The organism is Myroides sp. C1519 (assembly GCF_038039755.1).
Classification (GTDB): Bacteria; Bacteroidota; Bacteroidia; order Flavobacteriales; family Flavobacteriaceae; genus Flavobacterium; species Flavobacterium phaeum_A.
Genome location: NZ_JBBPHM010000021.1, coordinates 1 through 48,903, shown reverse-complemented (window position 1 = coordinate 48,903; position 48,903 = coordinate 1). Strand labels below are relative to the sequence as shown.

Sequence of the window (48,903 nt, the reverse complement as noted above, 5' to 3'; positions counted from 1 at the left end):
CTGTATCAGGACATCCGTTGAACTCAGCTAAACCAGGTACATCTGGACACTCATCATATTTATCTAAGATACCATCTCCGTCAGAGTCTTTCCCTCCAAATTGGAAACGAATACCAGCAAAGTGTTGCATATGTGAAGCAACATCTACATCTGGAAGTCTTGTATCATCAAATGAATGTTTATAAGTAGATTGTAGAGTTAATGCAATGTTTGGCGTAAACCAGAAGTTTAATCCTAAACCTCCATTCACAGTACCTGCACTTGCATCACCCATAAATGTGTAACCTCCCCCTACTAATAAGAAAGGATCAATTACTTTTGATTTTAAAATTTCTTTAAAGCTGTATTTAACTTCAGCATCAATACCGTAATAAGTTAAATCCCCTGGGTTATATTTTTCATACCCTTCGTTTTCATCTTTGATGAATTTGTCAATTTTGTTAACTGACCCAGCAACTCCAATAGAGAAACCATCTCCTAAGTATCTTCCAACGTTTAAGTAAGATACTGAAGGAAGAATGTTCCAATCACTAGTGTTAAAATAACCACCCATTCTGTGTGAGAAGCCTTTAGCCGCACTTACTTTCGTGTTAACTGCGTTAGCTCCAACAGTCACTGCCCATGGATGATCAGCATCCTGAGCATGGGCTGTAAACCCAGCGCAAAGTACTGCAGCTGCAAATAATTTGTTGAGATGTTTCATAACTTTTTATTTTTTACTTTACCGTAATAATAAGCAAAAATACAATTCTCAAACAATATTTACAAAAAATTTCGTTAAGAATAGCATTTTTTATTTTTATAGGGAATTTTAAGAAATCACTTTTAACTCTTTTCCAACTGTTACAAATGCTTCAATCGCTTTGTCTAAGTGACTTTGCGTATGTGCTGCAGATAGTTGAACACGTATTCTCGCCTTACCTTGTGGTACTACTGGATAGAAGAATCCTGTCACATAAACTCCCTTTTCAAGTAGTTTATTGGCCATATCTTGTGATAATTTTGCATCATAAAGCATTACAGGCACAATTGCAGAGTCTCCATCAATGATATCAAAACCTGCTTCTTTCATTCCTTTTTTGAAATAATTTGTATTCCATTCTAACTTATCGCGTAAAGAAGTATCATTCTTTAATAATTCAAAAACTTTCAACGATGCACCAACAATCATCGGTGCTAATGAATTTGAAAATAAATATGGACGAGAACGTTGTCTTAATAACTCAATAATCTCTTTCTTACCTGTAGTATATCCTCCCATCGCACCTCCAAGAGCTTTTCCGAAAGTACCTGTAATAATATCTACACGTCCCATTACTTTTTTAGCTTCTAAAGTTCCCTTTCCTGTTGCTCCAATAAATCCAGCTGCATGACATTCATCAACCATTACTAAAGCATCATATTTGTCTGCTAAATCACAAATCTTATCTAAAGGAGCCACTAATCCATCCATTGAGAAAACACCATCTGTTACAATGATTTTAAATCTATGTCCTGCTTCATTTGCTTTAATTAATTGCTCTTCTAATTCTGCCATATTGTTATTTTCATAACGATAACGAGCAGCTTTACATAAACGAACTCCATCAATAATTGAAGCGTGATTCAAACTATCTGATATAATTGCGTCTTCCGCACTTAATAATGGTTCGAAAACCCCTCCATTTGCGTCAAATGCAGCAGCATACAAAATTGTATCTTCTGTTTGATAGAAATCTGCAACTGTTTGTTCTAATTGCTTATGTATATCTTGAGTTCCACAAATAAAACGAACAGAAGACATTCCAAAACCATGTGTATCTAATGTGTCTTTTGCTGCTTGAATTACTTCTGGATGAGAAGACAATCCTAAATAGTTATTTGCACAAAAGTTCAAAACCTTATCTCCTGAAGATACTGTTATCTCTGCTCCTTGTGGAGAAGTGATGATTCTTTCTTTTTTAAATAAACCATTCTCTTCAATAGCGGCTAATTCTTTTTGAAGATAACCTTTAATTTCTCCGTACATACTTATATTTTTTAGCGTTTGTTAAATACTCAATAACTACAAATGTATTATTTTTAAATCTTCTCCGGTATATAGTAGTACCTTTTTAACTACATTATACCCCATTTCTTCTAATGACTTGGCATAAGTATTCACTTGTTGTTTATACTTCTCCTCTTCTTTCCCTGTTTTATAGTCTAAGACCATTGCTTCTTTTCCTCGGACAACCACCCTATCTGGAATCGTATTCCTTTTAGATTGTTCAATTATAACTCGCTCATTATAAACAATATTATCTTCTAAAAAGAAATCAGTTAACGCTGGATGAGAAACAATACTTGCTATAATCTTATTAAAATATTCTTTCTGACCCTCTTGAATTAATCCATTTTCTAACCCTTGCTGAACTACTTTATCCACATCTTTATAAGAAGTTACAAAAGACATCAACTTATGAACTAAATTACCGTATTCAATAGCTTGTAAATTTGTAGAATCCCACATCAAGGCTTCTCGTTGAGCAATCTTAATTGCATCAAAATTCAAGATCTCTTTTACTGGCATTATCAGCTTACTATCTTCTCCCTCTATCTTACCTTGGGGAATTGATAGTCGTTTTGGTTCTCCAAAACTATACTTTAAGTCAACATCATTATATACCCCTTTTGAAAACAAGAAATCGAGAAAGAACTTAGATAAGTTATTTTTAAACTCTCCTTTTGTCGATACATTTTTATAGCTTATAACATACAATTGTTCTTCTGCTCTTGTCAATGCAACATATAACACATTAACATTATCTAAAAGCATCTCTTGTTCTTTTCGTTCATAAAGTTCTTGTGCAAGATGCCCATACTCTACTACTTCTTTTTTTGAATCAACCAGCGCTTTCGGAAAAGCTATATTATCTTCTTGTGAGTCTATATCAATCCAGAGCTTGTCTCTACTTGGTCTTGAATAATCTTCTTCTGCAAAAGGGAATATCACTACAGGAAACTCCAATCCCTTTGACTTGTGAATTGTCATAATCTGTACGGCATTCCTTCCTTCTGGTGTCGGAATACTAAACTTTTGATAATTGGCATTCCAATAGTCTATAAAATCACTTATACCAAACTGACTCTTTAAACTTTTCTCTAATACCAGGTCTAAAAAGTATAATACATACGAATTAGTACTCTTTTCTGGCATAAAAGCATGAACAATTGCTTCTACTGCGTCATACAAAGATTTAGCACGACATGTATTAAACGAAATTGGTATTAATTGTGAATTCAACCAATCACCAAATTCTTCTTCATCACTAATTACTAATCCTTCTTTAATGAAATCATGCTTCGTTTCACCAAGGTTCTTTTTACTTGCTACATAATAAAGAAGCATCATCTTCGCTTCTAAATCTTTATCATTTTTTAAGTAACGTAAAACATTGATAATTAACCTAACCTCACTGGCGTTATTAATCAACAATGAATCTGAAGATAAAATCTCAACACCATTTTCTGTCAGATAATTTGCCAAAACAACTCCGTGATTTCTCTTTCGAGTTAAAATAACAATATCCTTTAAATCGAATCCTTGCTCTAAAAGCTTATGAATAGTATCTAACGTTGCTTTAGCGTATTGTTCGTCTTTTTCAACTGATTCATCTTCTATATTTTTTTCCTTTTCTAAAAACTCAATCGATACATATCCTCCTGACTTACTATTAACCTCTTGATAACTATTATTTTCATATAAATCCTTATAATCTTCGTTTATAAAGTTTCTCGAGATATCTTTAAATAAATCATTATTAAAGTTTATAACTTCAGCATAACTACGGTAATTCTTTCCAAGATTTACAGTCTGCTTATCTGGATTAGAAAAAGGATTTTCATCTTTACTCAATGCTATAAACTGCTCTGCTTTTCCTCCACGCCATCTATAAATTGACTGCTTTGGATCACCTACAATCATCAAGCTACCTTTTGTACCAGTTAAATCTTCGCCTGCCAATGCATTATCAATCAAAGGCACTAAGTTTTGCCATTGCATCTCTGAAGTATCCTGAAACTCATCTATGAAAAAGTGATGATACCTCTCTCCTAATCGTTCATAAATAAAAGGCGCAGGTTGATTCTGTATTTCTTCGTGAATAATTGCATTAAACTGAGTTATTGACAATATATTTTTTTCTTCTTGAATCTTATCCATTTCCAATCCAAGTGTATTCAATAGTGAAAGTGGAGTCAAGTTCTTTAGAAACGCTTGATAAAAAGCTCGTTTAGCATATTTGCTATATACTTCTGCTAAAATTTTTAAAAAATCTCCAACATACGCCTCTATCAGCTCTGTATCTTTAGCTCCTTTCTTAATCTTAACTTCATCAAATTCATGGTATCGCTTAGTTTCACCAACAGTATCTAAAACAACTCTTTCAACGTGCTTAACAAAATATTGTCCTGAGAAAGAAGTCTTATCTATTCCTTTTGCCTCAATCAAATCTAAAATAGACTGTCCAAGCTCTTTTGTTGCTTCTGTAATTCGCTTTATTTCTTTTCTCAAAAAATCTCGAACTTTCACAAAGTCTTCTAATGTTTTTTCCGAAAACAAAGCAATCTCATCTCTGTTATTTTCATTTAATAACAAAGCTCCTACGTCTTTCAACTCCTTACTAATGTCCCAACTTTTATCATTATCAGCCTTATCAATAGAGAAATCTACTAATAAGTCTGTTAGCTCCATATCTATTCCTGCTTTAGATATCACAGCATCTACTGCTTCTTGCAACAACTCATCTGAGTCTAATGACACCTCAAAAGACATTGGTAACTCCAAATCAAATGCAAATGATCTGATAACCTTATGCGTAAACTTATCAATTGTCGAAATATCAAATGAAGCATAATTATGAATAATACTTTTGATAATTCTTCCTGACTTCGCTTTTACAAAATCAGCTTTTAACCCTGTCTCTTCTAAAACTTGATCAAACATTCCAATATATTTCTCTGGAACAATCTCTTGAGAGAAACCATTTAGACAAGAAACAACCCTTGTCTTCATTTCTGCTACCGCCTTATTTGTAAAAGTGATTGCTAAAATCTTCTTATACGCATCATCTTGCCTGTCTAACAACAAGATTTTGAGGTATTCTTTTACTAAAGTATGTGTTTTTCCTGATCCTGCAGAGGCGTTATATATTGAAAATGAGGGTTTATCAAACATTATAAATTCGTTAAGCATTAACTTTTATTAAACATACAACTTTTCGCTATTAAGCATAAAATGTTTAAATTTGAAATAAAAATAATACTAATCTTTAAATAATACGAATTATGGCTTTCGAATTACCAAATCTACCGTATGCGTACGATGCATTAGAACCAAATATTGATGCACGTACTATGGAAATCCACCATACAAAACACCACAATGCTTACACTACTAACTTAAACGCAGCTATCGCTGGAACTGAATTAGAAGGAAAGTCTATTGAGGAAATCCTTAAGAATTTAGATATGACTAAGGCTGCTGTACGTAACAACGGTGGAGGTTTCTATAACCACAACTTATTCTGGACTGTAATGACACCTAATGGTGGTGGAGAACCTACAGGAGAATTAGCTGAAGCAATCAATAAAGACTTTGGTTCTTTTGCTAACCTCAAAGAAGCTTTCTCTAAAGCTGGTGCTTCTCAATTTGGTTCTGGATGGGCTTGGTTATGTGTTAAAGACGGTAAATTAGACGTTTGTGGTACTCCAAACCAAGACAACCCATTAATGCCAGGTGTTGCTTGTGGTGGTACTCCAATCTTAGGAATGGATGTTTGGGAACATGCTTATTACCTAAACTACCAAAACCGCAGACCTGACTACATTACTGCTTTCTTTAATGTAATCAACTGGGCTGAAGTTTCAAGAAGATTTGCTGAAGCTAAATAATCATTTAGCTCTTTAAAATAAAAAACTCCGGAGTTTAAAACTTCGGAGTTTTTTTATACCCTAAAACTAAAAAAGCCCATCTTGTTGATGGGCTTTTATATACTGATTTAAACTTTCGTCTAAACTTATTTTACTTCTGAAATACGCAATGTATTAACCATTCCTTTTTCAATTATCGGCATTGCTGCAAGGTTAATTACCATATCTCCTTTTGTAGCAAATCCTTTCTCTTCAACCATACGGTTAATATCTTCAATTGTCTCATCAGTACTTACAAACTTATCATAATAGAAAGCTTGTACTCCCCACAATAAGTTTAATTGCGTAATAATTCTCTTATTTGATGAGAAAACTAAAATATTACTATTTGGTCTCCAAGCAGAAATTTGGAACGCTGTATATCCACTATTTGTCAATGTACAGATTGCTTTTGCCTCAATATCATTTGCCATTGTAGCAGCGTGATAACAAATATTTTTAGTAATATATCTATTTGTTTTAATTGTAGGCGCACTTTGAGGAACGCTAATCATTGGAGAATCCTCAACACTTTGAATAATCTGAGTCATCTTTTCGATTACTTGTACTGGGTAACTTCCTACTGAAGTTTCTCCTGATAACATAACAGCATCAGCTCCATCCATTACAGAGTTAGCAACGTCATTAACCTCTGCTCTTGTTGGTGTCAAACTTGAAATCATTGTTTCCATCATTTGCGTAGCAATAATAACAGGTATTCTTGCATTCTTAGCAACGTGAACAAGCTCTTTCTGAATCAATGGAACCTCTTGTGCAGGAATCTCAACTCCTAAATCTCCACGAGCTACCATTAAACCATCACAATAAGCTACCAATTTCTTGATATTTTTAACTGCTTCTGGTTTTTCAATCTTAGCTATAATTGGAATTTTATGATCTGAATGCTCATTAATTAACGCCTGTAAATCCATTAAATCCTCAGGTGTTCTAACAAAAGATAACGCCATCCAATCTACTTGCATTTTACAAGCGAAAATCGCATCCTTAATATCTTTCTCAGTTAATGCTGGTAATGAAACCTTTGTCATTGGTAGGTTAACTCCTTTTTTAGACTTAAGAGGCCCTCCTTGAATAACTTTAGCTTTTACTTCGTCAACTTGATTAGTTTCAACAACTTCAAAAATCAACTTACCATCATCTAATAGAATTCTCTCACCAGCGTTTACATCTGTTGGGAATTTTTTATAATTCATATAAACGCGATTTGCGTCTCCCTTGAATTCTTCTTTTGTAGAAAATACAATTGTATCACCAGGATTAACAATTACATCCTCTGCCATAACACCTACTCTTAATTTAGGACCTTGTAAGTCTCCTAAAATAGATGTTGTATAGCCAAATTCTGCATTTAGTGAACGGATTATCTCTATTTTCTCTTCTACATCTGTATAATCTGCATGCGAAAAATTGATTCTAAATACGTTTACACCAGCTTTTATCATATCGTGTAGCACTTCTCTCGAGCTTGAAGCTGGTCCTAATGTTGCTACAATTTTTGTCTTCTTTTGAATTACCATATTTTTAAAAAATTAGGTTATTTTTATTTTTTAACGTCTCCTGCTTTATTTCATAAGCAGTAGAAATTATTTTGATTGAATTTAACTTCTCAATGATTGTACCAATATCAAATTGGTAATCTGCTTCTTCTATCTTAATTAGATAATCGACTACTTTTAATTCCGGAACTAAATATCCTTGCTTTGTTATTGGATGATGAACACTTGTAAATAGTGGAGAGTCCACGCCTGATTCTGGGGTTAAAAAGGCTTTATTGGAAACTAACTTCCAATAAACATGATGATCTATATCATCATATTCAAAAAAAGAAAACGTAGCTCGTCCATCTTCTGTATGAATATCTACATCGTTCTTACTTCGTTCTAAAAAAATTTCTAAAACTGAATTTATAAAATATACCACTTTATAATCCTCTTTTCGCGAAGAATGAATAGCGATTAATTTATAATCATCATAATCAATTAAGTCATCTAATCGATATTTTACCATACCCATCTGAGAATTGTGTATTACAAATATACAACTTTTATTTTGTCAGTGCCTAAGATTGACTGACAACATAGATTATCAAATTGTTAAGTTTTTCTTGATAATCCTATTTTTGTATTTGCTCTTGCAATGCAAAATAAGCTCGCTGAGAAGCTTTTTCTTCTGCTTTTTTCTTTGATGTAGCTCTTGCTCGTGCAATTACTTTCTCATCTATATAAAGTTTTACTCCGAAATATTTCACATCTTCGGCAGTATCTTCTTCAAATGTATCGTACTTAAAAGAATGCTTTCTTTTTTGACACCATTCTATCAACAAGCTTTTATAGCTTGTGATTTTTGTTTCTAATTTTTGAATATCAGCAACAGTTGACAACAACTTCTCATGAATAAATTTTTCACATGCCGGATATCCACGATCTAAATATATAGCTCCAATTAACGCTTCTAATAAGTTTCCATGGATATTTTCTCCAAATTGTTGGTTACCCATTTTACTTTCTACATTTGAAATCAGATTTAAATCTTTCCCAATTTGGTTTAAGTTTTCTCTGCTTACAATTTTAGAACGCATTTTTGTTAAGTACCCTTCATCTCCACTCGGTACTTCTAAATATAAATAGGAAGCTATTACAGACCCTAACATCGCATCACCTAAAAACTCTAATCGCTCGTAATTTATAGGATTACCAGCTTCGTCAAGCAAATTCATTGAGCGGTGTGTAAATGCTACTTTGTAATACAACATCTCTGCAGGCTTAATTCCTGTTATCTGATATACATTACGACAAAAATTCCCGTCTTCAACAGTGAAGGAACGGGAATTTCTAAAAATCTTATTTAGTAGCTTTTTCATCATTGAACGATGATTTTACTCTTCTAATTTTTTAACAAGAACACAAGCGTTATGTCCTCCAAATCCAAAAGTATTACTCATACCTACTTTAACCTCACGTTTTTGCGCTTTGTTAAAAGTAAAGTTTAACTTAGGATCAATCGCTTCGTCATCTGTAAAGTGATTGATTGTTGGTGGAACGATACCATGTTCTATTGAAAGAATAACTGATATAGCCTCAATAACTCCTGCAGCACCTAATAAGTGTCCTGTCATAGATTTCGTAGAGTTAAGATTCATATCGTATGCGTGTTCTCCAAATACTTTTAAAATAGCTTTTGATTCAGCAATATCTCCTAATGGAGTAGAAGTTCCGTGTAAGTTTACAACATCAACATCTTTAGGCTCTAATCCAGCATCTCTTAAACAGTTAAGCATAACATTCGTTGCTCCTAATCCTTCTGGATGTGGCGCTGTTAAATGGTGCGCATCAGCAGACATTCCACCTCCACCTATCTCACAATAGATTTTAGCTCCTCTCGCTTTCGCGTGCTCATATTCTTCTAAGATCATTGCTCCTGCTCCTTCTCCTAAAACAAATCCTTCACGATCTTTGTCCATTGGACGAGATGCCGTTTGTGGATCATCGTTTCTTGTAGATAAAGCATGCATAGCATTAAACCCTCCAATTCCTGCAATAGTAACTGCCGCTTCAGATCCTCCTGTTACCATAATATCTGCCATACCTAAACGAATGTAGTTAAAGGCATCAATTATAGCATTCGTAGATGAAGCACAAGCTGAAACTGTAGTAAAGTTTGGTCCTCTTAATCCGTATTTCATAGAAATATGACCACCTGCAATATCAGCAATCATTTTTGGAATAAAGAATGGATTAAACTTTGGAGTACCATTTCCTGTAACAAAGTTAGTTACTTCGTTTTGGAAAGTATCTAATCCTCCAATTCCTGATCCCCAGATTACTCCAGCTCTATCTAAATCTATAACGTCAAGGTCTAAACTTGAATTTTGTATCGCTTCTGCAGCACTAACCATAGCAAACTGAGCGTAGCGATCCATTTTACGTGCTTCTTTTCTTTCAATATAATCCTCAACGTTGAAGTTTTTAACCTCACACGCAAACTGAGTTTTGAAATTGGTAGCGTCAAAATATGTAATGGGTGCAGCTCCGCTTACTCCATTTATTAGGTTGTTCCAATACTCTTGAATATTATTTCCAATTGGGGTAAGGGCACCTAAACCTGTTACAACAACTCGCTTTAATTTCATAAAATAACTTTTATGGTTTGTACTTTAAAAAAAATCCCAACTTTCACTTTACAAAAAAGGAAACATTGGGTAGTTTGTTTGATTGTATTCGTTAGATTGTTTCCAATCTGTCCTTTTCTTTTCTATAAAAATTAGTCATTAAAAAAATAATAACACCCACGTGATGTTTTACAACACACGTGGGATATTAGTTATTATTTTTTAGCTTCTTCAATGTAAGAGATAGCTTGACCAACTGTAGCAATGTTTTCTGCTTGATCATCTGGAATTTGAATATCGAATTCTTTTTCGAACTCCATGATAAGCTCAACAGTGTCTAGTGAATCAGCTCCTAAATCATTAGTGAAGCTTGCTTCTGCTACAACCTCGTTCTCGTCAACACCTAATTTGTCAACGATAATCGCTTTTACTCTTGATGCAATGTCTGACATAATCTTTAATTTTAAATTTAATTTCGTAGGCAAAAATAAAAAACTTTATTTTAAAACCTGATTTTCCATGTTAATTGTCGGTGCGAAATTATAAAAATTATTAATACTTATCGCTATTTTTCTATTTATTGTCAGTTATTATTCTTTTTTTTGTACTCAATTCCAGCACTTTATTATTTTTAATAACAACCAACAACATGAAAAAAATAGCACTATTCGCCTCGGGATCAGGCACTAACGTAGAAAACATCATCAATTACTTTGAACAGAATTCTATCGCAAATAAGTACCTTATTTTAGTTAATAACCAAAACGCTAAGGTAATAGAAAAAGCGGAAAAAAGAAATGTTCCCTTTACGATTTTTGACAGAACTATGTTAAATGATGGTACTGTTGCCTCAAAACTAAAAGAATTTCAACCAGACTTAATTGTTTTAGCTGGATTCTTATGGAAATTCCCAGAAGCAATACTTAAAGACTATTATAATAAAGTGATTAACATACACCCTGCTTTATTACCTAAATATGGCGGTAAAGGTATGTATGGCCACTTTGTTCATGAAGCAATTATTGATAATAAAGAAACAGAAACAGGAATTACAATTCATTTTGTAAATGAAAATTATGACGAAGGGGCTATTATTTTTCAAGCCACAACTCCGGTCCTTCCTAATTTCTCACCTGATGATGTTGCTAAAGCAGTTCAAGTGTTAGAACATAAACACTTTCCTATAATTATTGAAAAACTATTGTTTGCTAACTTAGATGAATAATTACCAAGTTATATTATACACTGACGGTTCTTCTCGTGGAAATCCAGGCCCTGGTGGCTATGGGTTAATTCTTGAATGGGCAGGTCGACAAGTGTTTAAAGAATTCTCTGAAGGATTCCGTCTAACAACTAATAACCGAATGGAACTATTAGCTGTTATTGTGGGACTCGAAAAACTAAAAAATCCAGGAACAAGTGTACTTGTTGTCTCAGACTCTAAGTATGTTGTGGATTCAGTATCTAAAGGATGGGTGTTCTCATGGGAGAAAAAAGGGTATAAAGACAAAAAAAATCCTGATCTATGGCAACGTTTTCTTAAAATTTATAGACAACACCGAGTAGACTTTAAATGGGTAAAAGGACATAATAATCACCCAATGAATGAACGATGTGACCAATTAGCTGTACAGGCTTCTCATAAAAAAGATGCTCTCATCGATGAATACTACGAATTAAACGATTAAACTTTATATAAAATGGCTATTGAGGTTCTCAATAGCCATTTTTATTACTTCCTTATTCAAGTCTATTAAAAATAAACACTCTCTTTATCAACTTCTATTCCCTAAAATCCGTATAGTAAAACAAGCTAAAAATCTTAGTAGCAAAGGCTTTAAACGTGTATTAGTCGTATTTAAGTCGGAAATAAGTCGTAATTACCTCACCTACAAGCCTTTTTTCCGAACGAATTACGACTTATTTACAACCCAATTACGATTAAATGTCATTCTAAACTCAGGCAATCCTATACTACACCTTCAAAAAACAACTCCTCTAAGGATATTAATTGAAATTATAACCTTACTAATGGTTAGCATCATACATAATAGGAATATCTCCTTTCAAAAGGATTCTAAACTTTAGAATAGCCTATCGATTTGAAGAGACATCCTTTTTTTGAAGAAAACAGATTACATTATTCACAATTGTTGAGAAAGAAAGTTGATTAAATACACAATCTTCAGTAAAAGAACTCAAACTATCTCTTAAAAACAGATATAACCTGCTGAAATAAAACACAATAATTAATATTAGGCATTAAATTTTGTACTGAAAAAAGTATTGACATATATTTGCATCTTCATTTCTTAGCAAAAAATATGAACAAATTACTGATAGTGGGGACGGTGGCCTTTGATGAAATTGAGACTCCATTTGGAAAAACAGACAAAGTACTTGGTGGTGCAGCGACATACATCGGATTGTCTGCCTCACACTTTAATGTAAAATCAGCTATAGTTTCTGTAGTTGGAGAAGATTTTCCACAAGAACACTTAGACTTACTTAAAAGTAAAAATATAGAAACTTCTGGTATCGAAGTTGTAAAAGGAGGTAAAACTTTCTTTTGGAGCGGGCGCTACCACAACGATCTAAATTCTCGTGATACGTTAGATACTCAACTAAACGTTTTAGCAGACTTCAACCCAGTTGTACCTAATGATTACAAAGATTCTGATGTAGTTATGTTAGGTAATCTTCATCCAAATATTCAAATGAAAGTTTTGGACCAAATGACTAAAAAACCTAAATTAGTTGTTTTAGATACAATGAACTTTTGGATGAACTGCGCTTTAGATGAATTAAAAGAGGTTTTAAAGAGAATTGACGTTATTACAATTAATGACGAGGAGGCTCGACAATTATCTGGAGAATACTCTCTGGTAAAAGCGGCTGAAGTTATTCATGAAATGGGACCTAAGTTTGTCGTTATTAAAAAAGGAGAACACGGAGCTTTATTGTTTGCTAACAAAGATGTATTCTTTGCTCCTGCTTTACCTCTTAAAGAAGTGTTTGACCCTACAGGGGCTGGGGATACTTTCGCAGGTGGATTTACTGGGTATCTTACTCAGAGCAGCAATGTATCCTTCAGGAATATGAAAAACGCTATTATTTACGGTTCTAACCTTGCTTCTTTTTGTGTCGAGAAATTCGGGACACAGAGAATGGAAGACCTAAATGATAAAGAAGTGGTTGAAAGACTACAACAATTTAAAATGTTAACGCAATTCGATATCGAATTAACACAATAGTGTACACTTATAAGCCTCAGTTATGGGGCTTTTTTTATTTATTCAACACCAACACACACACAACTAAAAAATGAGCGACGCTTTAAAACACGAATGTGGTATTGCGGTTTTAAGACTAAAAAAACCGTTATCCTATTACAAAGAAAAGTACGGGAGTACTTTCTATCCTATACAAAAAATGTATTTGTTGATGGAGAAACAACACAATCGAGGGCAAGATGGAGCTGGCCTTGCAAGTATCAAATTAGATATGGAGCCTGGCGAACGTTACATCAGCCGTGTTCGTTCTAACAAAGCACAACCAATACAAGACATCTTCATGCAGGTTAATGGACGCATTAACGAAGAAATGCTTGAACATCCAGAGTACGTAAATAATGTTGACTTACAGAAAAAACACATCCCTTATTTAGGTGAGGTTTTCTTAGGACACGTTCGCTATGGTACTTTCGGAAAAAACAATATTGAAAGTGTTCATCCTTTTTTACGTCAAAACAACTGGATGCACAGAAACTTAATTGTTGCTGGAAACTTCAACTTGACGAATGTTCGCGAACTTTTTCAAGATTTAGTTAGCCTTGGTCAACATCCTAAAGAAATGTCTGACACCATTACTGTAATGGAAAAAATCGGACACTTCTTAGATGATGAAGTAACAGATTTATACTACAAAATTAAAGAGGAAGGCTATTCTAAAAGAGCGGCTTCTCCAAAGATTGGTGAACGTTTAGATGTTGCTCGTATCTTGAGAAGAGCTTCTAAAAACTGGGATGGTGGATTCGCTATGGCGGGAATGATCGGACACGGAGATGCTTTCGTTTTACGTGACCCTGCGGGTATTCGCCCTGCTTTTTATTATGAGAATGATGAAATTGTTGTTGTAACAAGTGAAAGACCTGTTATTCAAACTGCTTTTAATGTTCCTTTTGAAGATATTAAAGAGCTTGATCCTGGTAAGGCAATTATCATCCGTAAAGATGCCTCTGTTCACTTTGAACAAATCTTAGATCCATTACCACTGAAAGCTTGTTCTTTTGAACGTGTTTATTTCTCAAGAGGTAATGATGCTGAGATTTATCAAGAGAGAAAAGACTTGGGTAAACTTATTTTCCCAGAGGTTTTAAAGGCTATTGATAACGATACAGACAACTCTGTTTTTTCATATATTCCTAATACCTCTGAAACTTCTTTCTATGGTATGGTTGAAGGAGCACAAGACTTCTTAAACCAACGAAAAATCGCAGATATCCTTAAGCATAAAGAGGTGTTGTCTGAAGCGAAATTACAAGAAATTTTATCAGTTAAATTAAGAACTGAAAAAATTGCAGTAAAAGATGCTAAGCTTAGAACATTCATTACTGATGACAGCAGTAGAGATGACTTAGTGGCACACGTTTATGATGTAACTTATGGTGTTATTCAACCTACAGATAACTTAGTTATTATTGATGATAGTATCGTACGTGGTACTACTTTAAAGAAAAGTATCATCCGTATGTTAGATCGCCTTAACCCAAAACAAATTGTTGTTGTTTCTGCGGCACCACAAGTTAGATACCCTGACTGCTATGGTATTGACATGGCTAAATTAGAAGGTTTAATCGCTTTTCAAGCTGCTATTGAGCTATTGAAGGAAAGAAATATGTTAAGCCTTGTAGACGATGTTTACACGCGTTCTAAAGCTCAGGAAAACTTTGCTGATAATGATGTGATAAACTACGTTAAAGAAATTTACGCTCCTTTTACTGATACTGAAATATCTGATAAGATTGCAGAAATGGTAAAAGACTCAGAAATTAAATCTGACGTAAAAGTAGTATTCCAAACTATTGATAATTTACACATTGCTTGTCCTAAAAACTTAGGTGATTGGTACTTTACTGGTAACTACCCAACAGTTGGAGGAAATAGAGTTGTAAATAGAGCGTTCATCAACTACTATGAAGGTAGAGATGAAAAACCATATTAGAATACTTTAGTTATTATATATAAAAAAAGACTGCCTGTAGGCAGTCTTTTTTTATATATAATCTTTTCTTTTATTAACTCAACCAGAAATAATAAGCGATTGTAGCGATTAATACTGAACAAATAATATTCAAAATAAAACCTGCTTTCATCATATCTTTCTGCTGGATAAATCCTGTACCAAATACAATAGCATTTGGAGGCGTAGCTACTGGTAGCATAAAAGCACACGATGCTCCTAATCCAATAATCATTGAAAGTCCAAGTGGTGCAATACCTAACTCTTCTGAAATAGAAATAAAAATAGGTACTAATAACGCAGCACTCGCAGTATTTGACGTAAACTCAGTTAAGAAGATAATGAAGAAGGAAACTACTAAACCAATAGTAAAATAGTGACTTCCTTTAATCAATGAAACTAACACGTCAGCCATTACTTTACTTGCTCCTGAGTCTTTCAGAACCATACTTAATGTAAGTCCTCCTCCAAATAATAGTAAAACCCCCCAATCAACATTGTGTTGTAATTCCTTCCATCTTGATACTTGACTCACACAAATTAAAATAAAAGCCATTAAAGAGATGAAAGAGTCAAAGTTTGTAAACTTCCCTTCAAACCCTACAAAACTTGCTACTAATGGATTCAAATCATTACTAAAAATCCAACATAAAGCTGTGAAAACAAATATTCCTAACGTTAACCATCTATCAAAATTCATTGGTATTGTCTCCGTTGAATGGTTAAACCTAAAATTCAACTGTGGTCTAAAAACCAAATAAATTATACCGATAACTATTGGCAATAAGACAACTACCATAGGCAATCCCATCTTCATCCAATCAGCAAACGAAATATTTAATTGTGAAGCTACAATGGCATTTGGTGGACTACCTACCACTGTTCCCATACCACCAACACTCGCACTATAAGCTATACCTAAAAGCACAAATACATAAGTAGAACGATATTGTGTTCTGTCTAACTGACTTAAAACACCTACTACTAATGGTAACATCATTGCAACGGTTGCCGTGTTACTTATCCACATAGACAACACTGCTGTTGCACCAAACAAGTAAAATACTGCATAAGACAATCTCCCTTTTGCTAAATACATAATCTTATTGGCTATTATCGTATCAAGCTTTTGCACGTGAAGTGCTCCTGCTAACACAAAACCTCCTAAGAATAAGAAAATCGTAGGGTCAGCAAAAGATGCTAACGCTGGTTTTGTATCTGTCAATCCTAAAGCTATAGCGAGAACGGGAACGAAAATTGCCGTCGTTGTAACGTGAATAGCTTCAGTTAACCATAGTACCGCTACAAAAACTAAAAGGGCTAATCCCTTGTTAACTTGAGGTTCATATGGCAAATAATTAACTAATAATAGTAAAGTAACGACATTAAAAAATATAATGAGGTAATTACGTATAGACTTGTGAGGTCGTCTTTCTGGTTCGTAATCTAATTTCATAATATAATGTTTTCTAATTTTAACTTATATTAACAAATGTAAATTATTAAAATAATTTACACAACAAAAAGAATAGAAGTAATACGAATAAATTATTTTTTTTATCACTTAATTATATTCCAAATAATTATTACACATCTTTCTTAGATTCTATTACATTAAACTTAAATTACTTAGCTTATTTACAATTACAACCACTTCAATTATATAGCATAAAAAAACCACCCAATAGGGTGGTTTAATTCTTTTATTTAGAAAAAGACTATGCTTCTCCTTCCCATTCAGAATAAAACTGTGCTAAATAAAGTTCCATAAATTTATGTCGCTCTTCTGCCAGTTTCAACCCTGTCTGCGTATTCATTAAATCTTTTAATCGAAGTAATTTTTCGTAAAAGTGATTGATTGTAGTTCCCTTACTATTTTTATACTCCTCTTTTGACATCCCTATCTTAGGTTCAATTGCAGGATCATAAATCAAATTATTTTTATAACCTCCATAGTTAAAAGTTCTTGCAATACCAATTGCTCCAATTGCATCTAAACGATCTGCATCTTGAACAATATCTAACTCTTTAGAACGAAATTTCTGTTCAAAATTACCTCCTTTAAATGAAATATTTTCAATCCCTTTTACAACGTGATCAATTACCTCATCACTAAACGATAGATCACTCAAAAGAGCTCGTGCTTTTGTAGGTCCCACAGTTTCATCTCCACCGTGAAATTTACTATCTGCAATATCGTGCAATAAAGCAATTAACTTTACCACAGTGATATCTACTTCTCCTTCTTGTTTTGCAATAGTCATTGAACTTTTATAAACACGCTCGATATGAAACCAATCGTGTCCACTTTCTGCGTTTTCAAGTTCCTTTTTAACGTATAAAACTATTGCTTCTATTCGTTTATCCATTGTAATAATTTATTTATTGGTTTGCTATTTTATGATAGCTGGACGAACCCATTTAAAGATCTGCTCTTCTTTACCAACAACCATTCTATCAGCTACACGAGACATTCTTGTTGGAAGCTTCATTAAGTAATCTCTCGCCTTTTCTGCCTCATCTGTAAGATTAGTCAGTTCTCCAATTTGCCATCTATCAATTAACTTTTGCATAATATCAATATAATCATGCGCTGTATATACTCCTATTCTTTGTGCTGAATCTGAGAACTTCTCAAATGCATCTCCCATCTTACCTCCTGATTCTCTAATCAAGTTAGCTGGCATCGTAATTTTACGTTTCATCATATCTACAAATGCAAGCATCATTTCACTTGGATCTACTTTAAAGATACGATCTACAAACTCGCTATATGCGTGGTGGTGTCTCATTTCATCTCCAGCAATTAAACGACAAATCTTTGACAATTTGTGATCTCCATATTGCTTCGCTAACTTAGCAACACGGTTATGTGAAATATATGTTGCTAATTCTTGAAAACTTGTAAATACGAAGTTCTTATATGGATCTCTATCTGTTCCTGGATCAAACCCGTCATTAATTAAGTGTTGAGTAGTAATCTCAACTTCTTTCATATTTACTCTTCCTGAAAGATAAAGGTACTTATTTAACAAGTCTCCATGACGATTCTCTTCTCCTGTCCAATGACGAATCCACTTGGCCCATCCATTACCGCCTTCTTCTTCTTTCTGTTTAATACCTTCTACGTCCATTAACCAAGACTCATATGTTGGCAATGCCTCTTCTGTAATTGTATCTCCTACTAATACTACCCAGAAATCGTATGGTAACTCCTTTGCATATTCACGCAGTTCTTTTACATCTTCAATAAAATTCTCTCCTTCTGAATCTGGTAACAAATCAGATGGCTGCCAAATTTTTTCTACTGGTATCAAATAGTTCTCAACAAAACTATCGATATTCTTTTCTAAGAAGTGCATTACTTCTAAGCGAACATTCTTTATTGACATAATACATTTGTTTACGCCTCGCTACTTTGGGTTTGGTTTAGTTTGTTTGAGTAGGTTGGCTGTTATAATTTATTCTTTTATTCTAATTTAGTTTTGATCTTCTCTTCGATTACTTGCATCAAAGTAGGAAAATCATAGTCACCTATATTTAGTGGTTTATGCGCGTACAATTTAATACGTGCCCCTAATCCATAAGGAAATTTACCAAAACGAAATAACTTCCAAGAGTTATTTATTGTCAAAGGTACTACTAAAGCATCTGGAGCAAACTTACAAAGCATCTTTACTCCGTTTTCTGAGAAACGTTTTAATTGTCCGTCTCTACTTCTTGTCCCCTCTGGAAAAATCACTGCAGATCGATTATACTTTGTTATATATTGACCTAATGATTTTATAGCTCCTAAGGCTTGTTTGGCATCCTTTCTATCTATTAGAACGGATCCTCCGTGCTTTAAATTATATGAAACACTTGGAAAACCCTTTCCAAGTTCTTTTTTACTAACAAATTTCGGATGATTGTTTCTGAAGAACCAGATCATCATTGGAATATCAAACATACTTTGATGATTCGAAACAAAAATTATCGGTCGATCCGTTGGTAATTTTTCTTCTTGTTCGAACTTATATGTTGTTCCTAAAATCCCCGTACCTGCCATTAGCCACCACACTAACCAATCCACAACTTTCTTGTGTGCTTGGTAGCCAAATAGATTAAACGCCAGCCATTGAAGTCCGTGGAAAAAAATCAATATGATTAATAGGCAAGCCGCAAAAAGGATAGAAATTGGGTACGATATTATTTTTTGCATCGATTTAGTCGTTTAAGGCAAATATACACTTAAAAAAAAAACCACCTTATTGGTGGTCTCTTTTTTAGCAATATTCTTTAAAAGCATCCATTAAGTTCTCTGCGATGATCTCGGCAGGGTGACCTTCAATGTGATGTCTCTCTAACATATGAACTAATTCTCCGTCCTTAAACAAAGCCATTGCTGGTGATGACGGTGGGAATGGGAACATGTGTTGACGTGCTGCATCTACTGCACCTTTATCTACACCTGCAAAAACAGTCACAATTTGACTTGGTTTTTTATCTCCTTTTAAACTCATAATTGCACCTGGACGAGCGTTACGAGCTGCACATCCACATACTGAATTTACAACTACTAAAGTTGTTCCTCCTTTTGCTAAAGTAGCTTCTACTTCTTCTGCTGTATGTAATGATTCAAATCCTGCATCAACTAATTCTTGACGCATTGGTTTTACTATTTCTTCTGGATACATAATATTTAATCTAAATTAGGTTATATAGCAAAGTTACATTTTTTATCAAACATAAAAACACTTGAATTATAAAGAAATGTTATACTTTACTTTTCTTACCTTTTTTCATTTTATTCAACCAAATGAATATCCCTGTTACAGGTAAACTCGTTGCTATTAAACAAACTATAAAATAAATCACTTTAGAAAATGTTCCGTAAATATCTCCAAAGTGTAATGCTCTTATTGATCCTGCAATCTTCTCTCCTATTGTTTTATCAGCAAAAATCTCCTTTTTCAAGATCTCCCCAGAATATTGATCAATAAAAACTCTATCATTTACAGTTTCATTAAATCGAGCTAATTCATTCTTATTTACTTCAAAACTACCTTTTTCTCCTTTAGGAAAACTAATCGATATTGTTCTTGCTTCAAATGGCAACTCTGCATTTCCAATCGCCATTACTTTTGACAAATCAAGTGTCTTTGTATCTTCAAGTAAAACAGATTCTGGCTTTACCTCATCTCTACCTCCAAAAACCTTCGTTCCTAATACACTACTCAATCCATCTCTATACCATTCAAAAGACCAACAAAGTCCTGTTAAAGACATAATCACAACAATAAGTAAGGTATAAAACCCTAACGTATTGTGTAAATCGTGATTAATTCTTTTCCAATTCGCTTTAAACTTAATTTTAAAACCTGGCTTTATGCTTTTCCATCCTCTAATTTTCTTTGGAAACCACAATACTAATCCCGAGATTGATAAAATCAAAAATATTATTGTTGCAATTCCTACAATAGGACGACCAATCTTCATATCTAACAATAACCATCTATGCAGTTTAAAAACTGTCATAAAAAACTCATTCGCAGGACCTTTTCCCTCTCCTACAACTGCAGCAGTATATTGGTTAACATAAATAGTCTCTCCCTTCTTTTCTTTATCAGCAAAGCCTACAGAAAAAATATAAGGCTTGTTCTCTTTATGAGACACAACTACGCGCTGTACATTACCTCCGCTCTTTTGTTCTACGGTAGCTTTCAACTCGTCTATTGGCAATACTTCTTTTTTCACCTCTGTCAATTTGTACATATCTGGCGCTAAAAATGTCTGTATCTCGCTTTTAAAAGTATAAATTGTTCCTGTCAAACAAACAATAAACAACACAAGTGAACTTGCTATTCCTAACCACAAGTGCACATCATTTATAAATGTACGCAACGAATACTTTGGCTTTGTTTTCATAGGCAAAAAAAATTGGGCTTAACCACAAAACACGACCCTATACATAGGATCGTGTTTTATTGAACTAATTAGTATTGTATAAAAAACTATTGATTAAAATCTATAAGATAATTTAGCTGCGAAGTTTCTTGGTGCAATTTCATTGATATAACCACCTCTGTAGTAAGAAGTATATCCACGCTCATTGAACAAGTTATTCATAAACACGCTTAATGTAGCATTTTTGTATTTATATGCTGCTTGTGCATTTACAGTAGTATAAGCTGCCATATCAAATGGTCTTGTATTTACATTTGATCCGTGTGCATCAGATGTTCTTGTGTATTCATTTACAGGTCTCTTTCCAACGTAGTAAACACCCAATCCAAGAGATAAGCCATCTAAAGCTCCGTCTGTAAATTTATAGTTTGCCCATCCATTAGCTGTATGCTCAGGAGCATTCATTGGAGCAGAACCATCTACGTAGTTTGGACTATCTTGGTATCTTGCATATAAGTTTGCATATCCAAGCATCACTTCTAAATTGTTTGTAATTTTTCCGTTGATCTCTAATTCAAAACCATTACGTTTTAAATCTCCAGCAAAAATACTTTCTGTTGTAGATTGAACATTTGTATTTGGATCAATATACGGTGCTAATAAATTGCTTTGGTTAATGAAGAAGTAAGAAAAGTTAACTCCTAAATGATCATTGTACCAGTTAGATTTAAAACCAAATTCAATCTGATTAGTATCAGATGCTCCAGCATATCCTCCTCCGTGAATTAATTTATTAGATTGTCTTAAACTTGATGTTGTAGTATAAGAAACGAATGTACTAATGTTATCTTGTGGTTTAAAGATTAAACCAAACATTGGATTCCATCTATCAATTGTAGCATTCTCAGTAGTACTTCCGTTTAATCTACTGTAACGAATACCTAACATTGCGCTTAACTTGTCTCCAATTTGAACATAGTCTTGTGCCATAAACCCAATAGTTGGAGTCATTGTACGTGTTGTATTAATATCTCCAAAAACAACATCTCCTGGCAATGTGTTATTAATTGGTCCTGTAACGTCAAAGAAATCTGTATATGGTACAAGTACATCGTTACCATCTTTATCTTTACCCATTACTTGTCCAGAAGTATTTCCTGAAATAACTTTTGTTTGTCTATAGTCAAACCCTACTTGGAATGTGTGTTTTAAAATTCCAGTAAAGATATCCTTACCTACTAAATCAGCTTGGAATACAGAGTTGTAATCTCCTCTTTCACTTTCTGTAACCGTTCTTTTTAAATTTCTAAAATCTGCCCAGTCTTTAATCTTGTCTTTTTTAAGTACTGTCGCAACACTTGAAGTACGACTATCATCATTATAGATAGAAGCTGTATAAGACGTTCTGAAACTTAACTTTTCTGTCAATTGTCTCTCAAAACGAGCTACATAATTTTGAGATCTAATTGAAGTATTATCGTCGTTATATCCTAAGAATTTATTGTGAGGCATTTTATATAATGCATCAACATTATCAGGAGCTAAATTAACTGTTCCTTTGTCTGGAGTATAATCTCCATTTAAGTAATCCATTTCAAAAGACAACTTCGTTTTGTCGTCAATTTTCCAAGCTAAAGATGGGTTAATGTAGAAGTGTTCGTTATTAACGTGTGTTCTCCATCCATCATTTCTCTCATAAGAACCATTAAAACGGAATGATACTCTTTCTTTTTTATCTAATACGCGTTCAAAGTCAACTGTTGGGCGAATGTGTCCGTAATTACCTGTTCTAAAACTTACCTCTCCTCCATTTTTGAAGTTTGGCGTTTTAGTTACTAAGTTAATTACACCTCCTGCAGCTCCTAAACCATTTCCAATACCTTGTAAAATAGCAGCAGAACCTTTTATTACCTCAACACTTTCAACTCCTTGCATATCTGAAATTGCTGAAGCTGTTCTAAAGTCAGAATCCATTCCTACTCCATTTCTCAATACTGGAGTACCACGGAAACCTCTAATAGACATACTCTCCTTTACACCACCATAGCTTGCAAACTGAGTTACCCCTGCTACGTTACGTGCTGCATCTGTAATTGACAAAGCTCCTTGCTCTTTAATTACGTGATCAGATACGATACTAATTGATTGTACTTGGTCTTGTAAACCTAATGGTAGACGAGTTAAGTATTGAAGTTTCTTAACGTTTTTGTTACTTCTACCATAAACAGTAATATTTGCTAATTGACTGTCTGTAACTAAAAGAAAGTTTACTACGTCTTCTTTCTTTGAAATATTCATGTCTCTTACTGAAGCTGCATATCCAACAAAAGTAGCTTTGATTGACTGCTTTCCGTGTTTAACATCTTCTAAGATATATTCTCCGTTATCGTCAGTCTGTGCAGCATAGTTAGAGTTTTCTATATATACTGTTACAAATGACAATGGCTTATTATTTTCATCAACCACACGACCTTTTACTGTCGATGTTTGAGCCATACTTACAACTGCTCCGCAGATAGTAAATAATAGGGTATTGAATAATTTCATTCTATCGTTATGTTATTTAGACTTATTTAAAACTTAAGCAAAAGTAAAATGATTCTAAATAATAACCAAATCTTATTAAGACTTTTTTTAAATAAGAATAACGAACAATAAGTATTCAATAATAAATGGCCTTCAAAAAAGATAAAAAGACAATCCTGAATTGTTAAAAATTACCTTTAAAGTATAATTTATAATAATGATTCTCGTAATAAAGGTCCTTTATTTACAATAAGACAAGACACAAAATTGAAGACTAAACATAAATAACTCTTTTCTATAATAAAGAAAGATTTAAATATAATAGATTGGATTGTTAGTATGATAAAGAACGTGTCAAAGTGTAGTTTTAAACGTACCATGTTCGATACATCTCCCACATTAGTACCACATAAGTTCGAAAAACAAGCCTTTTTCCCGAAGATGTGTGGTACTAATGTGGTACTAATGTGAAACAAATACCAAAGAAGGCTGTAACGACAATGCTATTATGCTTATATCAGATATTAAATAGGCTTTTGAATTACCTAATAGTTTATGTAAGCTACGTAATTTAAAAACACAAAAAGAGTTAGCCATTAATAAACTAACTCATTGGTTTAATAATGTTCCTAATACTTCTCTAAAACTTTTGAATAGCGTTTTGAATACATTTGAAGTTATTATTGATTTTAATGATAGAAGTACGAACGCTTCTACTAAATCTTTCCCTGCACAAGTAAAGAACTTTAGATTAATGTATATAAAGGGCAGAGATAAGACTTTTTATTTGCAGGTTAACCAAACTTGTTGCTTAATTTCCAACTTTCGTTGTTAATTATCTTTCTTATATCGAACTCACGTTAATTATATATTGTTACTGCTAAAAAAAGTAAAATGCATCTTCAATATGTTGAATATTATACTTTTCTCCAACCTTGTGAATAGCAATAATATCAAATCTTGCTTCTTCTTCTCGGTCATTTTCTTCTATATAAATATTTGCAGTCCTCACTAACAGACCTATTTTAGTCGCCTTTACAAAATCTTGTGGCAAACCAAACTCTAAAGACGACCTTGTTTTTACCTCAACAAAAACCAAGATATTATCCTTCAATGCTATAATGTCAATTTCACCTTTCTGAGCCACATAATTGACAATTAAAACCTCGTAACCTCTTTCTTTTAAATAGGCTACAGCAGCTTTTTCTCCTCCTTCTCCAATATCTTGACTCTTTGCCATACTAAATGAATTTTAATTCAACTTTTGACTCTTCTACTGATAGCTTTGCTTTTCTTCCCATAGGTAATGCTAAATTCACTTCTCCGTGTCCTGCTGGAAAATTAAAAGCAATCGGATAGTCTTTCTCTTTTAAAATAGATAGTATAATCTGTTTAGCATCATATCCAAACGGAATTGCATTATCGTGCATATCAGTCATTCCTCCTACAATCAGACCCTTTAAATTATCTAATAGTCCGTTGCGTTTTAAATTGTGCATCATTCGATCTACGTGATACAGATATTCATCTAAATCTTCTATAAACAATATCTTTCCCGCCGTATTCATAGACGACTTAGAACCTAAAAGGCTATAAAGAATCGAAAGATTTCCTCCTACTACTTCGCCTTCGCCTTCGCCTAATTTATTTTCAACCTCAGGAGCTATTGTATAAATAAGTTCTCTCCCAAATAATGCTTTGTATAATGAATCTCTCGATTCAGGTGTTGATTTTGGAATACTAAAAGCCATCAATCCGTGAATTGTCTCTACTCCTAAGTTATGAATATGACTATGCAAAACTGTAACATCGCTAAATCCAATAATCCACTTTGGATTCTCAATAAATGCCGTAAAATCAATATCGTCAATAATCCTAACTGTTCCATATCCTCCTCTTGCACACCAAATCGCTTTTATTGACGTATCGTTTAATTGCTGATTAAAATCTGCTGCTCTCTCTTCATCCGTTCCGCCTAATTGATAGTTGTCTAAATCAATTGTTGACCCTAACACCACTTCTAAACCCCAAGATGTTAATAACTCAATAGCTGACTCTGCTTCTACACGACTAAACTTACGTGCTGTACATACAATAGCAACTTTATCTCCTTTTTTTAAACTCTCTGGCTTTTTCATTATTACAATTTCTTTTCTTTTTTAAAACTCAAAACTTAACTGCACAGCAATTGGTTTCTTTTTTTCATCTGTATTCAAGTTAGATAATGATACACCGATTAGTCTAACTGAATCCTTTAGCTTCTCTTGATAGAGTAATTGCTTTGCAATATCTAAAATAATATCGGCATCAGACATATAATAAGCAAAAGTCATACTTCTTGTCTGCTGCATAAAATCAGAATATTTTATTTTTAAAGTAACTGTCTTCCCCGCCACATTTTGCTTTTTCAAGCGAATACTCAGCTCCTCTACGATTCTTTCTAACTTGCCTTCTATATAAACTTCCGAACTCAAGTTCTCTTCAAAAGTTCTTTCTGTTCCAACAGACTTTATCGTACGATTAGGGCGCACTGGTGAATTATGAATTCCTCTTACTATATTATAATAGATTCCTCCTGCTTTTCCAAAGTGCTCTACCAAAAACTCCTCACTCTTACTTTTTAAATCCTTTCCAGTGAAAATTCCCAAGTGATACATTCTATTGGCTGTTTTCTTACCAATACCGAAAAACTTCTTAATCTCTAAGGCTTCTAAAAAGGCTTCCACCTCATCTGGCTCAATTGTTTTTTGACCGTTAGGCTTATTGTAATCACTTGCTATCTTAGCTAAAAACTTATTGACAGATATTCCCGCAGAGGCAGTTAATCCAAGTCGATCATATATCTTCATCCGTATCTCGTTAGCTATTAACGTAGCACTTGGACAACCAATCTTATTTTCTGTAACATCTAAAAAAGCTTCATCTAAAGCCAATGGTTCAACTAAATCAGTGTACTCATAAAAAATACTGCGAATTACTTTTGATACTTCTTTATAGCGTTCAAACCTTGGTTTCACGAAAATAAGATGCGGACAATTCTTTTTAGCCATAGCGCCACTAATAGCACTTCTCACACCAAACTTTCTTGCTTCATAGCTTGCTGCGGCAACCACTCCTCTCTCTTCACTTCCTCCTACAGCAATTGGTTTTCCTCTTAAATCAGGGAAATCAAGTTGTTCTACAGAAGCGTAAAAAGCATCCATATCGACGTGTATAATCTTACGATTCATTCATTCAGATAATTATAAATCAAAATTAATAGATTTTTTCACCTCTCACTACTTAAAAAAATTCATTTTTTTAAAATTAAACAGCACTTAACCTATACATTTTTATAAATTTGTATTGACTATGATCAAATTTATTGAGACTATTATAGTTTCACTTATTATAAATCAAACTTTTATAATATTCTCACTATTAATCTCCTAAGTTGGCTTAGGATAACAATTAAAAAAAAAGAAGCTATTAACAATGAATGATTTTTTAACACAGGCATTTGTCTTTTTATTTGCCGCGGTTGTATGTGTTCTAATTTCCAAGAAATTAGGAATGGGGTCCGTATTAGGATACTTATTTGCAGGAGTACTTATTGGACCATTTGCTCTTGGTTTTGTAGGACAAGACGGTGCTGATATTATGCACGCAACAGAATTTGGTGTTGTAATGATGCTATTCTTAGTTGGACTTGAATTAGACCCTAAAGAATTCTGGAAAATTAGAAATGAAATAATCGGTTTAGGAACAGCACAAGCTGCAGGAACAACAATTATTGTTGCTGCTATTGCACGTTGGGGACTGGGCTTAAGTATTGGTACTGCTATTACAATGGGTTTTGTAATTACTATGTCATCTACGGCGATTATTTTACAAACTATTTCTGAAAGAGGTTTAAACAAATCAAACGCAGGTAAATCAAGTTTTGCCGTATTACTATTCCAAGATATCATGGTAATTCCTGTAATGGCAATTATCCCATTATTAGCTGTATCTACTAAAGAACCTATTGCAACGGCTGCAGGTGGTAGCTGGCTTGATGGTGCACCTGTTTTTATGAAAACTCTTGCTATCTTAGGTGCAATCTCTACTATTTTCCTTGTCGGAAATTATATTGTCAATCCTTTATTCCGTTCTGTAGGTCGCCTACAAATTCGTGAAATATATACCGCATCTGCTTTATTGCTTGTTATTGGAGTGTCTTTATTGATGCAACAAGTAGGACTAAGCCCGGCATTAGGTGCATTTATCGCTGGTGTTGTATTAGCTAACAACCCTTATAAACACCAGTTAGAAAGTGATATCGAACCATTTAAAGCGCTCTTACTCGGTATCTTCTTTATTGCCGTTGGTTCTACAATTAACTTTGATATTATTGTTAACCAACCCCTAATCATCCTTAGTTTATTAGTTGGCTCAATGGCTATCAAAGCAATTGTCTTATTAGCAATTAGTAAATGGAAAAAATTCCCTAAAGATCAGTCTTTCCTTTTTGCTATTTTACTATCACAAGTTGGTGAATTTGCTTTCGTGATCTTAGCTTTAGGAAAAACAATTAACTTAATTAATCAACAATGGTATGATTACTTATTGGCTACTACAGCCTTGTCAATGGTAGTTACACCAATCTTATTGTTATTAAATGAGAAGTGGATTTCTCCTTATTTAGGATTAACTCCTTCTGCTACTGAACAACAAGAATACGACGACTTATCACATATTAGTGCTGAAAAGAAAATCGTTATTGCTGGTTTTGGAGACTTCGGAAATACTATCGGCCGTTTATTGCAAGCAAATGATATTCCTACATTAGTATTAGACAACGACTCGGAACGTGTAAATCACCTTCGAAAATTAGGGTTTAACGTATATTATGGAGATGCAACATCTATCAATATTCTAAAATCAATTGGAGTTGACCAAGCCGATTATGTAATTGCAGCAATGGATCCACCAGAAGTGAATCAACATTTAGTTGCGGTACTGCGTAAAAACTTCCCTAATGTAGAAGTTATTGTTCGTGCTAAAAACCGTAAGAATGCTTATGAATATCTTCAAGACGGTTTAACTGAGGTTTATAGAGAAACTTTCTTTACTGCTGTTTATGTTGGAGCAACTATGTTAGAAAAAGTTGGTCTAAGCCACGAAGAAGCGAGAACGCAAAGCGAATTATTCATTAAGAGTGATAGAGCTTCTCTACGAAAATTAGCGAAGAATATTCACAACTTAGAGGATTATATCAATGTGTCAAGAATGGAATTTGCAGAACAATCAAGTATGCTTAAAGACAGCTTAAAACACAAAAGAAACCCAAGTACAGATGAATTTAGACAAGAGTAAATCTACTTCTCTGTCTCAACACATAACAACTACTTCTCTGAAGTATATACAAAAAAAGGATGCTATATAGCATCCTTTTTTTATTGATATAAGCTCATTAACAGTACAAATTATTAATGATGCCCTTCTTCTTTTTTATCTTTTGAATCGTTCTTCCCATTTAAATTATTTGGATTCTCAACTACACCACCTGCTGTTGGTAAAAAGAACTCCATTGGAAAGTTTTTAAAGTGTCTCCAAGTAGCTTTTGTAAGCTCTTTTGTTTCTCTAAATGGAATATTACGAGAGCGGAAAGCTAAGAATAATGATAATCCAAAACTTACCATAAAGTTCATAAATCCAATTAACCACATCCCAATAAACGCCATTACTAACATATCTACTGGTGCATCAAATCCAGATCCGTAAAGTCCTAATGCGATATTACCACTGACAAAAGTAATGTGTCGAATATCAATTCCTAATCCAATAAAAGCACCTATTGTACCACACGTACCCATAAATACCCCAAACCAAATATTAGAAACCAAACCTGGCCATTTTGTATCTATCCAATTTGCTAAACTCGTTGTTCTCTTAATACCAAAGTTTCGCTTTAATACAGGATGCTCTTGAATACGGTACAACACCTTATTGTGCTTATTCTTATTCGATACATTACCTGAGATAATTCCAGATAAGAATAAGAAAATACCTGCAATACCTGCGTGGAATAAAGCTCTTGATTTAATTGGATCTGCATCTACTAACATCTTCTCCCAATCATGAGCAGCTATATTAACATCAAAAACAGTATCTATACTCCAAATCAATAATAAAGCTACTGGGAACGCTAATATCACGTTTCCAATAAAAGCAATAAACTGAGATCTGAACAATCTTGCAAACAACTTAGCAAAGCCAATGTGCTTTTCTACGTTATCAATATGTTGTTTACGACCATCTTCAATTGCCTTAATAATTGTAGCAGCTGTCATCGCTGGTTGCTTCGTTGCTAAAGTAAATCCAAGCAAATAGATTAAACAGAAACCAACCGCATAGTTTAAACTATACAACATAGCCTCTCCAAATGCACTCACATCAGCGTGGTGTGCAAATACTTTAAAAATACATAAGAAACCAACTACAATACCCGCACCCATTGATCCTTTAAACATATTCCAATACTCCTTACCACTATTAGTAATATAGTGCTCACCAGTCTTGGCAGTATGCTGTGTAATCTCGTAAGATATTAACTGTGTACTTTCTTTTATTAGCCCAGAAACGTTGTACTTATAGCAGTTATATTCAATTAGCTTTAAAGCTAAATTAATCGAGTTCTTTTGTTTTAGTTCAGCCGTATCCTCTTTAATTACCAATAAAGAGATCAATACGTTTACACGTGATAACTGTTGACGTAAACGAAGTAAACTTTGGTTTACCTTGATAGAGATACCATACTTCGAACTATTTTTAAATGCCTGATTAACGAACTCCTGGCATTGCTTCTGTAGGATTACAATTTGCTTATAATTAATATCACTATCATATAAGAATTTCATATCTCCATTCTGAATACTCTGCAGAATAATTGTAAACTCTTGCTCCAAAGCTCTAAAAGGGCTTTCTAAGTGAGAGTATTCTGGAACCATATTAATGATATTACTCTCCATTGCTCTACCACTCATACGTTGAGTAATAATATCAATTGAGCACAATAGCTCGTTTAACACAGAGCCTTCCTTGTTATCATTAAATAAATCAGTAAAATTCAACTCTTGAAACAACTCTAATAACTGTGTTTCCGGAATCATACTCACCCATTCAGCATCTGTATGCTTATAAAACGCTTGGTTTAGCACATACTCATACGTATCCTTCTCTGGTTGATAAGGTAACACCTTAGCCCACAACCTTTTTTTAACCTCTCTAAAAAACTCAGAATCTTGTAAAATCCCCGCATCAGAAACCATACGACTGAAATGGCGATTTGACAATAATTCTTTTAAATATTTAGATAAGGCAATTCTCTCTACCTCGTGCGTTTTTAAATATGCTAATAAAGCATCAATAGAAACACGTTTTACTTTCTTTACATTATTAGGTCTAAAAATATGCACTAAATCAACTATAAAAAGTAAATCATCTGTTGCATATACCTTCCCGTCAATAACATATTTATTAAACAATTCTTCAACCCCTTGAGGAGATTGTAACATATGTCTTAATTTCATTTGTAAAAAATTTCAGCTTTTATAATAGTTAGTGAAATAAATTCGCTTATTTTGGTATAAAAATACATTTTATTCTTATAATCATGGTAGAAATAGAAAGAAAATTTTTAGTAAACTCTCTGAATTTCATCAATGAATCTCATAATTCTAATAAGATAACCCAAGGTTACTTGAATTCTTCTGCTGAACGCACAGTTAGAATTAGGCTAAAAAATAAAGACGCATTTATTACAGTTAAAGGTAAGAGTAATTCCTCTGGTACAACACGTTTTGAATGGGAAAAAAAAATAGACTATAACGAAGCCTCTCAATTGCTTGAGTTATGTGAGGATTTTGTGATTTCTAAAACTCGATACCTTGTAAAAAAAGGGCTGCACGAATTTGAAATCGACGTTTTTCATGGTGAAAATGAAGGGTTAATTATAGCAGAAATAGAGCTTAAAGATGAAAATGAAGCTTTTGCTAAACCCGATTGGTTAGGGGAAGAGGTTACTGGTCAAATTGAGTACTACAACTCTTACATTGCCAAAAACCCTTATAAATTGTGGAAATAATTATTTAACCACTTTAATATCAACTTTTAATAATCCAGCTTTTTTGCTATCTGAGATTTTCATAAAAGCTTTTTTGGATAAATCAATTTCACGCCCTTTGACAAAAGGGCCTCTGTCATTGATTTTAACTTTAACAGATTTATTATTTTTTCTGTTTGTAACTTTGACAACAGTATTAAAAGGTAAAGTCTTATGTGCGGCTGTCATCCTCGAATTGTGGAATTTTTCCCCACTTGCGGTACGCTTACCATTAAACTTTTTATGGTAATAACTTGCAACAACATCTGTTTTATTTTCCTTTTTCCCCCTATTTGAAGATCCTTTTGTAGTTGAACAACTTGTCCAAAAAGACACAAAAAGCAGTAGAAATAAACAACTTATTACTCTTTTAATCTTACTCATTTTCTGCTACAATCTTTTCAATCTTCACATCAAGTACTCCTCTTGCATGATTATCTGTCAAATCGTGAAAAGCTTTCTTAGAAATATCGATTCCTCTTCCTTTTACAAAAGGTCCTCTATCAGTAATTGTCAAAATAACAAAGCGTTTGTTTTTTAGGTTAGTTACCTTAACCTTAGTACCAAACGGCAGTGTTTTGTGGGCTGCAGTGTATTTGCTATTATCAAATACTTGTCCGCTTGCCGTTTTTCTACCCGTAAATTTATCGTGGTAATATGATGCTTGAGTATCGTCAGAAACCAACTCAACTTCTTCAACTTCTTCTTCACTATCAACTATAGAATCGTTAATATTAGGTAAGCTATCGGCTAACACAACTGGTGTTCCTTCTGCCTTTACAGTTCCCTTAATTACATTAGTCGTTCCTCCAAAACTTGAAAGGAGTACAATTACTAATATTGATAATATATATTGATATGTTTTCATGATATTTCTATTATAGCTGATATTATTTTGCAAGAAGCATACCACAAAAAAAAAGAGTCCATTGTGGACTCCTTTTTTTATATCATTTAATTTTATTCGAATTATGCGAAAATACTTGGCAACCAAGCACTCCATGGAATTCTCGATAAGATCAAGATTAATCCTAATGCATAGAAAATAGCAAACTTCTTAAATTTAGCATTGCTATCTGTCGCTTTCTTGTGTTTTGACCATCCGATTGTAATCAAGACAATTGCAATAATGTTAATTAATGGGTGCTCTAAAGCATATAATCTTAACGTTGAATCTTTCATAGCTACACCAAAACCTTGTACCATTGGCGAAACGAAATATAAAATCAACCCTAAAAGTAATTGAATATGTGTGAAGATTAACCCGAATAAACCTAATTTACGGTCTTTCTCTGTAAACTCTTTTTTCCCTGCTAATCCAGCAAAAGCATTGATAACTACGATCAACAAGAAGATTAACGCTAAATATGCTACTCCTGAGTGTGCTTGCTTAATAATTGTACTGAAATCCATATTGATGTTATTAGTTTAAAGGCAAATATACTTAAAACTCTTAAATAGACGCTCCTAAAGAATATTTTTACAACTAATTCAGAGGATGCTTATTTAAACATTTAGCAGTGGAAATAATTTACTATCTTCATAATCTTATATTTCATTACTAAATTGCTTAAGCAATCAAACTTTTTTGTAACTACTTATAATAATAATGAAAAAACTCCTATTACTTTTAAGACAATATGCACTTCCTATTATAGCTATAAGTATCATCTTAAGTTTTACAATGGATATTAGTCTAACTACTTTTGTCCCCTTGATTGCAATAGGTATATACCTTGTGTATTTCCTTAGTTTTAAAAAAGAAGAGCTCTTCTTTTGGAGAAACAATAAGGTAAACTTCTTCTTTGTAGTTTTTTTGCTTTACGGTTTAACATTGCTAATTATTGGAATAATTCGTTTTTTAATCAACATACTATAATATGAGCCACCAATTTCAATTGGATAGTTTAATCCATCAAATAGACAATCGCACAATACTGCACGGTGTATGTTTATCGGCAAAAACAACTGATATTATTGGAATTGTTGGAAGCAATGGTACTGGAAAATCTACTTTACTCAATATTTTATTTGGAGCAATTAAAGCAACTCAAATATTTATTCGAGTTGATAATCAAGTTATTTTAAACAGGCATAAACTAAATAGGTATTTTTCTTACAAACCGCAATTTCTCATGTTCCCTCCTAACTTAAAAGTGAAGGACTTATTTACTTTGGAACAACTAACAAATACGCCTTTCTTAAATCACTTAGATTTGAAGATCAAAGAATTATCTACAGGGGAACAACAATTCTTACAGACACTATATGTGCTCAACCTCCCACAACCATTTTGTTTGTTAGACGAACCTTTTGCAGCTATTTCGCCTATTATGCAAGAACAACTAATGGCTATCATACAAGATAAATCTAAAAACAAGTGTATTATCTTAGTAGATCATTATCACGATTTATTAGCAAAAGTTTGTACGAAACAATTTCAATTAACACAAGGAAGCTTAATTCAAATTACACATTAAAGTATGATTTACATAGCATTATACGAGCATTTACAGCCAACTCTACATGAAAAACAGACAAAAGAAGTAAGACATACCCAAAAATATGGCATAAAAAAAGTGCTTTTGGAAAACCAAAAACACTTGCTAACTAATTTAATCTGATATCTATTTTTTTAAGACAATCTCAATAACTCCTTTTGCGCCCAAGTCACCGTATTTACCAATAGCTTTTTCACCTTTTAACACTGACACAGACTCAATTCTATCACTATTAATTTCATTCATTTCCTCTTTGTTAATTTTCACACCATCAACAAGTATAATTCCATCAAAATCACTTTTTGACTGCTTTGAAGCAACAACAGTAAACTTAGATAGTTCTCCATCTTTTTTCATTTCACTTAAAGATTTAATCGTTGAAACCTCGAGAACTTTCTTATCCGACGGTGTTCCAAACTTAGCAGTTGCATCTTCTTTTTTATAAAAACTAATTGCTTTTATGTCAGTTGGATTAAGATTTAAAGCATAAAACTCTTCTTTTGTATATGTTTTACCTTCGTGAAAAAATATTGTATTATCAAGTTCTTGCTCTTGTAATTTTCTTTTCTTGCCTTTAACGTTCTTTAATCGATCTTCATTTTCAGCTCGCCTTTTTGCACTTTCTTTTTCAAGTCTTTCATTTCGAGCTTTTATTTCAACAGAAACTTCTTTTTTTCTCTGCTCAATTTGAGCTCTTCTCTCCTCTACTAATGCGCTTAATTTTTCGTTTTCTTTTGCTTGCCTTTCATTAATTTCTTCTCTTTTATTCGCAATCTCTCTTTTTCTCTCTTCTATTATTTTTTTATTATCGGCAATTATCCCTTTCTTCATCTCTGCAAGTTCAGCATGACGAACTTCTAAATCACGATGAATTCTTTCTGCCTCATCTTTAATTTGGTCTGCCTTTAACTTTATAGTTTCTACTTCTTCAATAGTACCATTTTTTTCTTCTTGCTTAGACTGTAATTGTCCTTCTGCAATAGTCACTGGTTTAGTCGTATTATATGTATTCTCTTCTACTTCAAAAGGATTTAATAATTCCTCACTTACTGATTCTTCAAAAGAAGCTTTTGCTAATTCTTTTGCTTTTACACTAACTTGGAAAAAGAAAAAGAAACCTGCTATAACAGGTGTAATCATAATAAATTTTAATTTTTTCATAATGGTTGATTTTTGTGTGTTTAGCATTAATACACGTTTCTTTAAATCAGAAGTTGAAAAAGAGTTAACCATTGTCATAGGCTGAATTTTGTTATACTCAAACTGAACTAAAGTCATTTGATAGTCATAAATATCAACTCGCTTACTCACTTCTTGATCTACGATGTATTCTAAATTTAGGTTTATAGCTTTTTGTAGTAATATTAAAATTGGATTGAACCAAAAAAATGTTTTAACTAATTCAATTAATAAAATATCTATACTATGCTTTTGCTTCACGTGAATATATTCATGCTCTAACACAACATCCAAGCGATCTATTGTTCCATAATTACTTGGTAATACCACCCATTTCCAGAAAGAATAAGCCTCATTCGTTTTATCATCTACTAAAACATTGTTACCTAAGGAACTACGATTCAACTTCCGAATATGAGAGCACAACCTATAACTTTTAGTTATGAACCAAGCTAAAAAAACAGCAGTAATTACAAGATAAACTGTAAACAATTGTTTTTCAACTGCAAATTGACTCCAAAAACTGATTGGCTCTGTAATTATCGCTTCATTTTCTATAAAATCTGTAAGATTAGATAAGTTTACTGTTTGTTGTTCTACATAAACTGTTTTTGTAACAGTTATAAGAGGTAATAAAAAACTGCTAATAATTCCGATCAAAAAATACTGTCTATTACTTTTTACAAAAGTTTCCTTTCTTAAAAAGGCAACGTAAAACAGGTACACAATCGACAAAAGCATATTTACCTTTAATATATATAATAAAGTAGGTGTCATAAGCGATGTTTTTTGGGGTTGAGATAAATTATTTTTTGTTTTTTTCGATGATAGTCATAATCTCATCTAATTCTTCTTTACTTAGCTTTTTGTCTTTAACAAAGAAATTGACAAGGTTACTAAATGAATTGTCAAAATACTTCTCCATTGTCTCTTCCATAAACATCTTGCGATAATCTTCCATTTTTACAATTGGATAATATTCATGCGACTTCCCATAAGCCTTAAAGCCAACCACACCTTTATCAACTAATATTCTAATAAATGTTGACATTGTATTATAATGTGGTTTAGGTTCTGGTACATGTTCTAAAATATCATTCACAAATCCTTTTTCAATCTTCCAAAGGATTCTCATTATCTCTTCTTCTTTATTTGTTAGCTTTTCCATGCTTGTAATTTTATAATTCAAACATATAACTAATAATTTAGTTTTCAAACTATTTTTTTAGTTATACACCAAAAAAACAAAAAAAAGCCCTGTAACATTTATGATTACAAGGCTTTTCGGAGTATAGTAACAGAAAAATTAGTTCGCTAAATTCAGAATACTTAACAACTGCTTTGGTTTTAAGTATGAAAAATATTGATATATAATCTCTAAATTTGAATTGAGGATAACCAATCCGGGAAAGCTATTTTGTTTTCCCAAGGCTAAAGCTAATTCGTGTTCACCCGATTTTAATCCTCTCTTTTTAAACTTAAATAGGTGATCTCTGAACTTTATATCTTCTTTTGTTTCAGCATTAAAAGATATATAATAGAAATCCTTATTTAATTCTTTAACAACTTCACTGTCTTTAAATGTTTTCTTTTCCATTAAAGCACAGTAACTACACCAATCTGTATGTAAAAACACAACAACAGGTTTTGGATTTTCTTCCATCAGTGTTTCTAAATCAGAAAAAGTAATTTCCTTGGGTTGTGCTATACAGACAAACCCAAGAAAAAAACCTAACATAGAAAAAAAGAAATTTCTCATTTTATATTTTATATTGTTAACTGACGTTTCAACTTTTTAAAAAATATTGTAACGTACACCAATAAATCCACGAATACCTTGTAATGGTGTGTAACTATAATCATTGGGTTCAAAAATAACATCTGTGCGACCAGGAGGAGGTGTTACACCATTTCCAGGTTCTCCAAATGGATCCCACCAACGAGCAATAGTATCTTCTTTAGGAAGGGTATTAAATAAGTTTTTCACTCCTCCATAAATCTCAAGTCCATTAGTAAATTTCTTAGTTATTTGTATATTAGCTAACATAGTCCAAGGAGAATATTCTGGTCTATAATCATCTTCTACTCTTGGCAAACGCATCGGACCTTTCCAATCTCCAGTTAAATCTGCACTAAATCCACTTCCAAAATTATAACTTGCAATAATATTTCCTGACCATTTAGGTGCGTGGTAAAGTTGGTTGTGTTCTCCATCTTCTTTTCTAAACACATCCATATAAGTAGCACCCGCCATCAACTTCAATGGAAAGTCAAATGTTACATCAACATTTAACGATACCCCTTGTGATATCGCATGTCCATCTAAGTTTCCATAGATAATTTTAGTTTGATCTGTATCCGTATCTGCATCAATTTTATTTGTAAAATAGGTATAGAAACCATTGATATCAAAATTAAATACCCCAAAATCAGTTGGCAATTTAACTGTATAGTTTAAATTGGCATTGTATGATTTTTCTGGGTCTAACTTTTCTGCAAACACAACTTCTCTTGCCCCTGTTAAGGCTCTATGATCTTCTGTAAACACATTTACAACGCGGAAACCTGTTCCAAAACTTGCACGTAATGTGTGGTTTGAGTTTGGTGTAAACTTATATCCAATACGTGGTGAATGAATCCCATAGTGATCTTTGTCATAATCAAAACGATATCCTAATAACAACTTATTTTGTTTATTTAAAGTCCATTCGTCTTGAATAAATACTCCTGGAATTGGTCTGTTATCTGGTTCATTTTTCACTAAACCATTTTCGTCATAAATTCCCGTAGCACGAGTATTGTCATCGTAATAAGTGTATTTAAAAGATGCTCCTAATAACAAACTATGGTTTCCGATATTCTTATCCCAATAAGCTTGCGCAAAAGCTACTTGTTGTTTTGCATCATAAGATTCTGGACCATACATAGAGTTTTGTTGATGATAGATATACGAGAATTGAGTATAAATATTCTCAGTTGTTGGCAATTGATACATTCCGATTGCCTCAAAACGATTAGTGAAAATACTTTCAGCATAAACCTCTTCTCCTCCTCTATGCTTTTTACGTTGCCAATTAGTTTCTCCTCCCCAACGGTCTTCATATACATAACGCAACGCTAAACTTGCAACTTTGTCATCTGGCCTTTTTAAAGAAAACTTATTAAACAACGATACACGATCTTGTAAGGTAACATCCGTAAATCCATCATTATTTTTATCTTTTCGCTCTCCGTATTTGAAATAATTTCCACCAAATAACCCATTTACCTTTTTTCCTACTTTATAACTTGCACCTAAGTCTAAATTGTTTTCTAACCAAGTAGATGTAAATGCATTAACACTTAATTTTGCAGCGTGCTCTGGATCCTTTGTGATAACATTTATAATACCACCCATTGCTTCTGTTCCATACAAAGAAGATGCTGGCCCTTTTACCACCTCTACTCTTTCAATTAAATTAGTAGGAATACCAAATAACCCGTAAACTGTTGAAAGGGATGATACAATTGGCATTCCGTCAATTAAAATCATCGTATAGGCTCCTTCCATACCATTAATATGAATATCTCCTGTGTTACAAACATTACAATTTAGTTGTGGTTGAACCCCATTAATCATTTGTACCGCATCAAATAAGCTTGATGTTGGATTCTTTTCAAAAAAAGCTGGTGTATAAATTTCAACTGGAACGACTGCTTCAGATTTTAAAACTGGCTTTAATGTTCCAGAAATCACAATTTCATCTAAGTTTGAATCTTCTTCTAAAGAGAAATTGACAGTGACTACTTCGCCTTCTTTAACAGAAACTTTTTTTGTTGATTTCTTAAATCCAACAAACTCAGCTTTTACTGTGTAAGTACCCTCTTTAAGCTTTTCAAAAATATATTCTCCCTTTTCTCCAGAGTTTTCACCCTTATTTGTTCCTTCTAATACGACGGTAGCAAAAGACAGAGGCCTTCCTCCTGAAGATACTTTCCCTTTTATTGTTTGTGCTTGAGTGGGTAATACACAAACAAGGGCTAACAAAAAACTATTTATTATACGCATAAAAATATATTTATATAAACCTATTATTAAAATTTAGACAAAGCTAAAAATATATTTGTAATTAAAAAAAATGTAACTTTGTATTTATTAAAAAAATAATTCAATGCTTACCTATTCAGAAGAGAACTATCTAAAAACCATATTTCACCTGTCTTTAGGACAGAATCAGGGTATTTCAACGAATGCAATTGCTGCAAGAATTGAGACTAAAGCCTCGTCTGTAACTGATATGATTAAAAAACTTAATGAGAAAAAACTGATTAAGTATCAAAAGTATCAAGGAGTAACGCTTACACCTGAGGGGTTAATGGCTGCAAAAATGATTGTGAGAAAGCATCGTTTATGGGAAGTATTTTTAGTTGAAAAATTAGCTTTTAGCTGGGATGAAGTACACGATGTAGCTGAAGAGTTAGAACACATCAAGTCAGAAAAGCTAATTAATAAACTGGATGCTTACTTGGGTTATCCAACAGAAGATCCACACGGAGACCCAATTCCGAATGCAAAAGGTGAGATTAAGCAAATTGAAAAACAACTTCTTTCTGACGTTAAACCAAATATCAAAGTCGTTTGTGTTGGCGTAAAAGATTCTTCTTCAGAATTTTTACAATATTTAGATAAACAAAAAATTTCATTGGGAAGTGAAATTGAAATTATAGAGATTGAACCATTTGACCAATCTTATGTGATTAAAATTAATAATCACGATATTACGATTACTAAGAAAATTGCAAGTAATTTATACGTGACATCAAAATAATAAAAGAAGGGCTTATAACATTGTTTAAAGCCCTTCTTCTTTTTTATAATTTTTCTAACTACTGTTGTATAACTCTGAATTGAGGGTTAAAGTTTGTAGTTAAACATTCCCTTTTCTGTGTTCACTCTCAAAAAAGGTATCTAAATCATTAATTATTATCCTGTTAATGATTTTATTTTTCACAAAAAAGACAAAAGACCTTCTATTCCAATTTGCATTTAATAATTTTGCACCTCCAAAAAACATAATAAGATGAAAAAGCTATTTACCCCATTAATACTGAAAAATCACACTTTAAAAAATAGAGTTGTGGTTTCGCCTATGTGTCAATACTCTGCTGAAAATGGTTATGCTACAGATTGGCATTTGGTACACCTTGGACAATATGCCATCGGACAAGTTGCTGCAATTATTCAAGAGGCAACTGCTGTAGTTCCCGAAGGTAGAATTACCTATGCTGATTTAGGAATTTGGGATGATACACATATTGAAAAGTTGAAACAGATTACCTCTTTTATCAAACAACAAAATTGTGTACCTGGAATTCAGCTAGCACACGCAGGAAGAAAAGCAAGTTGTGAAAAACCTTGGATTAACAGAAACCAGATTGCTCCTTCTCAAATAAATGGTTGGCAAACGGTATCAAGTAGTGATGTTCCTTTTAATTTAGAAGATGTTCAACCAAAAGCCTTGTCAAAAGAAGAAATTGCAAATACAATCGAAGCTTTTAAACAAGCAACACGCAGAGCAATTGAAGCAGGTTATGAAATCATTGAACTTCATGGAGCACATGGGTACTTAATTCATCAATTCTTCTCTCCGTTAATAAACAAAAGAACGGATGAGTATGGTGGTAGTTTTGAAAATAGAATTCGTTTTGCCACAGAACTTGTTGCTGCAATTAAACCAGAAATAACAACACAATCGTTGTGGATTAGAATATCTGCTACAGATTGGGCTGAAGGAGGATGGAATGTTGAAGAAAGTGTGAAGTTGGCAAAAATTCTAAAGGAAATGGGGGTTGAAGTAATTGATGTTAGTTCAGGTGGAGCTGTACGTTATCAAAACATAACTTCTGGACCAAACTATCAAGTGCCTTTTGCTGAAATAATTAAAAAACAATCAAACCTTATTACAGGAACGGTTGGTTTAATAAAAACAGGAATACAAGCAGAAGATATCCTTCAAGAAGAAAAAGCTGATTTTATTCTGTTAGGACGCGAATTTTTAAGAGATCCACACTTTGTAATGAATGCTGCAGTAGAACTAAATGAAGATATTGCTTGGGCTCCTCAATATGAACGTGGAAAAGAATAATTAAAATAACAAATATTTAAAACTCAAATAACAAAAATGAACAAAAGTTTAATTGCCTTAGCAATCGGAGGTCTTGCGATTGGAATGACTGAATTTTCAATGATGGGGCTTCTGTCAAATTTAGCGGATGACTTAGCGATTAGTATTCCTAAAGCGGGGAATTTTATTTCCATATACGCAATTGGTGTTGTCGTTGGTGCTCCTTTATTGGTAATGTCTTCAAATAAATATGCTCCTCATAAAGTGCTTATGGCATTAATGTTAATGTTCTCATTATTCCATACATTGTTTGTCTTATCTCCAGGCTATACAACTTTATTGATTACAAGATTTATGTCTGGACTACCACACGGAGCATTCTTTGGAGTGGGGTCTGTAGTAGCTACACGTCTTGCTAAACCAGGTAAAGAGGCACAAGCTGTAGCCATTATGTTTGCAGGACTAACCACAGCAAATTTAGCCGGAGTACCTATCACAACGTACATTGGACAAGTGTATTCTTGGCGAGTTTCTTATGGTATTATTGCAACATTAGGAATTATATCTACTATAGCTATTTCTTTGTGGGTACCAAAGTTAGAAGCCGATACAACTACCAATACAAAAAAGCAATTAGCTTTCTTTAAAACACCTATTGCCTGGGTTTTAGTAGCCTTAATTTCAATAGGAACAGGTGGTCTTTTTGCATGGATTAGTTATATCAAACCAATGATGATGAATATTCCGATGATACCGGAATCAAATATTCCTTTCATTATGACGCTTGTAGGTCTTGGAATGTTTTTAGGAAACTTTGTTGGTGGAAAAATTGCAGATACTTTTTCTCCTTCAAAAGCAGTCATTTTCTCATTCTTATCAATGGCAATTTGTTTAATAGTTGTATATTATACTGTTCATATCCAATGGATGGCTTATGTGATGTCTTTGGTTACAGGATTAGTAGCATTTACAATTGGTTCTCCTTTACAAATGATGTTAATCAAAAGTGCTAAAGGCTCAGAAATGCTTGCTGCATCAGCAGGTCAGGCATCGTTTAACATCGGAAATGCATTAGGTGCTTCTTTAGGAGGATTGCCAATTAGCTATGGATTAGGATATAATTCTCCAGAATGGGTAGGAGCAGGATTAGCTTGTTGTGGAGCAGTTTTGGCTTACACTTTTGTTCAAATGCAAAAGAAAGTAGCGTAAACAACCACAAATCTTCAATATAATATTGTTGGTTTTCATACTTCATTCGCAATAAGTTTATAAATTTGTAGAAATATTTTTAACAATGTATAGAACGCATAATTGCGGAGCCTTAAGAGCTTCGGATATAAATACAGAAGTTACCTTATCAGGATGGGTAAGCAAGCATCGCGACAAAGGTTTTATGATTTGGGTTGACTTACGTGACCGTTACGGTATCACACAGTTAATTTTTGATGCTGACAGAACTGAAAAAGCAGTTTTTGAAGCAGCTAAAAATCTTGGCCGTGAGTTTGTTGTTCAAGTAACAGGAAAAGTTATTGAACGAGCTTCTAAAAACCCAAATATTCCAACAGGAGATATTGAAATTTTAGTTGAGTCGTTAACAGTACTTAATGAATCAAGTGTTCCTCCTTTCACAATTGAAGATGAAACTGATGGTGGGGAAGATATTCGTATGAAATACCGTTACTTGGATATTCGTAGAAATCCAGTTAAAAACAATTTACTTTTCAGACATAAAGTAGCGCAAGAAGTTAGAAATTATCTTTCAGCTCAAGATTTTTGTGAGGTAGAAACTCCTTACTTAATTAGCTCTACTCCAGAAGGAGCACGTGATTTCGTGGTACCTTCTCGTATGAATCCAGGTGAGTTTTATGCATTACCTCAGTCTCCACAAACTTTCAAACAATTGTTGATGGTAGGTGGTATGGATAGATATTTCCAAATTGTGAAATGTTTCCGTGATGAGGATTTACGTGCTGATAGACAACCTGAGTTTACACAAATTGACTGTGAAATGGCTTTTGTTGAACAAGAAGATGTAATGGATACTTTTGAAGGTTTAACTAAACACTTATTGAAGTCTGTTCACGGTATTGAAGTAGATAAATTCCCTCGTATGACTTTCGAAGAAGCAATGCGTAAGTATGGTAATGATAAACCAGACATTCGTTTTGGAATGGAATTCGGAGAGTTAAACGAAGTGGCACAACATAAAGATTTCGGTGTGTTTAATAGCGCTGAATTAGTAGTTGGTATTGCTGTTCCAGGAGCTGCAACGTATACACGTAAAGAAATTGATGCACTTATCGAATGGGTAAAACGCCCTCAAGTTGGTGCTTCAGGAATGGTTTACTGTAAATGTGAAGCTAATGGTACTTTCAAATCTTCTGTAGATAAATTCTATGACCAAGAAGACTTGAAAAAATGGGCTGAAGCAACTGGAGCTAAAGAAGGTGACTTAATTTTAGTACTTTCTGGACCTGCAAACAAAACAAGAGCACAATTAAGTGCTTTACGTATGGAGTTAGGTAACCGTATGGGATTGAGAAAACCGAATGAGTTTGCTCCATTATGGGTTATTGACTTCCCTCTTTTTGAGTGGGATGAAGAATCTGAACGTTACTTTGCTATGCACCACCCGTTCACTTCTCCTAAAAAAGAAGATTTTGCATTGTTAGATACTGACCCAGGAAAAGTACGTGCAAATGCTTATGATATGGTTCTTAATGGTAACGAAATCGGAGGAGGTTCTATCCGTATTCACGATAAAGCTACTCAAGAAATGATGTTTAAACATTTAGGATTTACTAAAGAAGAAGCTGAGAAACAATTTGGTTTCTTAATGAATGCTTTCCAATACGGAGCACCACCACACGGAGGTCTTGCTTTTGGATTAGACCGTTTAGTTTCTATCTTAGGTGGACAAGAAACAATTCGTGATTTCATCGCATTCCCTAAAAACAATTCAGGACGTGATGTTATGATTGATGCACCAGCAACAATTACACCAGAACAATTAAAAGAACTTCACATTTCTGTGAATCAAGAATAACAAAAAAGGGAGCTTATAGCTCCCTTTTTTATTTCATTTTATATGCTTTACTTACCGTTGTAAGTATTCATTGAATTATTTAACCCTGCCAAAGCAAACTCTTGAATTGCTTTTGAGGCAGTTTTTAGCCTTTCTGGGAGCACTTCTTTTTCCTCATCACTCCAAGTACCTAAAACGTAATCTACTTGCTGTCCTTTCTTAAATTCGTCACTAATACCGAATCTAAAACGAGGATAGTTACTCGAATTTAAAACACCTTGGATACTTTTTAATCCGTTATGTCCTCCATCTGATCCTTTAGCTTTAATACGGATTGTACCAAAACTAAGATTCAAATCATCTGTTACAACCATAACATTTTCTACAGGTATTTTTTCTTTCTCCATCCAATACTGCAAAGCCTTACCGCTTAAATTCATATAAGTATTTGGCTTTAATAACAATAGTGTTCTTCCTTTTATTTTGACTTCTGCAAGAGAACCAAGCTTTACTGTCTGCCAATCACCACCTAACTCATTAGCAATCTCATCAACAACTTTAAAACCTATATTATGACGCGTATGAATATACTCCACACCAATATTTCCTAATCCTACAATTAAAAACTTTTTCATTATGCTAATAACAAATTTTATATTCTATTACAAAAGTAAACTAATACCAAACTATGAACAAACAAAAAAGCGCTTGTGAAAATCACAAGCGCTTTTAAAAACATATCTCTTGGAAAAATTATTTTTTCTTTGGAGTAGCTTTTGCTGCTTTCGCTGCTTCTTGAGCTGCTTTCATAGCTGCACGAGAAATTCTTACTTGACAAACAACAGTGTTGTCTGTGTGTAATAATTTGTAGTTATCAACTGCAACATCAGTAACGTATAATTTGTTACCCATGTCTAAGTTAGAGATGTTTACTTCTACGAAATCAGGTAAGTTAGCTGGTAAAGCTTTAACTTTTAATTTACGTAAGTTTAAGTTTAATACACCTCCGGCCATAACACCTTTAGATTTACCAGTAACTTTTACAGGAACTTCTAAAGTAATTTCTTTATCGTCATGTAATTGGTAGAAATCGATGTGCATGATGCTGTCAGAAACTGGGTGAAATTGGATATCTTGTAAGATAGCGTTGAATTTCTTTCCGTTTTCTAACTCAATTACTACAGTGTGTACGTTTGGAGTGTAAACCAAGTTTTTGAATGCTTTTTCCTCTGCAGCAAAGTGTACTGCTGGTTCTGTTCCTCCGTATAACACGCAAGGTACCATTCCAGCATTACGTAAGGCTTTAGTTGATACTTTACCTACGCTTTCTCTTTCTGATCCTTTAATCGTAATTGATTTCATTTAAATATATTTAAAAATTAATAAATTCCTATACTACAAATGTTTTGCTAATAGATTCATTTGAATGAACATTATGCATAACTTCTCCGAATAATGGAGCACAGCTTAATACTTTAATCTTGTCACAAGGTTTTTTCAATGGAATTGAATCTGTAACGATTAACTCTTGAATAGCTGATTCTTCTATTTTCTCATAAGCACTTCCTGAAAGGATAGCATGTGTACAAATAGCACGTACGCTTAATGCTCCTCTTTCCATCATCATATCAGCAGCTTTTGCAAGAGTACCACCAGTATCAATCATATCATCAACTAAGATAACATTTCTACCTGTTACATCTCCAATAAGCTCCATTTTATCAATAATGTTAGCTTGCTTTCTTTGTTTATAACAAATTACTACATCAGAAGATAAAAACTTAGAATAAGCATAAGCTCTTTTAGAACCTCCCATATCAGGTGATGCAATTGTAAGATTATCTAAGTTTAAGCTTTTTACATATGGTAAAAAGATTGTTGATGCATATAAATGATCTACTGGTCTTTCAAAGAAACCTTGAATTTGATCAGCATGTAAATCCATTGTCATAATACGTGTCGCACCAGCTGACTCTAGTAATTTTGCAACTAATTTCGCTCCAATTGGAACACGTGGTTTATCCTTTCTATCTTGTCTAGCCCATCCAAAATAAGGTATCACTGCAGTAATGTGTCTTGCTGAAGCACGTTTGGCTGCATCACACATTAACAATAATTCCATTAAATTATCTGATGAAGGGAATGTAGAACATACTAAGAAAACTCTTCTCCCTCTAATTGACTCTTCAAAAGAAGGTTGAAACTCTCCATCACTATAATGAGATAAAGTTACTTTTCCCAATTCTACTCCGTATGCTTTTGCAATCTTCTCTGCGAGTTCAACACTCTGAGCACATGCAAAAATTTTTGCGTCTGGTTCGAAATATGACATTACTTTTAATTAGTTGTTATGTTGTTAGTTAGAGCTTAACTATGATTATTAAGCGATGCAAATTTATAAAATATATATTGACAAAACGATTTTTTTTCTTTTTTTTCTTTGTAGCTAACTTTTTTTTTTTACATTTGCACTCACAAACAATAAGTCATCAGCCCGGATGGCGGAATTGGTAGACGCGCACGACTCAAACTCGTGTTCTTCGGAGTGTGGGTTCGATTCCCACTCCGGGCACTGAAACCCTAATTACTAAGTAGTTAGGGTTTTTTATTTACTTTTTAGTCAACCATTAGTCAACATCTTTCCTTTTAATATTCCTTTGACAACTATTACACATAAAAAAAAGAGTGCCTAAACACTCTCTTTGATTCTATCAATATGCTAATTGTCTTTATTTGTTTCACGTGTCTCACGTGTTAACCTTTCAATATCATTCTCTTTTCTCATTAAATAATGATATACGTTTTGATTCCCTATCGTAATAGCATAGGCTTGTACAAATTGAAACCCATTACGAGATAGAAAATTAAGAGCATCAACCATAGAATTAAACTTTATACGTGTCTCGTCTTTATCTCTAATAAACATCTCTTCTTTACTACTAAAATACTTAGTATTTTGTCCGAAATCAATTTTTACGTTAACCTTATCACTAAATAACTTCCCTTCTCCTACTATTAAAATGTAATCAACATCTAATTCCTTTAGAGGAATATTGTTTACTGTTTGTGCCTGTACAAAATAACCAAAAAACAAAAGCACTACTAAAAATATTTTTTTTAAAACTCTTATAATTAATCAATTAATAATTTCTTAAACTCTAAAACAGAAACCTCAAAATATCTTTTATCAAGACTATCTCCTAAATCATAAGAATTCCTTGGGCATAAAAATCTTACTACGTCTTTACCATCGACTGACTGAACATTTAATTCAAAGATATATGCAGGACTCAAGTAAGTTGATTCTTTAATCATATCTGCAATTAAATTTTTCTCATTATAAGCATACTCAGCACCTAAAACTGCAAAACGGTTATTAATCTCTCCTTCTTTTATACTTCTTATACTAATTGTTTCGCCTGTTTTATCTATTAACGCCTCTTTAATTCTGCTATATGATGATTCATCCATGACAAAATAAAACTTTGTGCGTGTATCTTTCCAACCTTCCTGTATGGCTTCATAATAATAATAACCTGAATCCCTTTCAATTATTAAAACATACCGTTTTTCATTTTTCAATACTATAGTTCCCATCTGCATAAAAGTAAAATTTTGATAAATATGGCTTCTCCAAAAACTTGGAACTGCTTTTGTATCAATTACATTTTGATTTGAAAACCATTTCCCAATACTTTCATTATATGCCCAACCTGTTGCTTTAACAATACTTTTCGACTTTCTTTCAAATTCAGGGATTTTTGCATCAATTCTACTTTGTGAAAACAAACATATAGATACAAAAAGAAAAGAGATACTAATTATTAATTTAGTTTTTGCCATTAGTGAAATTTTATTCAAATATAACTAATTAAAACAAAAAATGCCCGATAAACAGGCATTCATTGAATAATCTTTAAGAGTAATAGGCAATTGTATATCACAAAGGTAAACAATATTATGTTAATCTATTTAAAATCAAATATTCAAACACAAAATATAATAAAACAAGTACACTCATTAAAGTAATTATATACAATAAAGTATGTACTTTTTCAATTGTTCTATAAGTTGCAAAAGTAAAATATGCCTTTTCTTCGAGCAATTCTCTATCAGTTTTATTCTTAACTTCCTCCTTATATTTTTCAATATTCTTGACTTCTCCACTTGTTTTCATATCTAATAATTTATTTCACTTTAACAAATATAACTAATTAAAACAAAAAATGCCCGATAAACAGGCATTCATTGAATAA

General features: G+C 33.1%; 44 protein-coding genes and 1 tRNA gene. 13 read left to right on the top strand and 32 right to left on the bottom strand.

From position 1 onward, the window contains the following. The 3 genes from AABL81_RS11540 to AABL81_RS11530 form a co-directional block, all read right to left on the bottom strand. A partial coding sequence (locus tag AABL81_RS11540) for an outer membrane beta-barrel protein (protein WP_341341088.1) occupies nt 1-703 on the bottom strand: 703 nt, incomplete at its 3' end. Between the two features lie 108 nt (nt 704-811). Next, nucleotides 812-2,008 carry a glycine C-acetyltransferase gene (kbl, locus tag AABL81_RS11535; RefSeq protein WP_158209875.1) on the bottom strand — a complete coding sequence of 399 codons (1,197 nt, stop codon included), beginning with the start codon at nt 2,006-2,008 and terminating at the stop codon, nt 812-814. A 36-nt stretch (nt 2,009-2,044) separates the two neighbouring features. Further along, nucleotides 2,045-5,197 carry a UvrD-helicase domain-containing protein gene (locus AABL81_RS11530; protein WP_341341087.1) on the bottom strand — a complete coding sequence of 1,051 codons (3,153 nt, stop codon included), beginning with the start codon at nt 5,195-5,197 and terminating at the stop codon, nt 2,045-2,047. Between the two features lie 110 nt (nt 5,198-5,307). Between AABL81_RS11530 and AABL81_RS11525 the strand changes: the two genes are divergently transcribed. Then, nucleotides 5,308-5,913, top strand: coding sequence for a superoxide dismutase (locus AABL81_RS11525; protein ID WP_341341086.1), 606 nt, complete (start codon nt 5,308-5,310; stop codon nt 5,911-5,913). A 125-nt stretch (nt 5,914-6,038) separates the two neighbouring features. Here AABL81_RS11525 and pyk read toward each other — a convergent pair whose 3' ends face one another. From pyk to AABL81_RS11500, 5 genes are all read right to left on the bottom strand, one after another. Then, nucleotides 6,039-7,469 carry a pyruvate kinase gene (gene pyk, locus AABL81_RS11520; RefSeq protein ID WP_158209872.1) on the bottom strand — a complete coding sequence of 477 codons (1,431 nt, stop codon included), beginning with the start codon at nt 7,467-7,469 and terminating at the stop codon, nt 6,039-6,041. A gap of 4 nt (nt 7,470-7,473) precedes the next feature. After that, a complete protein-coding gene (locus AABL81_RS11515; RefSeq protein WP_158209871.1) occupies nt 7,474-7,965 on the bottom strand; it encodes an IPExxxVDY family protein in 492 nt (163 codons plus the stop codon). Between the two features lie 100 nt (nt 7,966-8,065). Continuing rightward, nucleotides 8,066-8,812, bottom strand: coding sequence for a ribonuclease III (gene rnc / locus AABL81_RS11510; RefSeq protein WP_158211329.1), 747 nt, complete (start codon nt 8,810-8,812; stop codon nt 8,066-8,068). A gap of 15 nt (nt 8,813-8,827) precedes the next feature. Beyond that, nucleotides 8,828-10,081 carry a beta-ketoacyl-ACP synthase II gene (fabF, locus tag AABL81_RS11505; RefSeq protein WP_341341085.1) on the bottom strand — a complete coding sequence of 418 codons (1,254 nt, stop codon included), beginning with the start codon at nt 10,079-10,081 and terminating at the stop codon, nt 8,828-8,830. Nucleotides 10,082-10,275: 194 nt separating this feature from the next. Continuing rightward, complete coding sequence (locus tag AABL81_RS11500; protein WP_002988156.1) at nt 10,276-10,512, bottom strand: acyl carrier protein; 237 nt, start codon at nt 10,510-10,512, stop codon at nt 10,276-10,278. Between the two features lie 197 nt (nt 10,513-10,709). On the opposite strand from AABL81_RS11500, the gene purN reads away from it, so the two are divergent. The 4 genes from purN (at nt 10,710) to AABL81_RS11480 (ending at nt 15,283) form a co-directional block, all read left to right on the top strand. Next, complete coding sequence (gene purN / locus AABL81_RS11495; RefSeq protein WP_158209869.1) at nt 10,710-11,285, top strand: phosphoribosylglycinamide formyltransferase; 576 nt, start codon at nt 10,710-10,712, stop codon at nt 11,283-11,285. Next, complete coding sequence (gene rnhA / locus AABL81_RS11490; RefSeq protein ID WP_090409923.1) at nt 11,278-11,748, top strand: ribonuclease HI; 471 nt, start codon at nt 11,278-11,280, stop codon at nt 11,746-11,748. The genes purN and rnhA overlap by 8 nt, the downstream gene beginning before the upstream one ends. 636 nt (nt 11,749-12,384) lie before the next feature. Beyond that, nucleotides 12,385-13,314 carry a PfkB family carbohydrate kinase gene (locus AABL81_RS11485; protein WP_158209868.1) on the top strand — a complete coding sequence of 310 codons (930 nt, stop codon included), beginning with the start codon at nt 12,385-12,387 and terminating at the stop codon, nt 13,312-13,314. Between the two features lie 70 nt (nt 13,315-13,384). Beyond that, nucleotides 13,385-15,283 carry an amidophosphoribosyltransferase gene (locus AABL81_RS11480; RefSeq protein ID WP_158209867.1) on the top strand — a complete coding sequence of 633 codons (1,899 nt, stop codon included), beginning with the start codon at nt 13,385-13,387 and terminating at the stop codon, nt 15,281-15,283. A 73-nt stretch (nt 15,284-15,356) separates the two neighbouring features. Here AABL81_RS11480 and AABL81_RS11475 read toward each other — a convergent pair whose 3' ends face one another. The 10 genes from AABL81_RS11475 to dinB form a co-directional block, all read right to left on the bottom strand. Further along, nucleotides 15,357-16,757: a DASS family sodium-coupled anion symporter gene (locus tag AABL81_RS11475; protein WP_158209866.1), complete on the bottom strand. Its 1,401-nt coding sequence runs from the start codon at nt 16,755-16,757 to the stop codon at nt 15,357-15,359. A 262-nt stretch (nt 16,758-17,019) separates the two neighbouring features. After that, nucleotides 17,020-17,670 (bottom strand): HD domain-containing protein, encoded by a 651-nt coding sequence (locus tag AABL81_RS11470; protein WP_158209865.1) that lies wholly within the window; start codon nt 17,668-17,670, stop codon nt 17,020-17,022. A 24-nt stretch (nt 17,671-17,694) separates the two neighbouring features. After that, a complete protein-coding gene (locus AABL81_RS11465; RefSeq protein ID WP_158209864.1) occupies nt 17,695-18,693 on the bottom strand; it encodes an acyl-ACP desaturase in 999 nt (332 codons plus the stop codon). Between the two features lie 77 nt (nt 18,694-18,770). After that, on the bottom strand, nt 18,771-19,502 hold the full coding sequence (locus tag AABL81_RS11460; RefSeq protein ID WP_158209863.1) for a lysophospholipid acyltransferase family protein: 732 nt from the start codon (nt 19,500-19,502) through the stop codon (nt 18,771-18,773). Between the two features lie 64 nt (nt 19,503-19,566). After that, a complete protein-coding gene (locus AABL81_RS11455; RefSeq protein WP_158209862.1) occupies nt 19,567-19,977 on the bottom strand; it encodes a BrxA/BrxB family bacilliredoxin in 411 nt (136 codons plus the stop codon). Nucleotides 19,978-20,056: 79 nt separating this feature from the next. Next, a complete protein-coding gene (locus AABL81_RS11450) occupies nt 20,057-21,208 on the bottom strand; it encodes a PepSY-associated TM helix domain-containing protein (RefSeq protein WP_199269108.1) in 1,152 nt (383 codons plus the stop codon). 93 nt (nt 21,209-21,301) lie between these two features. Then, nucleotides 21,302-23,734, bottom strand: a complete 2,433-nt coding sequence (locus tag AABL81_RS11445; protein ID WP_341341084.1) for a TonB-dependent receptor — start codon at nt 23,732-23,734, stop codon at nt 21,302-21,304. An 859-nt stretch (nt 23,735-24,593) separates the two neighbouring features. Then, nucleotides 24,594-24,953 (bottom strand): YraN family protein, encoded by a 360-nt coding sequence (locus tag AABL81_RS11440; RefSeq protein WP_158209860.1) that lies wholly within the window; start codon nt 24,951-24,953, stop codon nt 24,594-24,596. 1 nt (nt 24,954) lies between these two features. Further along, complete coding sequence (locus AABL81_RS11435) at nt 24,955-25,851, bottom strand: S66 peptidase family protein (RefSeq protein ID WP_341341083.1); 897 nt, start codon at nt 25,849-25,851, stop codon at nt 24,955-24,957. 21 nt (nt 25,852-25,872) lie between these two features. Then, nucleotides 25,873-26,943 carry a DNA polymerase IV gene (gene dinB / locus AABL81_RS11430; protein WP_341341082.1) on the bottom strand — a complete coding sequence of 357 codons (1,071 nt, stop codon included), beginning with the start codon at nt 26,941-26,943 and terminating at the stop codon, nt 25,873-25,875. Nucleotides 26,944-27,187: 244 nt separating this feature from the next. Between dinB and AABL81_RS11425 the strand changes: the two genes are divergently transcribed. After that, nucleotides 27,188-29,050, top strand: coding sequence for a monovalent cation:proton antiporter-2 (CPA2) family protein (locus AABL81_RS11425; protein WP_158209857.1), 1,863 nt, complete (start codon nt 27,188-27,190; stop codon nt 29,048-29,050). Between the two features lie 113 nt (nt 29,051-29,163). On the opposite strand, the gene AABL81_RS11420 is transcribed toward AABL81_RS11425, so the two are convergent. Next, on the bottom strand, nt 29,164-31,251 hold the full coding sequence (locus AABL81_RS11420; RefSeq protein ID WP_158211327.1) for a site-specific recombinase: 2,088 nt from the start codon (nt 31,249-31,251) through the stop codon (nt 29,164-29,166). Nucleotides 31,252-31,349: 98 nt separating this feature from the next. On the opposite strand from AABL81_RS11420, the gene AABL81_RS11415 reads away from it, so the two are divergent. Further along, on the top strand, nt 31,350-31,820 hold the full coding sequence (locus AABL81_RS11415; RefSeq protein WP_158209856.1) for a CYTH domain-containing protein: 471 nt from the start codon (nt 31,350-31,352) through the stop codon (nt 31,818-31,820). On the opposite strand, the gene AABL81_RS11410 is transcribed toward AABL81_RS11415, so the two are convergent. The 3 genes from AABL81_RS11410 to AABL81_RS11400 all read right to left on the bottom strand — a co-directional run bounded on the left by AABL81_RS11410 (nt 31,821) and on the right by AABL81_RS11400 (nt 33,251). Next, nucleotides 31,821-32,222, bottom strand: coding sequence for a septal ring lytic transglycosylase RlpA family protein (locus AABL81_RS11410; protein WP_341341081.1), 402 nt, complete (start codon nt 32,220-32,222; stop codon nt 31,821-31,823). Beyond that, nucleotides 32,215-32,706: a septal ring lytic transglycosylase RlpA family protein gene (locus AABL81_RS11405; RefSeq protein WP_341341080.1), complete on the bottom strand. Its 492-nt coding sequence runs from the start codon at nt 32,704-32,706 to the stop codon at nt 32,215-32,217. The genes AABL81_RS11410 and AABL81_RS11405 overlap by 8 nt, the downstream gene beginning before the upstream one ends. Before the next feature lie 101 nt (nt 32,707-32,807). Further along, a complete protein-coding gene (locus tag AABL81_RS11400) occupies nt 32,808-33,251 on the bottom strand; it encodes a hypothetical protein (RefSeq protein ID WP_158209853.1) in 444 nt (147 codons plus the stop codon). Between the two features lie 467 nt (nt 33,252-33,718). Here AABL81_RS11400 and AABL81_RS11395 point away from each other — a divergent pair, with 467 nt between their 5' ends. Further along, nucleotides 33,719-34,318 carry an ATP-binding cassette domain-containing protein gene (locus tag AABL81_RS11395; protein WP_341341079.1) on the top strand — a complete coding sequence of 200 codons (600 nt, stop codon included), beginning with the start codon at nt 33,719-33,721 and terminating at the stop codon, nt 34,316-34,318. 147 nt (nt 34,319-34,465) lie between these two features. Here the strand turns inward: AABL81_RS11395 and AABL81_RS11390 are convergent, their stop codons facing one another. From AABL81_RS11390 to AABL81_RS11375, 4 genes are all read right to left on the bottom strand, one after another. Next, nucleotides 34,466-36,295 carry a M56 family metallopeptidase gene (locus AABL81_RS11390; RefSeq protein WP_341341078.1) on the bottom strand — a complete coding sequence of 610 codons (1,830 nt, stop codon included), beginning with the start codon at nt 36,293-36,295 and terminating at the stop codon, nt 34,466-34,468. Between the two features lie 28 nt (nt 36,296-36,323). Continuing rightward, nucleotides 36,324-36,686: a BlaI/MecI/CopY family transcriptional regulator gene (locus AABL81_RS11385; protein WP_158209849.1), complete on the bottom strand. Its 363-nt coding sequence runs from the start codon at nt 36,684-36,686 to the stop codon at nt 36,324-36,326. Between the two features lie 138 nt (nt 36,687-36,824). Beyond that, a complete protein-coding gene (locus AABL81_RS11380) occupies nt 36,825-37,277 on the bottom strand; it encodes a thioredoxin family protein (RefSeq protein WP_341341077.1) in 453 nt (150 codons plus the stop codon). A 36-nt stretch (nt 37,278-37,313) separates the two neighbouring features. Then, nucleotides 37,314-39,566 (bottom strand): TonB-dependent receptor, encoded by a 2,253-nt coding sequence (locus tag AABL81_RS11375; protein WP_341341076.1) that lies wholly within the window; start codon nt 39,564-39,566, stop codon nt 37,314-37,316. A gap of 103 nt (nt 39,567-39,669) precedes the next feature. Between AABL81_RS11375 and AABL81_RS11370 the strand changes: the two genes are divergently transcribed. From AABL81_RS11370 to aspS, 4 genes are all read left to right on the top strand, one after another. Continuing rightward, entirely contained in the window at nt 39,670-40,326 is a 657-nt protein-coding gene (locus AABL81_RS11370; RefSeq protein ID WP_158209846.1) for a metal-dependent transcriptional regulator, read from the top strand. A gap of 252 nt (nt 40,327-40,578) precedes the next feature. After that, on the top strand, nt 40,579-41,643 hold the full coding sequence (locus AABL81_RS11365; protein ID WP_341341075.1) for an NADH:flavin oxidoreductase/NADH oxidase: 1,065 nt from the start codon (nt 40,579-40,581) through the stop codon (nt 41,641-41,643). A gap of 36 nt (nt 41,644-41,679) precedes the next feature. After that, nucleotides 41,680-42,831 (top strand): MFS transporter, encoded by a 1,152-nt coding sequence (locus AABL81_RS11360; protein WP_158209844.1) that lies wholly within the window; start codon nt 41,680-41,682, stop codon nt 42,829-42,831. A gap of 85 nt (nt 42,832-42,916) precedes the next feature. Next, nucleotides 42,917-44,668 (top strand): aspartate--tRNA ligase, encoded by a 1,752-nt coding sequence (gene aspS / locus AABL81_RS11355; protein ID WP_090409980.1) that lies wholly within the window; start codon nt 42,917-42,919, stop codon nt 44,666-44,668. A 47-nt stretch (nt 44,669-44,715) separates the two neighbouring features. Here the strand turns inward: aspS and pth are convergent, their stop codons facing one another. From pth to AABL81_RS11340, 3 genes are all read right to left on the bottom strand, one after another. Next, complete coding sequence (pth, locus tag AABL81_RS11350) at nt 44,716-45,282, bottom strand: aminoacyl-tRNA hydrolase (protein ID WP_158209843.1); 567 nt, start codon at nt 45,280-45,282, stop codon at nt 44,716-44,718. A gap of 118 nt (nt 45,283-45,400) precedes the next feature. Then, nucleotides 45,401-46,009, bottom strand: a complete 609-nt coding sequence (locus tag AABL81_RS11345) for a 50S ribosomal protein L25/general stress protein Ctc (protein ID WP_158209842.1) — start codon at nt 46,007-46,009, stop codon at nt 45,401-45,403. A 28-nt stretch (nt 46,010-46,037) separates the two neighbouring features. Continuing rightward, complete coding sequence (locus tag AABL81_RS11340; RefSeq protein WP_158209841.1) at nt 46,038-46,979, bottom strand: ribose-phosphate pyrophosphokinase; 942 nt, start codon at nt 46,977-46,979, stop codon at nt 46,038-46,040. Nucleotides 46,980-47,139: 160 nt separating this feature from the next. Between AABL81_RS11340 and AABL81_RS11335 the strand changes: the two genes are divergently transcribed. Further along, nucleotides 47,140-47,219, top strand: a tRNA-Leu gene (locus AABL81_RS11335). A 147-nt stretch (nt 47,220-47,366) separates the two neighbouring features. Here AABL81_RS11335 and AABL81_RS11330 read toward each other — a convergent pair. The 3 genes from AABL81_RS11330 to AABL81_RS11320 all read right to left on the bottom strand — a co-directional run bounded on the left by AABL81_RS11330 (nt 47,367) and on the right by AABL81_RS11320 (nt 48,824). Next, complete coding sequence (locus AABL81_RS11330) at nt 47,367-47,747, bottom strand: hypothetical protein (protein WP_341341074.1); 381 nt, start codon at nt 47,745-47,747, stop codon at nt 47,367-47,369. 32 nt (nt 47,748-47,779) lie between these two features. Next, nucleotides 47,780-48,490, bottom strand: coding sequence for a hypothetical protein (locus AABL81_RS11325; RefSeq protein WP_286412549.1), 711 nt, complete (start codon nt 48,488-48,490; stop codon nt 47,780-47,782). A 115-nt stretch (nt 48,491-48,605) separates the two neighbouring features. Next, nucleotides 48,606-48,824: a hypothetical protein gene (locus tag AABL81_RS11320; RefSeq protein ID WP_341341073.1), complete on the bottom strand. Its 219-nt coding sequence runs from the start codon at nt 48,822-48,824 to the stop codon at nt 48,606-48,608. Between the last annotated feature and the right edge of the window lie 79 nt (nt 48,825-48,903).

Bases quoted from the DNA above. Each gene is read 5' to 3' on its own strand.
- AABL81_RS11425 (WP_158209857.1), top strand. From the start codon at position 27,188: ATGAATGATTTTTTAACACAGGCATTTGTCTTTTTATTTGCCGCGGTT.
- AABL81_RS11320 (WP_341341073.1), bottom strand. From the start codon at position 48,824: ATGAAAACAAGTGGAGAAGTCAAGAATATTGAAAAATATAAGGAGGAA.
- dinB (WP_341341082.1), bottom strand. From the start codon at position 26,943: ATGAATCGTAAGATTATACACGTCGATATGGATGCTTTTTACGCTTCT.
- AABL81_RS11500 (WP_002988156.1), bottom strand. From the start codon at position 10,512: ATGTCAGACATTGCATCAAGAGTAAAAGCGATTATCGTTGACAAATTA.
- AABL81_RS11380 (WP_341341077.1), bottom strand. From the start codon at position 37,277: ATGAGAAATTTCTTTTTTTCTATGTTAGGTTTTTTTCTTGGGTTTGTC.
- AABL81_RS11445 (WP_341341084.1), bottom strand. From the start codon at position 23,734: ATGAAATTATTCAATACCCTATTATTTACTATCTGCGGAGCAGTTGTA.
- AABL81_RS11400 (WP_158209853.1), bottom strand. From the start codon at position 33,251: ATGGATTTCAGTACAATTATTAAGCAAGCACACTCAGGAGTAGCATAT.
- AABL81_RS11365 (WP_341341075.1), top strand. From the start codon at position 40,579: ATGAAAAAGCTATTTACCCCATTAATACTGAAAAATCACACTTTAAAA.
- AABL81_RS11485 (WP_158209868.1), top strand. From the start codon at position 12,385: ATGAACAAATTACTGATAGTGGGGACGGTGGCCTTTGATGAAATTGAG.
- rnc (WP_158211329.1), bottom strand. From the start codon at position 8,812: ATGAAAAAGCTACTAAATAAGATTTTTAGAAATTCCCGTTCCTTCACT.
- AABL81_RS11405 (WP_341341080.1), bottom strand. From the start codon at position 32,706: ATGAAAACATATCAATATATATTATCAATATTAGTAATTGTACTCCTT.
- kbl (WP_158209875.1), bottom strand. From the start codon at position 2,008: ATGTACGGAGAAATTAAAGGTTATCTTCAAAAAGAATTAGCCGCTATT.
- AABL81_RS11475 (WP_158209866.1), bottom strand. From the start codon at position 16,757: ATGAAATTAGATTACGAACCAGAAAGACGACCTCACAAGTCTATACGT.
- AABL81_RS11325 (WP_286412549.1), bottom strand. From the start codon at position 48,490: ATGGCAAAAACTAAATTAATAATTAGTATCTCTTTTCTTTTTGTATCT.
- AABL81_RS11455 (WP_158209862.1), bottom strand. From the start codon at position 19,977: ATGTATCCAGAAGAAATAGTAAAACCAATGCGTCAAGAATTAGTTGAT.
- AABL81_RS11530 (WP_341341087.1), bottom strand. From the start codon at position 5,197: ATGTTTGATAAACCCTCATTTTCAATATATAACGCCTCTGCAGGATCA.
- AABL81_RS11345 (WP_158209842.1), bottom strand. From the start codon at position 46,009: ATGAAATCAATTACGATTAAAGGATCAGAAAGAGAAAGCGTAGGTAAA.
- AABL81_RS11440 (WP_158209860.1), bottom strand. From the start codon at position 24,953: ATGGCAAAGAGTCAAGATATTGGAGAAGGAGGAGAAAAAGCTGCTGTA.
- aspS (WP_090409980.1), top strand. From the start codon at position 42,917: ATGTATAGAACGCATAATTGCGGAGCCTTAAGAGCTTCGGATATAAAT.
- AABL81_RS11480 (WP_158209867.1), top strand. From the start codon at position 13,385: ATGAGCGACGCTTTAAAACACGAATGTGGTATTGCGGTTTTAAGACTA.
- AABL81_RS11415 (WP_158209856.1), top strand. From the start codon at position 31,350: ATGGTAGAAATAGAAAGAAAATTTTTAGTAAACTCTCTGAATTTCATC.
- AABL81_RS11435 (WP_341341083.1), bottom strand. From the start codon at position 25,851: ATGAAAAAGCCAGAGAGTTTAAAAAAAGGAGATAAAGTTGCTATTGTA.
- AABL81_RS11360 (WP_158209844.1), top strand. From the start codon at position 41,680: ATGAACAAAAGTTTAATTGCCTTAGCAATCGGAGGTCTTGCGATTGGA.
- AABL81_RS11460 (WP_158209863.1), bottom strand. From the start codon at position 19,502: ATGCAAAAAATAATATCGTACCCAATTTCTATCCTTTTTGCGGCTTGC.
- AABL81_RS11450 (WP_199269108.1), bottom strand. From the start codon at position 21,208: ATGAAAACAAAGCCAAAGTATTCGTTGCGTACATTTATAAATGATGTG.
- AABL81_RS11525 (WP_341341086.1), top strand. From the start codon at position 5,308: ATGGCTTTCGAATTACCAAATCTACCGTATGCGTACGATGCATTAGAA.
- AABL81_RS11370 (WP_158209846.1), top strand. From the start codon at position 39,670: ATGCTTACCTATTCAGAAGAGAACTATCTAAAAACCATATTTCACCTG.
- rnhA (WP_090409923.1), top strand. From the start codon at position 11,278: ATGAATAATTACCAAGTTATATTATACACTGACGGTTCTTCTCGTGGA.
- AABL81_RS11410 (WP_341341081.1), bottom strand. From the start codon at position 32,222: ATGAGTAAGATTAAAAGAGTAATAAGTTGTTTATTTCTACTGCTTTTT.
- AABL81_RS11465 (WP_158209864.1), bottom strand. From the start codon at position 18,693: ATGTCAATAAAGAATGTTCGCTTAGAAGTAATGCACTTCTTAGAAAAG.
- AABL81_RS11390 (WP_341341078.1), bottom strand. From the start codon at position 36,295: ATGACACCTACTTTATTATATATATTAAAGGTAAATATGCTTTTGTCG.
- fabF (WP_341341085.1), bottom strand. From the start codon at position 10,081: ATGAAATTAAAGCGAGTTGTTGTAACAGGTTTAGGTGCCCTTACCCCA.
- AABL81_RS11395 (WP_341341079.1), top strand. From the start codon at position 33,719: ATGAGCCACCAATTTCAATTGGATAGTTTAATCCATCAAATAGACAAT.
- purN (WP_158209869.1), top strand. From the start codon at position 10,710: ATGAAAAAAATAGCACTATTCGCCTCGGGATCAGGCACTAACGTAGAA.
- pyk (WP_158209872.1), bottom strand. From the start codon at position 7,469: ATGGTAATTCAAAAGAAGACAAAAATTGTAGCAACATTAGGACCAGCT.
- AABL81_RS11515 (WP_158209871.1), bottom strand. From the start codon at position 7,965: ATGGGTATGGTAAAATATCGATTAGATGACTTAATTGATTATGATGAT.
- AABL81_RS11385 (WP_158209849.1), bottom strand. From the start codon at position 36,686: ATGGAAAAGCTAACAAATAAAGAAGAAGAGATAATGAGAATCCTTTGG.
- AABL81_RS11420 (WP_158211327.1), bottom strand. From the start codon at position 31,251: ATGTTACAATCTCCTCAAGGGGTTGAAGAATTGTTTAATAAATATGTT.
- AABL81_RS11470 (WP_158209865.1), bottom strand. From the start codon at position 17,670: ATGGATAAACGAATAGAAGCAATAGTTTTATACGTTAAAAAGGAACTT.
- AABL81_RS11340 (WP_158209841.1), bottom strand. From the start codon at position 46,979: ATGTCATATTTCGAACCAGACGCAAAAATTTTTGCATGTGCTCAGAGT.
- AABL81_RS11375 (WP_341341076.1), bottom strand. From the start codon at position 39,566: ATGCGTATAATAAATAGTTTTTTGTTAGCCCTTGTTTGTGTATTACCC.
- pth (WP_158209843.1), bottom strand. From the start codon at position 45,282: ATGAAAAAGTTTTTAATTGTAGGATTAGGAAATATTGGTGTGGAGTAT.